Origin of the sequence: Flavobacterium potami, from assembly GCF_020026915.1 — a bacterium.
Lineage (GTDB): Bacteria > Bacteroidota > Bacteroidia > Flavobacteriales > Flavobacteriaceae > Flavobacterium > Flavobacterium potami.
Genome location: NZ_JAINUY010000008.1, coordinates 230,685 through 288,355 on the forward strand (window position 1 = coordinate 230,685; position 57,671 = coordinate 288,355).

The 57,671-nt window shown below is 33.4% G+C and carries 56 protein-coding genes (2 of these 56 cut by a window edge); 37 read left to right on the forward strand and 19 right to left on the reverse strand.

Annotated elements, in window-relative coordinates; translation table 11 throughout:
* A protein-coding gene (locus tag K6T82_RS21610; RefSeq protein WP_223710553.1) for an aldo/keto reductase crosses the window boundary here: on the reverse strand, positions 1 to 92 show its 5' end (the start). 784 nt of this gene lie to the left of the window's left edge; only the first 92 of its 876 coding nucleotides appear in the window; the start codon lies at positions 90 to 92; its stop codon lies beyond the left edge, outside the window.
* 212 nt (positions 93 to 304) lie between these two features.
* Between K6T82_RS21610 and K6T82_RS21615 the strand changes: the two genes are divergently transcribed.
* The 9 genes from K6T82_RS21615 (at position 305) to K6T82_RS21655 (ending at position 10,369) form a co-directional block, all read left to right on the forward strand.
* A complete protein-coding gene (locus tag K6T82_RS21615) occupies positions 305 to 1,309 on the forward strand; it encodes an AAA family ATPase (RefSeq protein WP_012022804.1) in 1,005 nt (334 codons plus the stop codon).
* 79 nt (positions 1,310 to 1,388) lie between these two features.
* Entirely contained in the window at positions 1,389 to 2,252 is an 864-nt protein-coding gene (locus K6T82_RS21620) for a DUF58 domain-containing protein (RefSeq protein WP_223710555.1), read from the forward strand.
* Positions 2,253 to 2,356: 104 nt separating this feature from the next.
* Complete coding sequence (locus K6T82_RS21625) at positions 2,357 to 3,988, forward strand: phenylalanine--tRNA ligase subunit alpha (protein WP_223710558.1); 1,632 nt, start codon at positions 2,357 to 2,359, stop codon at positions 3,986 to 3,988.
* Complete coding sequence (locus K6T82_RS21630) at positions 3,988 to 4,989, forward strand: vWA domain-containing protein (RefSeq protein WP_223710560.1); 1,002 nt, start codon at positions 3,988 to 3,990, stop codon at positions 4,987 to 4,989. Before K6T82_RS21625 ends, K6T82_RS21630 begins: the two co-directional genes overlap by 1 nt.
* Before the next feature lie 79 nt (positions 4,990 to 5,068).
* A complete protein-coding gene (locus K6T82_RS21635) occupies positions 5,069 to 6,103 on the forward strand; it encodes a vWA domain-containing protein (protein ID WP_223710562.1) in 1,035 nt (344 codons plus the stop codon).
* A gap of 129 nt (positions 6,104 to 6,232) precedes the next feature.
* On the forward strand, positions 6,233 to 6,997 hold the full coding sequence (locus K6T82_RS21640) for a tetratricopeptide repeat protein (protein WP_223710564.1): 765 nt from the start codon (positions 6,233 to 6,235) through the stop codon (positions 6,995 to 6,997).
* A 106-nt stretch (positions 6,998 to 7,103) separates the two neighbouring features.
* Positions 7,104 to 8,849: a BatD family protein gene (locus K6T82_RS21645; protein WP_223710566.1), complete on the forward strand. Its 1,746-nt coding sequence runs from the start codon at positions 7,104 to 7,106 to the stop codon at positions 8,847 to 8,849.
* Between the two features lie 87 nt (positions 8,850 to 8,936).
* Positions 8,937 to 9,683, forward strand: coding sequence for a tetratricopeptide repeat protein (locus K6T82_RS21650; RefSeq protein ID WP_223710568.1), 747 nt, complete (start codon positions 8,937 to 8,939; stop codon positions 9,681 to 9,683).
* 92 nt (positions 9,684 to 9,775) lie between these two features.
* Positions 9,776 to 10,369, forward strand: coding sequence for a hypothetical protein (locus tag K6T82_RS21655; protein WP_223710570.1), 594 nt, complete (start codon positions 9,776 to 9,778; stop codon positions 10,367 to 10,369).
* An 81-nt stretch (positions 10,370 to 10,450) separates the two neighbouring features.
* Here K6T82_RS21655 and K6T82_RS21660 read toward each other — a convergent pair whose 3' ends face one another.
* From K6T82_RS21660 to K6T82_RS21670, 3 genes are all read right to left on the reverse strand, one after another.
* A complete protein-coding gene (locus K6T82_RS21660; protein WP_338083357.1) occupies positions 10,451 to 12,004 on the reverse strand; it encodes a vWA domain-containing protein in 1,554 nt (517 codons plus the stop codon).
* Positions 12,005 to 12,488: 484 nt separating this feature from the next.
* Complete coding sequence (locus K6T82_RS21665; protein ID WP_223710572.1) at positions 12,489 to 13,061, reverse strand: 5-formyltetrahydrofolate cyclo-ligase; 573 nt, start codon at positions 13,059 to 13,061, stop codon at positions 12,489 to 12,491.
* Positions 13,048 to 14,025 carry a succinylglutamate desuccinylase/aspartoacylase family protein gene (locus K6T82_RS21670; RefSeq protein WP_223710574.1) on the reverse strand — a complete coding sequence of 326 codons (978 nt, stop codon included), beginning with the start codon at positions 14,023 to 14,025 and terminating at the stop codon, positions 13,048 to 13,050. The genes K6T82_RS21665 and K6T82_RS21670 overlap by 14 nt, the downstream gene beginning before the upstream one ends.
* Before the next feature lie 135 nt (positions 14,026 to 14,160).
* On the opposite strand from K6T82_RS21670, the gene uvrC reads away from it, so the two are divergent.
* The 5 genes from uvrC to hppD all read left to right on the forward strand — a co-directional run bounded on the left by uvrC (position 14,161) and on the right by hppD (position 21,472).
* The gene (gene uvrC, locus K6T82_RS21675) at positions 14,161 to 15,954 is read left to right on the forward strand and encodes an excinuclease ABC subunit UvrC (protein WP_223710576.1); all 1,794 of its coding nucleotides are present in this window, start codon (positions 14,161 to 14,163) and stop codon (positions 15,952 to 15,954) included.
* An 87-nt stretch (positions 15,955 to 16,041) separates the two neighbouring features.
* Positions 16,042 to 18,246, forward strand: coding sequence for a patatin-like phospholipase family protein (locus K6T82_RS21680; protein ID WP_420828331.1), 2,205 nt, complete (start codon positions 16,042 to 16,044; stop codon positions 18,244 to 18,246).
* Positions 18,247 to 18,565: 319 nt separating this feature from the next.
* Entirely contained in the window at positions 18,566 to 19,723 is a 1,158-nt protein-coding gene (locus K6T82_RS21685) for a homogentisate 1,2-dioxygenase (protein WP_111425221.1), read from the forward strand.
* A gap of 133 nt (positions 19,724 to 19,856) precedes the next feature.
* Positions 19,857 to 20,225 carry a four helix bundle protein gene (locus K6T82_RS21690; RefSeq protein WP_223710580.1) on the forward strand — a complete coding sequence of 123 codons (369 nt, stop codon included), beginning with the start codon at positions 19,857 to 19,859 and terminating at the stop codon, positions 20,223 to 20,225.
* An 86-nt stretch (positions 20,226 to 20,311) separates the two neighbouring features.
* Positions 20,312 to 21,472 (forward strand): 4-hydroxyphenylpyruvate dioxygenase, encoded by a 1,161-nt coding sequence (gene hppD / locus K6T82_RS21695; RefSeq protein ID WP_223710583.1) that lies wholly within the window; start codon positions 20,312 to 20,314, stop codon positions 21,470 to 21,472.
* Between the two features lie 4 nt (positions 21,473 to 21,476).
* Here the strand turns inward: hppD and K6T82_RS21700 are convergent, their stop codons facing one another.
* Entirely contained in the window at positions 21,477 to 21,641 is a 165-nt protein-coding gene (locus tag K6T82_RS21700) for a hypothetical protein (protein WP_223710585.1), read from the reverse strand.
* 129 nt (positions 21,642 to 21,770) lie between these two features.
* Between K6T82_RS21700 and K6T82_RS21705 the strand changes: the two genes are divergently transcribed.
* The 10 genes from K6T82_RS21705 (at position 21,771) to K6T82_RS21750 (ending at position 32,736) form a co-directional block, all read left to right on the forward strand.
* Positions 21,771 to 22,541: a DUF3108 domain-containing protein gene (locus K6T82_RS21705; protein ID WP_223710587.1), complete on the forward strand. Its 771-nt coding sequence runs from the start codon at positions 21,771 to 21,773 to the stop codon at positions 22,539 to 22,541.
* Complete coding sequence (locus K6T82_RS21710) at positions 22,542 to 23,483, forward strand: tryptophan 2,3-dioxygenase family protein (protein ID WP_223710590.1); 942 nt, start codon at positions 22,542 to 22,544, stop codon at positions 23,481 to 23,483.
* Between the two features lie 24 nt (positions 23,484 to 23,507).
* Positions 23,508 to 24,728, forward strand: coding sequence for a M23 family metallopeptidase (locus tag K6T82_RS21715; RefSeq protein ID WP_223710593.1), 1,221 nt, complete (start codon positions 23,508 to 23,510; stop codon positions 24,726 to 24,728).
* 37 nt (positions 24,729 to 24,765) lie between these two features.
* Positions 24,766 to 25,419 carry a hypothetical protein gene (locus K6T82_RS21720; RefSeq protein WP_223710595.1) on the forward strand — a complete coding sequence of 218 codons (654 nt, stop codon included), beginning with the start codon at positions 24,766 to 24,768 and terminating at the stop codon, positions 25,417 to 25,419.
* A 48-nt stretch (positions 25,420 to 25,467) separates the two neighbouring features.
* Entirely contained in the window at positions 25,468 to 26,088 is a 621-nt protein-coding gene (locus tag K6T82_RS21725) for a hypothetical protein (protein ID WP_223710597.1), read from the forward strand.
* A gap of 23 nt (positions 26,089 to 26,111) precedes the next feature.
* A complete protein-coding gene (locus tag K6T82_RS21730) occupies positions 26,112 to 26,870 on the forward strand; it encodes a hypothetical protein (protein WP_223710599.1) in 759 nt (252 codons plus the stop codon).
* Between the two features lie 127 nt (positions 26,871 to 26,997).
* Positions 26,998 to 28,641 (forward strand): glucose-6-phosphate isomerase, encoded by a 1,644-nt coding sequence (gene pgi, locus K6T82_RS21735; protein ID WP_223710601.1) that lies wholly within the window; start codon positions 26,998 to 27,000, stop codon positions 28,639 to 28,641.
* A 331-nt stretch (positions 28,642 to 28,972) separates the two neighbouring features.
* Positions 28,973 to 31,627: a TonB-dependent receptor gene (locus K6T82_RS21740; RefSeq protein WP_338083358.1), complete on the forward strand. Its 2,655-nt coding sequence runs from the start codon at positions 28,973 to 28,975 to the stop codon at positions 31,625 to 31,627.
* A 103-nt stretch (positions 31,628 to 31,730) separates the two neighbouring features.
* On the forward strand, positions 31,731 to 32,153 hold the full coding sequence (locus K6T82_RS21745; protein WP_223710606.1) for a hypothetical protein: 423 nt from the start codon (positions 31,731 to 31,733) through the stop codon (positions 32,151 to 32,153).
* A 91-nt stretch (positions 32,154 to 32,244) separates the two neighbouring features.
* Positions 32,245 to 32,736: a septal ring lytic transglycosylase RlpA family protein gene (locus K6T82_RS21750; RefSeq protein WP_223710609.1), complete on the forward strand. Its 492-nt coding sequence runs from the start codon at positions 32,245 to 32,247 to the stop codon at positions 32,734 to 32,736.
* A 31-nt stretch (positions 32,737 to 32,767) separates the two neighbouring features.
* On the opposite strand, the gene K6T82_RS21755 is transcribed toward K6T82_RS21750, so the two are convergent.
* On the reverse strand, positions 32,768 to 33,223 hold the full coding sequence (locus tag K6T82_RS21755) for a DinB family protein (protein WP_223710611.1): 456 nt from the start codon (positions 33,221 to 33,223) through the stop codon (positions 32,768 to 32,770).
* Between the two features lie 78 nt (positions 33,224 to 33,301).
* On the opposite strand from K6T82_RS21755, the gene K6T82_RS21760 reads away from it, so the two are divergent.
* The 6 genes from K6T82_RS21760 to nadD all read left to right on the forward strand — a co-directional run bounded on the left by K6T82_RS21760 (position 33,302) and on the right by nadD (position 36,844).
* A complete protein-coding gene (locus K6T82_RS21760; RefSeq protein WP_223710613.1) occupies positions 33,302 to 33,649 on the forward strand; it encodes an arsenate reductase family protein in 348 nt (115 codons plus the stop codon).
* A 94-nt stretch (positions 33,650 to 33,743) separates the two neighbouring features.
* Positions 33,744 to 34,604: a YicC/YloC family endoribonuclease gene (locus K6T82_RS21765; RefSeq protein WP_223710616.1), complete on the forward strand. Its 861-nt coding sequence runs from the start codon at positions 33,744 to 33,746 to the stop codon at positions 34,602 to 34,604.
* 2 nt (positions 34,605 to 34,606) lie between these two features.
* A complete protein-coding gene (locus tag K6T82_RS21770; RefSeq protein WP_223710618.1) occupies positions 34,607 to 35,203 on the forward strand; it encodes a hypothetical protein in 597 nt (198 codons plus the stop codon).
* Between the two features lie 24 nt (positions 35,204 to 35,227).
* Positions 35,228 to 35,800: a guanylate kinase gene (gmk, locus tag K6T82_RS21775; RefSeq protein WP_223710621.1), complete on the forward strand. Its 573-nt coding sequence runs from the start codon at positions 35,228 to 35,230 to the stop codon at positions 35,798 to 35,800.
* 42 nt (positions 35,801 to 35,842) lie between these two features.
* Positions 35,843 to 36,202 (forward strand): four helix bundle protein, encoded by a 360-nt coding sequence (locus K6T82_RS21780; protein WP_223710623.1) that lies wholly within the window; start codon positions 35,843 to 35,845, stop codon positions 36,200 to 36,202.
* 60 nt (positions 36,203 to 36,262) lie between these two features.
* On the forward strand, positions 36,263 to 36,844 hold the full coding sequence (gene nadD / locus K6T82_RS21785) for a nicotinate (nicotinamide) nucleotide adenylyltransferase (RefSeq protein ID WP_223710627.1): 582 nt from the start codon (positions 36,263 to 36,265) through the stop codon (positions 36,842 to 36,844).
* A 322-nt stretch (positions 36,845 to 37,166) separates the two neighbouring features.
* Here the strand turns inward: nadD and K6T82_RS21790 are convergent, their stop codons facing one another.
* From K6T82_RS21790 to K6T82_RS21850, 13 genes are all read right to left on the reverse strand, one after another.
* Entirely contained in the window at positions 37,167 to 38,636 is a 1,470-nt protein-coding gene (locus K6T82_RS21790; RefSeq protein ID WP_223710631.1) for a nicotinate phosphoribosyltransferase, read from the reverse strand.
* A 51-nt stretch (positions 38,637 to 38,687) separates the two neighbouring features.
* Entirely contained in the window at positions 38,688 to 39,158 is a 471-nt protein-coding gene (locus K6T82_RS21795; RefSeq protein ID WP_223710633.1) for a macro domain-containing protein, read from the reverse strand.
* Between the two features lie 40 nt (positions 39,159 to 39,198).
* Positions 39,199 to 39,705 (reverse strand): O-acetyl-ADP-ribose deacetylase, encoded by a 507-nt coding sequence (locus K6T82_RS21800; RefSeq protein WP_223710635.1) that lies wholly within the window; start codon positions 39,703 to 39,705, stop codon positions 39,199 to 39,201.
* Entirely contained in the window at positions 39,702 to 40,115 is a 414-nt protein-coding gene (locus K6T82_RS21805) for an ADP-ribosylation/crystallin J1 (RefSeq protein WP_223710638.1), read from the reverse strand. Before K6T82_RS21805 ends, K6T82_RS21800 begins: the two co-directional genes overlap by 4 nt.
* Before the next feature lie 7 nt (positions 40,116 to 40,122).
* Complete coding sequence (locus tag K6T82_RS21810; RefSeq protein ID WP_223710640.1) at positions 40,123 to 40,650, reverse strand: NADAR family protein; 528 nt, start codon at positions 40,648 to 40,650, stop codon at positions 40,123 to 40,125.
* A gap of 9 nt (positions 40,651 to 40,659) precedes the next feature.
* Positions 40,660 to 41,742, reverse strand: coding sequence for an adenylosuccinate synthetase (locus K6T82_RS21815; protein ID WP_223710642.1), 1,083 nt, complete (start codon positions 41,740 to 41,742; stop codon positions 40,660 to 40,662).
* Positions 41,743 to 41,906: 164 nt separating this feature from the next.
* Positions 41,907 to 42,776, reverse strand: coding sequence for a hypothetical protein (locus K6T82_RS21820; RefSeq protein WP_223710644.1), 870 nt, complete (start codon positions 42,774 to 42,776; stop codon positions 41,907 to 41,909).
* A 2-nt stretch (positions 42,777 to 42,778) separates the two neighbouring features.
* Positions 42,779 to 43,114 carry a hypothetical protein gene (locus tag K6T82_RS21825; protein ID WP_095928446.1) on the reverse strand — a complete coding sequence of 112 codons (336 nt, stop codon included), beginning with the start codon at positions 43,112 to 43,114 and terminating at the stop codon, positions 42,779 to 42,781.
* Positions 43,115 to 43,256: 142 nt separating this feature from the next.
* Positions 43,257 to 44,090 (reverse strand): ribose-phosphate diphosphokinase, encoded by an 834-nt coding sequence (prs, locus tag K6T82_RS21830; RefSeq protein ID WP_223710646.1) that lies wholly within the window; start codon positions 44,088 to 44,090, stop codon positions 43,257 to 43,259.
* A 74-nt stretch (positions 44,091 to 44,164) separates the two neighbouring features.
* Positions 44,165 to 44,857 (reverse strand): NUDIX hydrolase, encoded by a 693-nt coding sequence (locus tag K6T82_RS21835; protein WP_223710648.1) that lies wholly within the window; start codon positions 44,855 to 44,857, stop codon positions 44,165 to 44,167.
* 102 nt (positions 44,858 to 44,959) lie between these two features.
* Positions 44,960 to 45,316, reverse strand: coding sequence for a PKD domain-containing protein (locus K6T82_RS21840; RefSeq protein ID WP_223710650.1), 357 nt, complete (start codon positions 45,314 to 45,316; stop codon positions 44,960 to 44,962).
* A gap of 151 nt (positions 45,317 to 45,467) precedes the next feature.
* Positions 45,468 to 45,824, reverse strand: a complete 357-nt coding sequence (locus K6T82_RS21845) for a PKD domain-containing protein (RefSeq protein ID WP_223710652.1) — start codon at positions 45,822 to 45,824, stop codon at positions 45,468 to 45,470.
* A 101-nt stretch (positions 45,825 to 45,925) separates the two neighbouring features.
* Positions 45,926 to 46,831 carry a LysR family transcriptional regulator gene (locus K6T82_RS21850; protein ID WP_223710654.1) on the reverse strand — a complete coding sequence of 302 codons (906 nt, stop codon included), beginning with the start codon at positions 46,829 to 46,831 and terminating at the stop codon, positions 45,926 to 45,928.
* Between the two features lie 86 nt (positions 46,832 to 46,917).
* Between K6T82_RS21850 and K6T82_RS21855 the strand changes: the two genes are divergently transcribed.
* The 7 genes from K6T82_RS21855 to K6T82_RS21885 all read left to right on the forward strand — a co-directional run.
* Positions 46,918 to 47,679 carry a type 1 glutamine amidotransferase domain-containing protein gene (locus K6T82_RS21855; RefSeq protein ID WP_223710656.1) on the forward strand — a complete coding sequence of 254 codons (762 nt, stop codon included), beginning with the start codon at positions 46,918 to 46,920 and terminating at the stop codon, positions 47,677 to 47,679.
* Positions 47,680 to 48,102: 423 nt separating this feature from the next.
* On the forward strand, positions 48,103 to 49,260 hold the full coding sequence (locus tag K6T82_RS21860) for an iron-containing alcohol dehydrogenase (RefSeq protein ID WP_223710659.1): 1,158 nt from the start codon (positions 48,103 to 48,105) through the stop codon (positions 49,258 to 49,260).
* Between the two features lie 361 nt (positions 49,261 to 49,621).
* Positions 49,622 to 50,617, forward strand: a complete 996-nt coding sequence (locus K6T82_RS21865) for an NAD(P)H-dependent glycerol-3-phosphate dehydrogenase (protein WP_223710661.1) — start codon at positions 49,622 to 49,624, stop codon at positions 50,615 to 50,617.
* Positions 50,618 to 51,019: 402 nt separating this feature from the next.
* Positions 51,020 to 53,710, forward strand: a complete 2,691-nt coding sequence (locus tag K6T82_RS21870) for a TonB-dependent receptor (protein WP_223710663.1) — start codon at positions 51,020 to 51,022, stop codon at positions 53,708 to 53,710.
* A gap of 12 nt (positions 53,711 to 53,722) precedes the next feature.
* Positions 53,723 to 55,033 carry a DUF4876 domain-containing protein gene (locus K6T82_RS21875; protein ID WP_223710666.1) on the forward strand — a complete coding sequence of 437 codons (1,311 nt, stop codon included), beginning with the start codon at positions 53,723 to 53,725 and terminating at the stop codon, positions 55,031 to 55,033.
* Positions 55,034 to 55,044: 11 nt separating this feature from the next.
* The gene (locus K6T82_RS21880; RefSeq protein WP_223710668.1) at positions 55,045 to 56,640 is read left to right on the forward strand and encodes a DUF6850 family outer membrane beta-barrel protein; all 1,596 of its coding nucleotides are present in this window, start codon (positions 55,045 to 55,047) and stop codon (positions 56,638 to 56,640) included.
* Position 56,641: 1 nt separating this feature from the next.
* On the forward strand, positions 56,642 to 57,671 hold the 5' portion of the coding sequence (locus K6T82_RS21885; RefSeq protein WP_223710670.1) for a cytochrome-c peroxidase. Its footprint extends 110 nt past the window's final position; the window shows 1,030 of its 1,140 coding nt (coding positions 1–1,030); its start codon is at positions 56,642 to 56,644; the stop codon falls past the right edge of the window.

Consider the following 57,671-nt stretch of genomic DNA (forward strand, 5'->3'; position numbering starts at 1 on the left):
ATGTTTTCCATTTCTTTGGTTGTAAGGTTTTTATCCCAAACTCCCCAATTCATAGTGCCCGAAATAATAGGCGATAAGACTGTTTTGCTCATAATAGTTATGCGTTATTTTTGGTAATAATTATGCTTTAATAAAACATAATCATCAAAGTTCTTAAAAATATAAAAATAGATTCACAATTAGTCCTTAAAATTAGGTCTTTGGTCGAAGTTTTAACCATTCTTTAACATCTTACTTCTTAAAAAATATTCAATTTGCACTCTCAAAAATTAGGCGTAAAAATCAAGGTTTTAAAAATATTTATATGGAAGAAAATACAACGACTTTAGACATTAGAGCGATAAATGAAAAAATTGAAAGAGAAAGTGCTTTTATAGACCTTCTTACAATGGAAATGAACAAAGTTATTGTGGGTCAGAAACATATGGTCGAGCGTCTATTGATCGGATTACTTGGACAAGGGCATATTTTATTGGAAGGAGTTCCTGGTTTGGCAAAAACTTTAGCCATCAACACGCTTTCTCAAGCGGTTCAAGGTTCTTTCAGCCGTATCCAGTTTACGCCAGATTTATTACCTGCCGATGTTATCGGAACCATGATTTACAATATTAAAGCAAACGAATTCTCTATTAAAAAAGGACCAATTTTCGCCAATTTCGTACTTGCCGATGAGATTAACCGTGCTCCTGCAAAAGTTCAGTCAGCGTTATTAGAGGCAATGCAAGAGAAACAAGTTACGATTGGTGATTCTACTTTCAAATTAGATCGTCCGTTTTTAGTATTAGCAACACAAAACCCAGTTGAGCAAGAAGGAACTTATGCACTTCCTGAAGCACAAGTCGACCGTTTTATGTTGAAAACCGTTATTGATTATCCAAAAATTGACGAAGAGCGTTTTGTAATTCGTCAAAACTTAAAAGGATCTTACGAAAAAGTAAACCCTGTAGTTTCTGTAGATCAGATTTTACGTGCTCAAGAAGCTGTTCGTGAAGTTTATATGGACGAAAAAATCGAGAAATATATTCTTGATATTATTTTCGCAACACGTTACCCAGAAAAATACAAATTAGCCGATTTAAAACCGCTTATCAGTTTTGGAGCTTCTCCTCGTGGAAGTATCAACTTGGCTAATGCCGCAAAATGTTATGCTTTCATCAAACGTCGTGGTTATGTAATTCCAGAAGACGTTCGTGCTGTTGTTCACGATGTATTACGTCACAGAGTTGGAATTACTTACGAAGCAGAAGCAGAAAACATTACTTCTGTAGACATTATCAACAAAATCGTTAACGAGATTGAGGTACCATAATAGTGACTGGTAAATAGTGATTAGTAATTAGCTTTTGCTTTTACTATTCACTAACCACTAATCACTAATTACTAAAAAAATGGATACAAAAGAGCTTTTAAAAAAAGTACGGAAAATAGAAATCAAAACGAAGAGACTGAGTAATCATATCTTTTCGGGAGAATACCACTCTTCATTTAAAGGACGAGGAATGACGTTTAGCGAGGTGCGTCAATACCAATACGGAGATGATATTCGTAACATCGATTGGAATGTAACCGCACGCTACAACGAAGCTCACGTTAAAGTATTTGAAGAAGAACGCGAATTGACCATGGTTTTAATGGTCGATATTTCGGGTTCGGAATCTTTTGGTTCTAAAAATCAATTCAAAAAAGACATCGTAACCGAAATTGCGGCAACGATGGCTTTTTCGGCTACACAAAACAATGATAAAATTGGTTTGATATTATTTTCTGATACTGTAGAATTATATATTCCGCCAAAAAAAGGACGTTCGCACGTTCTTCGCATCATTCGTGAATTGATCGAATTTGAACCAAAAAGTCACAAAACAGACATCGCTCAGGCTTTGAAGTTTTTATCTGGAACTCAGAAAAAGAAAGCCATCGTTTTTATGATCTCCGATTTTATGTCTGATTCTTATGAGCAAACTTTAAAAATTGCTTCTAAAAAACATGATATTACTGGCGTTCGTGTTTACGACATGCGCGAAGAAAAAATTCCAAATTTAGGAATGGTTACAATGCTGGATGCTGAAACAGGAAAAATACAACTAGTCGATACAAGTTCTAAAACCGTGCGTCTGAATTACGAAAAACACTATCAGGAAAAGTTGAATTACTTTAAAGATACTTTCCGCAAATCGGGAGCAGGAGTTGTAAATACCAGAGTTGACGAAAATTACGTTACTAAACTATTAGGCTATTTCAAATCGAGATAGATATTTTGATAATTCATAAAAATTAAAGATTGCAATTTAGAGAACTATTGACTATCCTTGGAAAATCAAAAATCAAAAATCGTTAATCTTCAATCGTTAATCAAATGAAATTTAAACTTTATATATTTTTATTTTTACTTACTTCTACTCTTTTTGCTCAAAAACAAGTAGAAACGAGTATTGATACGACAAAAAACAAAATTGGCGCTGAGTTCAAGCTATCATTGAAAACGGTTGTTTCCTCAACAGCAAAAGTTGAATTTCCAAAACTTAAAAATATTGGTCCGTTAGAAGTTATTCAGTCTTATCCAATTGATACTGTAAAAAAAGACGGCACTTACGAACTTATAAAAAAGTATGGTTTAACGCAATTTGATTCTGGTCGTTACACAATTCCAAGTATTAAAATTTTAATTGATAAAAAAGCTTTTTATAGCGACTCTATCAAAGTTGAAGTTGCGAATGTAAAAGTGGATACTTTACAACAAAAAATGTACGACATCAAAGACATTTCTTCAGTTGACGAAGGAATGGGAAATTGGTGGATTTACGTTTTAATTGTTTTAGCGATTATCGGAATTGGCGGTTTTGTTTATTGGTATGTCAAAAAACGTCAGCTGAAAAAAATTGAAGAAGAAGTTTATAAAACACCAATCGAAAAAGCAACAAGTCTATTAAACAACTTAGAGAAAAAAGAACTTGTTCAAAAAGGAGAGGTAAAAGAATATTATAGTGAATTAACAGATATTGCCAGAAATTATATTGAAGAAGCGATTCATATACCAGCAATGGAAAGTACCACTTCTGAGTTAATTACTGCTATTAGAGAAGCATCTACCAAAAAGAAAATGACGCTTACACCAGAAACGGTTGAGAATCTAGAGCGTGTTTTACGTCAGGCCGATTTGGTAAAATTTGCGAAATCTAAACCACTCGAATTTGAAATTACAGAAGATAGAAATAAAATTCAGAAAGTAATTTTAACTCTTGATAATGCTATTCCAACCGAAGTTTCAGAAGATATTGAAGATCAGTTGTTGAATGAAGCACAAAGACAAAAACAAATTAAAGAACAGCTTCGTAAAAAACGAAATGCTCGTATTGGATATTCTATCGCGGCTGTAATTCTTTTATTATTTGTTACAACAACTTTCTTTATTGTTACAAAAGGTTTCAACTACGTAAAAGACAATATCATTGGTCACCCTTCTAAAGAATTATTAGAAGGCGAATGGGTAAAAAGTGCTTACGGAAGTCCAGCCGTTCTTATCGAAACTCCAAAAGTTTTAAAAAGAATGGACACTGAAAAAGTTCTTCCAAAAGAGACTATGGCTTTGATTAAAGAAATGCAGCTTTTTACATACGGAAGTATGATTGATAATTTCTACATCACCGTTTCTACAGCTAAATTCAAACAGCCAACCGAAATAGACTTAAGCAAAGCACTTGAAGGTTCACTAAAAGTAATGGAAGCTCAGGGAGCGCAAAATATTATTGTAAAACAAGAAGATTTTCAAACAAACGAGGGTATTCAGGGAGTTAAAGGTTACGGAACTATGACTATTTTAAATCCGGCAACCAAAACAAGTACAAAAGCATATTACGAGTTACTTCTATTCAAACAAGATCAAGGCTTACAACAAATTATGATTTTACATGAAGAAGGTGATACGTATGCAAACGACATCACAACCCGAGTATTAAATTCTGTTGAACTTCAAAGAGCAAACAACTAATGAGTAAGATCAGTTTTTTAAATCCAGAATTTCTTTGGTTGTTTCTATTAATTCCGATTGCAATAATTTGGTTTTTCTGGAAACGCAATCAGCAATCGGCTACTTTAAAAATGAGTTCGACGGCAGGTTTCAAAAACAGCGAATCTTTGCTGACGAAATTAAAACCCGCTCTTTACGTTTTTAGAATACTTGCTTTATGTTCCTTGATTATTGCATTGGCACGACCAAGAACAGTAGACATCAGCAACCAGACCAAAACAACAAAAGGAATTGATATTGTAATGGCAATTGACGTTTCGGGATCTATGCTAGCAAAAGATTTAAAACCTAATCGTATGGAAGCTTTGAAAAGAGTTGCCGCCGATTTCGTTGGAGAAAGACCAAACGATAGAATCGGATTGGTTTTGTATGCTTCTGAAGCCTACACCAAAACCCCTGTTACAAGTGATAAAGCGATTATTTTAGAAGCCATAAAAGGTATTAAATACGACACTGCATTACAAGACGGAACCGGAATCGGAATGGGATTGGCAACCGCTGTAAATCGTTTAAAAGATAGTAAAGCAAAAAGTCGTGTGATTATTTTGCTTACAGATGGTGTAAATAATGCTGGTTTTATTGAACCAGAAACTGCCTCAGACATTGCAAAACAATACGGAATCAAAGTCTACACGATTGGTCTTGGAACTAACGGAATGGCAGAATCTCCTTATGCGTACGCTCCAAATGGCGGTTTCTTATTTAAAATGCAGAAAGTAGAAATTGACGAAAAGTTAATGAGAAACATTGCTCAAAAAACAGACGGAACGTATTTTAGAGCGACAAGTAACGACAAATTAGCGCAAATCTATAACTCGATCAATAAATTGGAAACAACCGAAATTCAGGAATTGAAATTCTATGATTATGATGAAAAATACAGAATTTTTGTTTTGTTTGCAGGCTTAATGTTGTTATTGGAAGTTGGATTAAGAAATACGGTTTATAGAAGCTTTATTTAATATTTTAGTCGCAGTCACGGTTTACAGTTAACAGCTGGAACTGAGACTGAAAAGTGAGACTGAAAACTAGAATTAAAAAATGGAATTAGACGAAAAAAAATATTTATTTCTCTTTATACTTATCCCGATTGTGGTATGTATTTTTCTTTTCAATATGTATTGGAAAAGAAGAACGCAACGCGAATTTGGTGATTTAGAAATGGTAAAAAAATTGAGTCCTGAGAAATCGGTTTTTAAACCTGTTTTAAAAATTGTGGTAATTCTTTTGGCACTTACTTGCTTAATTATCGGTTTGGTAAATCCGAAGATTGGTACCAAAATGGAAACCGTAAAACGAGAAGGTATTGATATTGTTTTTGCTGTTGACGTTTCTAAAAGTATGCTCGCCGAAGATGTTGTGCCAAGCCGTTTGGATAAAAGTAAACAATTGGTTTCTCAAATCATCAATCAATTAGGAAGCGACCGAATCGGAATCGTGGCTTATGCAGGAAGTGCTTTTCCTGTTTTACCCATTACGTCTGATTACAGTGTTGCCAAAATGTTTCTGCAAAGTATGAGTCCTGGAATGGTTTCATCTCAAGGAACTTCTCTTGACGAAGCAATTAAATTATCCTCTACTTATTTTGATGAAAAAAGCAAAACCAGCAAATTATTAATTCTAATTTCTGATGGAGAAGATCATTCTGAAGGGGCATCTGCGGCAGCAGAAGAAGCCAATAAATTAGGAATGAAAATCATCACAATTGGTGTCGGAACAGAAAAAGGAGGAACAATTCCGTTAAAAGAAAATGGTGTTGTTAGAGGCTATCAAAAAGATCAAAACGGAGAAACGGTAATCACTAAATTAAATCAAGAAGGTTTAAAAACGATTGCAAAAGCAACTAAAGGCGGTTATGTTTATGGTGGAAGTACCAAAGAAGTTTTAGAATATGTAAAAAACGCTTTGAACAATATCCAGAAAACAGAGTTTGAAGCTACACAGATGGCAGAATTTCAATCACAATTTCAATGGTTTATCGGGTTTGCCTTTTTATTGCTGTTTATCGATATTTTCTTGTTGGAAAGAAAAACAAACTGGATCAAAGAGTTGGATTTATTTAACGAAAAGAAATAAAAAGTTAGCCTCTAATTACTCGAATTTACACGAAAACAAATTGGTTGTTTTTATGAAGAAATTCAAATAAAAGAAATAATTAGTGTCAATTCGTGCAATTCGTGGCAAACAAAAAAATAAAAATTGAGAATGAAAAATTTACTTCTTTATATCTTATTAACGGTTTCTTTTGCAGCTGCTGCACAAGAGAAAGACAAATCATTGCCTGCTGCGAATGAAGAATATAAACAGAATAAATTTGTTGATGCTGAAGCAAACTATAGAATTTCGGAATCTAAATTTCCTAAAAAAGCTGCCGCGCCATATAATTTAGGAAACACCATTTATAGACAAAATCAAATTTCGGAAGCCAAGTTCGCTTACGCGAAAGCGATAAAAAATGCCAAAACAAGACCTGAAAAACATAAAGCTTTCCATAATCTCGGAAACGTTTTCATGAAAGAGAAAGATTATACTCAGGCTGTTGAAGCATACAAACAAGCATTGCGTAACGATCCAACAGATGATGAAACACGTTACAACTATGCTTTGGCCAAACAAAAACTAAAAGAAAATCCTCCGAAAAACGATAAAAACAAAGACAAGAACAAGGATAAGGACAAAGACAAGGATAAAAATAAAGATAAGAACAAGGACAACAATAAAGATAAAGACAAGGACAAGAAAAACGACAAAGGAGATAAAGACAAGGATAAAAAAGACGATAAAAACGATCCTAAAAAAGATGATAAGTCTGACAATAAAGGAGAACCAAAACCGCAACCTGGAGGAATATCAAAAGAACGTGTTCAAAACTTGTTAGATGCCGTTAATAATGAAGAAAAGAAAATTCAGGATAAAGTTAACGCACAAAAAGTAAAAGGTAGTCCTAAGAAATCAGAAAAAGACTGGTAGGATTTGAGTTTAATCGTTTAACCGTTATTGTATGAAACAAATAAACGGTTAAACGATTAAACAATTAAAGGTTTAACAGCTAAACAAAAAAACGATTAAACATTAAATGAAAAGATATTTAATTCTATTTCTAATCACATTTCAAGGACTTATGGCTCAAGTACAATTTGAAGCCAGAGTTAGTAAAAACACGCTTGGAGTAAACGAAAGACTTCGTATAGATTTCATTATGAATGTTGACGGAGATAACTTCGAACAGCCTTCTTTTGACGGATTTAGAATGGTTGCAGGACCAAGTCAACAAGTAAGTCAATCCTGGATAAACGGTCGTAGTTCTTTTCAAAAAATATATTCTTACATCTTACAACCTGAAAGAAAAGGATCTGTAATGATCAAACAGGCCGCTATAGAATATAACGGCCAGGTTTATAAAACTAATCCAATAAAAGTTACCGTTACCAATGCCGTTGCTCAAGAAAGAGATCCAAACGACAGGCCTCCAGGATCTGGAAATGAACTATTGAATTTAGTAGCCGAAATTTCTAAAACCAATCCGTATTTAAATGAACCTATTACAGTTGTTTACAAATTGTATTTCAACAATATCGGTGTAACTGGTTTTAAAGAACTGGCAAAACCTAAATACAATGATTTCTGGAATCAGAATATTGACATCAAACAATTACAAATTGAAGAAGGAAATTATCAAGGTCAGAGATGCTATTATGTGATCTTGAAAAAGGCGATTTTATATCCTCAAAAATCAGGAAGACTGACCATCGAACCTCTTTCTTTGGATATTGGTGTTCAATTGCCAACAAATCGTCGTGATATGTTTGGACAAATGATCATTACCGAAGATAATAAAGTAGTTTCTGCCGGAGCCAAAACAATCAATGTTAGACCACTTCCTGAAACTGGAAAACCAGAAGGATTTACAGGTGCTGTCGGTAGATTGAACTTTACAGTTACTCCTTCAAAAACAACACTTAAAAATGGCGAAGGTCTTGACTTAATCGTAAGTGCTCAAGGAACTGGAAACATGAAGTTATTTACGCTTCCAAAACCAGTTGTTCCTAATGCATTAGAAATGTACGATCCTGTTCATGACGAAAGTGTAACGACTTCATTGTCTGGAATGTCTGGAAGAATTACAGATAAATATACCATTGTTCCGCAGTACAAAGGAAAATATGCTATTAAACCAATGCAGTTTTCATACTTTGATTTGAGTACGGGTAGTTACAAAACGATTACTTCAAAAGAAATTATGGTTGATGTTTTAGACGGTCCAACTCCTGCTGAGGCAAATACAGGATCAACGGCTAAAAACGCAACAGCTCAAACCGATCATTTCAAAAACATCAAATCTAAAACACTTTTGGTTCCTATTGCTAAAAAAGAATTTTATGGTTCTAATTTGTATTTAGGATTATTGTATGCTCCTTTCTTAATTATACCGTTAATTATTTTAGCTAAGAAACGAAAAGAGGCAATTGATGGTGATGTTACCGGAAACAGAATCCGAATGAACAACAAATTGGCGAAGAAATATTTATCGCAAGCGAAGAAACATCTTAACAACAAAGAGCCTTTCTATATCGCACTAGAAAAAGCAATGCATAATTTCTTAAAAGCCAAACTGCATATCGAAACTTCAGAAATGAGTAAAGACAATATTAGAGAACTATTATTGTCTAGAAATGCAAATGCAGAAACGGTTCAGGACTTTATTACTTTGACAGAAAATTGCGAATTTGCACGTTATGCTCCGGCTTCAAGCGCTTCGATTCAACAAGATTATGATAAAGCGGTTTTGATTATTTCTGAATTGGAAAAACAGATTGTTTAATTTTTTACCGCAAAGTTCGCTAAGAAAATTGATTTAGATTGAGTCGAATTTAAGTTCGCAAAGTTGAAAATCTTATTATAAAAGAAAATGAAAAACATACTATATCTCTTTTTATTAATCTCGCAGGTTTTCTTTGCGCAAGGGCGCTTTGAATCGGCAAATGCATTGTACCAAAAGGGACAATATAAAGAAGCGGCGCAGGTTTATGAAAACATCATATCGGAAGATAAAGTGCATTCTGCCGAGTTGTATTTTAATCTTGGAAATTGTTATTACAAATTAAATCAGGTTGCGCCTTCAATTTATAATTATGAAAAGGCTTTGGTTTTAAAACCAAACGATCCTGAGACTTTAAACAATTTAAAGTTTGCCAAAAAACTGACGATTGACGAAATCAAAGAAGTTCCGAAAGTGGGTTTTGCCAAAATGATACAAAATTTCACTTCGATTTTTGATTATAATGAATGGGGAAAAATTGCCGTTGCAATCGGATTTATCTTTTTACTAAGTTTCATTGGTTATTACTTTTCAAAAGCCACGCTTGCCAAACGAATCTACTTTGTCGGAATGTTCATTTTCTTAATCGCTTTTGCTTTAAGTATTTCGGCAGCAATGTCTGAAAAAAGTCATTTTGATAATGATCGCGTTGCCATCGTCTTTTCTGAATTAAGCCAAGTTCGAGGCGAACCTCAAAAATCTGCAAACGGAATTATTCTATTACACGAAGGAGCAAAAGTTTATGTTCTAGAAAGCGTTGCAGGATGGAAAAAAGTAGAATTAACAGACGGAACACAAGGTTGGATTGATTCTTCAACCATCAAAGAAGTGAAATAGTTTTTAAAAATATTCAATACAAAAAACCCCAAATTCCAAAAGATAATTGGAATTTGGGATTTTTATTTTTTTGGAATTTAATCTTATCTCAAATGCTTAAAAGACTTATTTTAGCTTTATTACTTACTTTTTCTATAACCGTTTTTGCTCAAGAGGAAAAATTCAATTTCTTTGAGGAGGCTCAGAAAGCATTTAAAAGTAATGATCTTAAACGAGCTCACGGACTTTTCTCTTTAGCACAAAAATTCGATTCTAAACAAGAGAACGTCAATATATCTTTTAGAAAAGCAGATTCTTTAAAAGTTGTTTTACGAAAAAACTTAATTGAGGCAATTACTGGTAATTGGAAAATGGTGACGCCTGAATCTTGGGCGTTGCGAGAACCATCTGACAGTATAGTTGGAAAAATGATCACTATTGAGAAAAATGAAATCTTGTTCTACGAGCTTTATCCTAAAGCAAAAAAATGGAATTTAGTACGTACCGAACATCTCGTTTTTTCAGAAAAAATCAATATGTCTACTGATCCGCTCCTAATCGTGTATTCCAATAGAGAAGTATGGGAATATTATGTCGATGAAATTTCAGGAAATTTGATTGCTTATTATGTTGGAGAAGAAAATGAAGAAACTATATCAGAATTGGCTTGTGGCAATCCAAAAGTAGCCTATTTTAAACTGCAATAAAGCTACATTATAAACAAAAGAAATCCCAAATTCCAAAAGACAATTGGAATTTGGGATTTTTATTTTTTTGGAATTTAATGATTAATTCACTGCATCAACCAATCTGACAAACTCAGATCGGTAACCATCTTCGTCATTAGACAATCCAGATTTTGCTAATTGTTTTATATCATAATTTGAACTGTTTGCAATATATTTTGAATCACGCAATTTTAATCCAAACCAGGAAACAGCAGTTGTAAATTTGAAATCAGGAGAACTGTTTTCCAAACTTGTTTTCTTATCTGCAATTACATTTACGATTTCAATGCTTTTGTTGCCATCAGGTTTTTTATATCTAAATTTTACTGTTGCCAATTCCTCGCTGTAATTTCCGTCACTTTTTTGTGTTTTAGTATATTTCAAATCCGAAGGAACGTAATCACTTTCAACACCAGTTGGAATCACTTCATACAAAGCTGTAACCGAATGCCCGCTTCCTAATTCTCCAGCATCAATTTTATCGTTTTTAAAATCTTCAGCATTTAGTTTTCGATTTTCATACCCAATCAATCGATACGCCTGAACATGTTTTGGATTGAATTCGATTTGAATTTTTACATCTTTAGCGATAGCAAACATCGAACCTTTAAATTCTTTTCCAAGAAAACGATTTGCCTCTTGAATGTTGTCAATATAAGCGTAATTTCCGTTTCCTTTATCGGCAAGAATTTCCATTTTAGAATCTTTATAATTTCCCATTCCAAAACCTAAAACAGTTAAGAAAACGCCAGATTCCCTTTTCTGTTCAATTAATTTCATCATATCGTCGTCAGTCGAAGCCCCAACATTAAAATCACCATCGGTAGCTATCACTACTCTATTGTTTCCTTCTTTGATAAAATTCTGTTGTGCCAGTTTGTAGGCCAATTCGATTCCTTCTCCACCTGCCGTGCTTCCTCCCGCATGTAAGTCGTCAAAAGCATCCATAATTTCGTCTTTATTATCTCCAGAAGTCGGTTCTAAAACTACTCCTGCAGAACCTGCATAAACGACAATCGAAACTTTATCAATACTTCGAAGTTCTTTCACCAAAATCTTCATTGATTCTTTCAATAATGGTAATTTGTTCTGCTCGTCCATCGAACCTGAAACGTCCACTAAAAAAACGAGATTAGTAGCCGGCAAATTTGCCATTGGAATATTCTTTCCCTGCAAACCAATTTTTAAAAGTCTACTGTTCTTATTCCACGGACAATCGCTGTATTCAGTATTTATAGAAAAAGGATGCTCGCCATCGGGCTGAGGATATTTGTATTTAAAGAAGTTGATCATTTCCTCAATGCGAACAGCATCTTTTGGAACTTTTTGTCCCTCATTTATGAATCGGCGAATATTGGTGTACGATGCATTATCAACATCGATAGAAAAAGTAGAAAGTGGTGTTTTAAGAGGAGATTCAAATGGATTTTCTTCTAATCCTGCGTAGCTTTCCGTGTTAGGTTCGGGAGTTGCATAATCTTCATCAAGTGCATCAGTTGTGGCAACTGCAATTTCGGTACTATTTGCATTCTCTTCAGCAGCGTAATCAGCTTTCTTACAGCCGAAAATAGTAAGTACGAGGAATGCCATCATAAAGAAATTAAAATTTCTCATAAAGTAAATTTTTAAAATTAATAAATAGGTTATTGGCTTCAAATAAGGACTAGCATTCCGGATGTACTAGAGACGATTATTTGCATTTTTTCGAGTAAGCAAAATCGTGCCAAAATTTTCTCAATTATTTTTATAAAATGAAAATAAAACTGAAAACTCTTATTTTTAAAGGGATCTTTGGGGTAAAATATTTTTTATTTTTTTTGTAAAATGGAAAATGTAGAGACGCACAGCAGTGTGTCTACACCCAGCACGTCGACAAAGATTATATTAAAGGCGCTTATTTATAAAACAAGGGTATTCAACCACAAATTACACAAATTTCCACAAATTGAATTAGCGGAAATTTGTGCAATTTGCGGTTAAAAATTGTTTGAATAAAATTTAAACAGGCTCTAATGATTAGAAATGATTAATCATTTTAGATTCTCTAATCTGTAGCATTAATTTACATTCTTTGTTTTAGACGCACTGTGGTACGTCTCTACAAAAACGTATAAATTTTCTCAGGCGTTACGCAATAATCTAATTTAATGTCCGATTCAAAAACATCGTCGATTTGATTGACAGCTTCAAAAAAAGAAAGTCCGATTTTGATGGTTTCGGGTTTGCATTCGGCAAGGAATTTATCGTAAAAACCTTTTCCGTAACCAATTCGGTTTCCAAAAATATCAAAAGCCAAAAGCGGTACAAAAACCACCTCCACTTTAGAAGAAGGAACTTCGATTCCGTCAACGGGTTCCGGAATATTGTATTCGTTTTTTTTGATTTTTGTATTATCTGTCAAAAGAAAATGAGTCATTTTTCTAGTGTCAAAATCACTTTTAGAAATCAGGATTTCTTTGTCTTTACCAGAAAGTAAATGCAGTATAAATTCGGTATTCACTTCTTTATGTTCTTCAATTGGAAGAAAAACATGATAATAAATTTTATCCCAAATCGGCATTTGGATTAACTGGTTTGCAATTGCCAGACTTTTTTCTTCTACTTCATCAAAAGAAAGTGCTTTACGGAAATTTTTATATTCGATTCGGAGTTCTTTTTTACTCGTCGGCATTGTCTGGTGTTTTAGATAAATGATAAATAGCATCGCCTTCGTAAACAATTGGCGAATGATTGGCATTAATTACAAAACCATCGTGCGGCGCTTTGACTTTTTGTTCAAATTTACCAAACGGATCCGTAATAATGGCTAAGATAGTACCTTTGGTAACAAATCTCCCAACCAAATTAAAATCATGCAATAAACCCGAACATTTCGCCCGAAGCCAAACGGATTGTTTAATGTAAATCGACGGTTGTGCTGCAGGTTCTACAATTTGTTTAGAATCTAGCATTCCTAAATGATGCAATAATCTTTTTGTGCCTAAAACTCCTTCATTGGCAATTTCATTATTGATGTCCAGAGATTTTCCTCCTTCAAAAAGAAGCATTTTTACATTGGCGTTTTCAGAAGTTTTTCTAAAAGAGCCATTTATATTTTTGGAGTAAAGTGTAAAAGGCGCATTAAAAATATCGGCCAACACTTTAAGATCAGGGTTATTTTCGGTAATTCTGATTTGTGGTGCGTTGAATCGGCTTGCTCCGCCCGCATGAAAATCGACAGCATAATCTAAAATTGGTAGAATCTCTTCGACGATATGATAGGCAAAACGGCTGGCAAGCGAACCTTTTTTACTTCCAGGAAAAACACGATTTAAGTCACGCCCGTCTGGAAACTCACGAGATTTATTGACAAAACCGTACATATTGATGACTGGAATGCAAATAATAGTACCACGCGAAGGTCTATTTATTTTTTTACTGATGATCTGACGAACCACTTCAACACCATTAATTTCATCGCCATGAATTCCGGCAGAGAATAAAATTGTTGGTCCATCATGCTTAGAACGACGCACAATTACAGGAATATTCAACTTAGTAGTAGTATGCAATCGGGCAATTTCGACATTTATGGTTCTGTGTTCTCCCGGCAAAATCGATTCGCCAAAAATAACCAATGGAGTACTATTTTTCATGTAGAATTATAAAATCTAAATATAGAAATTATTCTTTTGATTTCGTAAATTTGAAACTAATTCAATGTTAAGCTTCTTTTGAAAACCGAAATGGTTTTTAAAACGCTTCTCGAACCTCTACAGAAAAACAAGAGAATGCAAAAACCGGCCTTAGATCTTCAAATTTTAACTTTGCCTGACAATCCCGGCGTCTATCAATACTATGATAAAGACGGGAAAATCCTGTATGTCGGAAAAGCTAAAAATTTAAAAAAAAGGGTTTCTTCCTATTTCAACAAAATTCACGATACTGCCAAAACAAATGTTCTGGTAAAAAAAATCGTGACTATAAAACATATCGTCGTTCCTACAGAAACCGACGCACTTTTGTTAGAAAACAATCTAATTAAAACCCTTCAGCCAAGATACAATGTATTGCTACGCGATGACAAAAGTTATCCGTGGATTTGTATTAAGAAAGAACCTTTTTCTAGAATATTTCTAACCCGAAGAATGGTCAAAGATGGTTCAGAATATTTTGGCCCGTACACCAATTTCAAAATGGTGCATACGATTTTGGATTTGATTAAAGAATTGTATCCGCTTCGAACTTGCAATTACGATTTGAGCGAATCGAATATTAATTCGGGAAAATTCAAAGTTTGTCTGGAATATCATATTGGCAATTGTAAAGGTCCTTGTGAAGGTTTAGAACCTCTAGAAGAATACCAAAGGCAAGTCAATGCAATTCGCGAAATCTTGAAAGGAAATTTTAAAGAAAGTTTGAAAGATTTCAAGAAGTTGATGAACACTTACGCGCAAAATTTGCAATTCGAAGAAGCGCAGAAAATCAAGGAAAAGATTGATGTTTTAGAAAACTATCAATCCAGATCAACGATTATCAATCCGAAGATTACCAATATTGATGTTTTCTCAATTGTTTCTGATGAAAGTGCCGCTTATGTCAATTTTCTGCAGATTTCTCATGGTTCAATTATTCGTTCGCATACTTTAGACATTAAGAAAAAATTGGACGAATCTGATGAGGAATTATTAGAATTGGCGATTGTAGAATTGCGTGAACGTTTTCAATTATTATCCAAAGAAATTATTGTTCCTTTTGAAATGGATTTAGGCGAAAACATCAAAATAACGGTTCCTCAACTTGGAGATAAAAAGCAGATTTTAGATTTATCGATTCGAAATGCAAAGTTCTACCGAATTGAACAATTGAAACAACTCCAAATTGTAGATCCAGATCGTCATGTAAACCGAATTATGGCACAAATGCAGAAAGATTTACGACTTCCTGTTGAGCCTCGACATATCGAATGTTTTGATAACTCGAACATTCAAGGAACAAATCCTGTTGCAGCATGTGTGGTTTTTAAAGACGGAAAACCAAGCAAAAAAGATTACCGACATTTTAATGTCAAAACGGTTGTTGGTCCCGACGACTTTGCTTCGATGACCGAAATTGTATATCGCCGTTACAAAAGAGTGCTGGAAGAAAATGAACCTTTGCCGCAATTAATTATTATTGACGGTGGAAAAGGACAACTTTCTGCTGCATTAAAAAGTATTGATGAACTAGGTCTACGTGGAAAAGTTGCCATAATCGGAATTGCCAAACGTCTGGAAGAACTTTTTTATCCAGGAGATTCGATTCCGTTATACCTAGACAAAAAATCGGAAACATTAAAAGTGATTCAACAATTAAGAAACGAGGCGCATCGATTCGGAATCACTTTTCACAGAGATAAAAGAAGCAAATCGGCACTTAATTCTTCGGTCGAAAGTATTCCTGGAATTGGCGAAAAAACCATGCTTGCGTTAATACAACATTTTAAAAGTGTTAAAAGATTAAAATTGGCTTCAGAAAAAGAAATTTCGGACGTTGTAGGTGTTTCTAAAGCAAAAAAAATTGTCGACTTTTACAAAACCAACTAACAAAAATTTATGCGCCTAACTCAGTCGTCTGTTCCGTCTATTCGGTTAAAAGGATTTTTCTCCAATTTGATTTGGAGGAATTTAGGCATGCTTGTTCTATTTTTTCTGCTGATTTCTCAAAAAAGTTTTTCACAAGAAGTTAAAAAAGATAGTGTAAAAAGACCCAAAATTGGTTTGGTTCTAAGCGGCGGCGGCGCAAAAGGTTTTGCACATATTGGTGTTTTGAAAGTTTTGGAAGAAGCCGGAATCAAAATTGATTATATCGGCGGAACAAGTATGGGGTCTGTAATTGGCGGACTTTATGCTTCTGGTTACAATGCTTCTCAAATTGACTCTATTTTCAAAAAAACCAATTTTGACGACTTAATAAACGATTATATTCCGCGTTCATCCAAGAATTTCTACGGAAAAAAGAATGATGAATTGTATGCGATAGTTTTACCGTTCAGCAATTTCAGAGTCGGTATCCCGGAAGCACTTTCTAAGGGAATGTACAATTATAATTTATTGAGCAGCCTGACTAGAAATGTTCGACATATTCGTGATTTCAATAAACTGCCAACTCCTTTTTTATGTATAGGAACTAACATAGAAACCGGAGAAGAAGTTTTATTGAACAAAGGAAATTTGGTTCAGGCCATGATGGCAAGTGCAGCTTTTCCTTCCTTATTTACTCCAGTTGAAATTGATGGAAATTTATTGGTCGACGGAGGCGTTGTCAATAATTACCCTATAAAAGAAGTTCGAAATCTTGGTGCCGATATTATTATTGGGGTCGATGTCCAGGATGATTTGATGAAAAGAAAAAACCTAAAAAATGCGACTAAAATTCTGGTTCAGATCACCAATTTACAGTCCATTGATAAAATGAAAAGCAAAATAAAAGATACTGATGTTTACATTAAACCAGATATTCGTGATTATGGTGTAATTTCATTTGACAAAGGAGAAGAAATCATCAGAAAAGGTGAAGAAGCCGCTTTTGCGGTTTATGAAAAAATTAAATCGTTATCAGACGAAACTACTTATTATAAAAAACCAAAACTAAAAATTGCAACAGATACTATTCAGATTCAAAAAATAAACACTGAATTATTAGACAATTACACTAAAGAATATATTCGCGGTAAACTCCGATTTAAACCTGGAAATACAATCACATACAATGATTTGAAAACGGGGATTAATAACCTAAATGCAACACAAAACTTCAGTACCATATCTTATTGCCTTCAGCCGGATGGTGAAAAAGATGATCTTGATTTGGTTTTAAAAGAAAATCCAACCCAGACTTTTTTAAAGCTTGGACTTCATTATGACGGACTATATAAAAGTGGTATTTTATTGAATTTAACTCATAAAAAGACATTTTTAAAAAATGATGTTACTTCGTTGGATATTATTCTGGGAGATAACTTCAGATATGATTTCAATTATTATGTAGAAAACGGTTTCAATATCAGCTTTGGATTCCGTTCAAGATTAAATCAATTCAATCGAAATGTAACAACCAGTTTAAGTAATGTTGTTACTCAAAATCCAAATGTCAACTTAATTAATGTTGACTTTATGGATGTAAACAATCAAGCTTATTTTCAAACCATTTTTGTTCAGAAGTTCCTAATGGGAGGTGGTTTAGAATATAAATATTTAAAAATAAACTCACCAACACTGATCAATGAAGAAAACATTATAGACAAGAGCAACTATTTTAGTGCTTTTGCCTATTTAAAATACGATTCTTTTGATGATAAATATTATCCAAGTTCAGGGTTATATTTTTCTTCAGATCTGCAGACCTATTTGGCATCATCAGATTACACGAATACTTTTAAACCTTTTTCGATTGCCAAAGCAGAAGTTTCTTTTGTAAATACTTTATTCAACAGAGCCACTTTTAAAATTGATGCCGATGCGGGTTTTACTTTTGGAAATTCCAGCGTTCCTTTCTTTGATTTTATTTTAGGTGGTTACGGTTACAGTAAAATAAACAACTTCAATTATTTTTATGGATATGATTTCCTAAGCATTTCTGGAAACAGCTACATCAAAACAGGAATTACTCTGGATTATGAAATTCTAAGAAAAAACCACATTAATCTTTCTGCCAATTTTGCAAATCTAGGAAACAACATTTTTTCGGATGTGAACTGGATTTCTATGCCCAAATATACAGGTTATGCCGTAGGTTATGGATTAGAAACCATTATTGGCCCAATAGAAATCAAACAATCATGGTCGCCTGAAATGTCTAGGAGTTTTACTTGGTTTAGTATTGGCTTTTTATTTTAATACACAAATAACGAATACTTCAATAAAATCACTATATTTTTTTGCTATATAAAAATTATATCAAAAAAAATAAAACATCTTATAGTTATAATTAATATAATTTTTATTTTTACTCGGAAAAAATTACGACATTTGTTATAATGAAAACAAATTGGACAGGTTTATTAGAGTATCTTCAATTCCTCATTAAGAGAAATCCAGAGTAATGGCTCTATAGAATTGAAATAATCAGTTAATTGTAAAAAATTAAACTGGTTAGTATCACTGCAATTCAAATTTTCGAATTATCTAATTTACTAATTATCTAATTGAGAAAGCCATGCCATTATATCATAAACTCGGAGATTTTCCTCAAAAAAGACATACCCAATTTGAAAAACCAAACGGCGGTTTTTACTACGAACAATTGTTTGGTACCGAAGGTTTTCATGGACATTCATCATTGTCTTACCATGTACACAGACCTACGCAGGTCAAAGAAATTTTAAACTCTTATTCGGTTGAACCAAAAATTGCAATCGGAAAAAATATAAAATCACTTCTTTTTAAAGGTTTTGAATTAAAACCTGAAAACGACTTTTTGGATAGCCGAAAAGCAATGCTTGTAAACAAAGATTGCATTATTGGTTTGGCTGCGCCGAAAGAATCGCTCCGAAATTATTTTTACAAAAATGCCGATGCCGATGAAATGCTTTTCATCCATAGAGGAAAAGGGAAATTAAGAACCATGTTGGGAAATATTCCTTTTGAATATGGCGATTATCTAATTATTCCGCGTGGTATTATTTATCAGATAGATTTCGAAACAGAAGACAATAGATTATTTTACGTAGAATCGTATTCTCCTTTTTATACTCCAAAACGTTATAAAAACCAATCGGGTCAGCATTTAGAGCATTCGCCATTTTGCGAACGAGATTTTATTCTGCCAAACGAATTGGAAACGCACGACGAAAAAGGCGATTTTTTAATTAAAATCAAAAAAGAAGGAATGATGCACGAAGTAGTTTATGCCACACATCCGTTTGATGTTGTAGGTTGGGACGGCTACAACTTTCCATACGGATTCTCCATTCACAATTTCGAACCTATAACTGGGCGTGTTCACCAACCGCCGCCAGTACATCAAACATTTGAAACGGCAACCTTTGTCGTTTGTTCATTCTGCCCAAGACTTTACGATTATCATCCAAAAGCCATTCCGGCACCATACAATCACAGCAATATAGATTCTGACGAAGTACTATATTATGTAGATGGCGATTTTATGAGTCGTAATAATATTGAGCAAGGTCATATCACTTTACACCCAAAAGGAATTCCACACGGACCAGCGCCTGGAGCCATGGAACGCAGTATTGGTCACAAAGAAACTCAGGAATTAGCCGTAATGGTGGATACTTTCCGTCCATTAATGGTTACTGAAGAAGCAATGGGATTGGATGATGGGAAATATTATAAATCCTGGACGGAGTAGTAATTAGTTAATGTGGCAATTAGAAAATTAGATAATTCTCTGCAAACTGTATAAACTAAATAATTGTTGTAATTTTAAACTTACAAAATAAATTATCTCATTAACACATTTTCTAATTATCTAATTACCCAAAATGACCTTTAACGAAAAATATAAAGACAACGCTCTTTTAATCAAAACGTTCAATTTCGCTCTAAACATTATTGATTACACTAACGAACTTCAGGATCAAAAAAAGTTCGTCATAGCAAATCAATTATTAAAAAGTGGAACATCAATTGGAGCAAATTCAAAAGAGTCTCAAAATGCAGAAAGTAAAGCTGACTTCATACACAAACTAAAAATTGCAATTAAAGAAGCAGACGAAACAGAATATTGGTTGTTTTTGTGTGATGCACATAATGAATATCCAAATTGCAAACGTTTATTAAATGATCTTTCAGAAATTTTAAAAATTTTAAATAAAATAATATCAACATCAAAGATGAGTTCAATTAGATAATGAGATAATTTGTCAATGTGCCAATTTCAACATTGCGTAAATAATTATCTAATTTTCTAATTGACACATTTTCTAATTAAAAAATCATGAGCAAAGAAGTAAAATCAGTAGAATACGGATTAGAGAAAATATTTGAAGGAGCACAAGATTTCCTTCCATTATTAGGAACAGATTATGTAGAATTTTATGTTGGGAATGCTAAGCAAGCAGCTCATTATTATAAATCTGCATTTGGATATCAGTCATTGGCTTATGCCGGATTGGAAACTGGAGTAAGAGATAGAGCATCTTACGTTTTGAAGCAAGACAAAATTAGAATTGTTCTGACAACACCTTTAACAGCAGACTCTCCAATTAATGAACATTTGAAAAAACATGGAGACGGCGTAAAAGTGGCAGCGCTTTGGGTTGAAGACGCCACAAAATCTTACGAAGAAACTATGAAACGTGGCGCTCGTTCGTTTATGGAACCAACTGTAGAAGAAGATGAATTTGGCCAAGTAGTTCGTTCTGGAATTTACACTTACGGAGAAACCGTTCATATTTTTGTAGAAAGAAAAAATTACAATGGTGTTTTCTTACCTGGTTATAAAGAGTGGAAATCAGATTACAATCCAGAATCAACAGGATTGAAATACATCGATCATATGGTTGGAAATGTGGGTTGGAATGAAATGAATACTTGGGTAAAATTCTATGAAGAAGTGATGGGATTTGTGAATTTCCTTTCTTTTGATGACAAACAGATTACTACAGAATACTCTGCATTGATGAGTAAAGTAATGTCAAATGGAAACGGAAGAATTAAATTCCCAATCAACGAACCGGCTGAAGGAAAGAAAAAATCTCAAATTGAAGAATATTTAGATTTCTACGGCGGACCTGGAATTCAGCATATCGCAATTGCAACAGACGATATTATTAAAACAGTCTCACAACTAAGAGCTCGCGGTGTTGAATTTTTATCAGCTCCTCCTCACACCTATTACCAAGCAATTCCAGAAAGATTGGGTGTTCATATGGATATGATGAAAGAAGATTTGAACGAAATTGAAAAATTAGCCATCATGGTCGATGCCGATGAAGATGGTTACTTATTGCAGATTTTTACGAAGCCTGTTCAGGACAGACCGACGCTTTTCTTCGAAATTATCCAAAGAATGGGTGCAAAAGGATTTGGCGCAGGCAACTTTAAAGCCCTTTTTGAGTCGATTGAAAGAGAGCAAGAATTGAGAGGAACACTGTAAAATGTTAATTTTCACCAACAAAACCGCATAATTCTCGAAAAAACGATGCTTTTTTTGCAAATGTTATGTTAAACTTGACTTTGGCTATTTGTTTTTTGAACTTTCTATCTATCTTTGCACTCGCAAATAAGGAAGGGGTGGTTTCCTTCCGAATTGATATAAATTTCATAATTTATAGTTTTTTGGTTAGTTAATAGCATAAAAACTCAGTCATTATTGACTGAGTTTTTTTGTTTTAGTACATTTGGAATAGAATTTGCATTTATTTATCTTTATAATGAAATGTAAAAATTGTACTATGAAAAAGTTCATCCTCATCATATTAGCACTAACAACACTCGCCTTCGATACTCAAAAAGAAGACGCCTTTGATACCGGAGAATATTTTAAATTTAGGATTCATTACGGAATTGTAAACGCCGGATACGCTACTCTCGAAGTAAAAGACGCCACTATCAATAATAAAAAAGTATATCACTCTGTTGGAAAAGGTTACACTACCGGAATGTCTAAATTTTTCTTTAAAGTAGAAGATTTATATGAAAGTTATTTTGACAAAGAAACTGGAAAACCCTATCGTTACGTTAGAAAAATTGATGAAGGCGGATATACCAAAAATCAAGAAGGTTTTTTCAATCAGGCTGAAAATAGAGTTTTAGTAAAAGACTACAAACGTAAATCAGAAAAAACGATCATTGTTACTGAGGAAGTGCAAGATATTGTTTCTGCTTTTTATTATTTAAGAAATCATCCAAATATCGACAAATTGAAATCGGGTGATGCGATTACAATTGATATGTTTTTTGATGATGAAATCACAAAATTTAAGTTAAAATATGTAGGTCGTCAAGATATTACGACTAAATTTGGAACCGTTTCTACGATGGTTTTCAAACCCTTGGTACAAACCGGAAGAGTATTTAAAGAAAAGGAAAGTTTAACACTCTGGATCACAGACGATGTAAACAAAGTTCCTATTAGAATTAAAGCAGATTTGGCGGTAGGATCTCTTAAAGCCGATCTCGACGAATATAAAGGATTACAAAGTCCACTTAAAGCAAAAAAATAAATGAACCCTACAGATAATTCTGAAGCAATCTTAAAAGAAATTGACCTTAAATTTCAAGCCATAAACCAAAAAACTGATGTACAATTGGAAGGCTTGCTTTGGGCTAAACCAATTACTTATTGGGATTACATTCAGACTGATGCTCTTTTAAATTTACAAATACAACGCACCACACTTCCTGACGAAATGGTTTTTATCATGTATCATCAGGTAAACGAATTAATCTTCAAAATGATATTGTGGGAAATTGACCAAATTGCTGCAACAGAAAATATTCAGGTAGATTTTTTCAGCGAAAGATTATCCAGAATCACCAGATATTTCGACATGCTAACCAACTCTTTCAGCATCATGGAAAATGGTATGGAAGTAGATCAATATATGAAGTTTAGAAACACACTTACTCCTGCTAGTGGTTTTCAAAGTGCACAATACAGAATGATCGAATTTGCTTCTACAGACGTTATCAATTTAACAGACAGAAGATACAAAGCAAATTTTGACGAAAACACAGATCTTGAAACCAGTTTTGAGCATTTATATTGGCAGGCCGCCGGAAAAGATTATCATACTGGCGAAAAATCATATTTGCTTAACGAATTTGAAAAAAAATACAAGGGACAATTTTTGAGACAAATGGCTTCTTTTAAAACCAAAAACCTTTGGCAAAAATTCATCCAATTACCAATTGAAGATCAAAAAAACACTGAACTAATTGCAGCAATGCGTCATTACGACCAAACTGTAAATATTACCTGGGTAATGCAACACCTAAATACCGCAAGAAAATACATTTTAGAAAGCGGAAAAGGAAATGGTGAAGCAACCGGAGGAAGCGACTGGCAAAAATATATGCATCCAAAATACCAAAAACGCATCTTTTTTCCTAAATTGTGGACCGAAGAAGAATTGTCCAATTGGGGAAATGAAAAAGTAGAATAATTTCGCCACAAAAATCCAAAAAGTTTGAAAAAAGCAGTCGTAATTTTAATTGTCTTGTTTTCTATTTTTTCATGTAAAAAAGCAGAACAAAAAGTAGAAACAAAAATTACTAAACCAGCAACCAAAAAAATAGAATTCGGTTTTAATTACGCAGATTTCAATGTTGTTAACGATACAATTTCAAAAGGAGATTCTTTCGGCTCGATTGTTCAAGGTCAAAATATCGGAGATAAAAAAGTTTTTGAAATTGTAGAACAAGTTAGAGATTCTTTCAATGTGAGAAGTATTCGTTATGGCAAACCTTTTACTTTACTTCGTTCAAAAAACAAAACCAATAATTTACAGGTTTTCATTTATCAGCCAGACGCTTTAAGTTATTATGTAATTGATTTACGAGACAGCATCGCAAAAGCATACAAAAAAATCAAACCGGTTACTTTCAAAAGAAAAATGATCGGCGGTGTTCTTAAAAGTTCTTTATCTGAAACTTTAGGAAACGAAAGTGTCGAAACCGCTTTGGCAAGCAGAATCACAAAAGTTTTTTCTTGGTCTATTGACTTCTTCAAACTTAAAAAAGGAGATCGTTACGGATTAATTTTCACAGAAAGATTCATCAACGGAAAAACCTATGATGGCGTTGAGGATCTTGAAGCTGCCTTTTTTGAATATAAAGGTAAAATTGTTTACGCCTTTCCTTTTGAAAGAGATACTACATCTGGAAAAATCGAATATTATGATGATGAAGGAAAAACACTTAAAAATTTCTTCCTAAAAACTCCAATTAAATTCAGCCGAATCACTTCTCGATTCACCATGAATAGATACCATCCTGTACAACATACTTGGAAAGCACACAAAGGAACTGATTATGCTGCTCCGACAGGAACACCAATTTCGACAACTGCATCTGGAGTTGTAGAAACAACGGGATATACGGCCGGAAACGGAAACTTTGTAAAAGTAAAACACAACGGAACCTACTCTACTCAATACTTACACATGTCTAAAATCTTGGTTCGTCGCGGACAGCGCGTTACACAAGGCCAAACTATTGGTTTAGTTGGAAGTACAGGTTTGGCTTCTGGACCACACGTTTGCTATCGTTTCTGGAAAAATGGCGTTCAAGTTGATGCACTTCGTTTGAACCTTCCAACAGGAGAATCTTTGACTGGGAATGACAAAACGCGTTTCATGAAACAGATGGAACCGTTGAAAAGAGAATTGGACAGCATTGGAAATTTGTAAGAAAACTTTATTTTAGCATAAAAATCAACTGTTTATTATGATTGAGAATTTTATTGCTTTTCGAAGTTTTCCAACATTGGATCAAGCCCAAGAACTTGAAGCATTGTTAAACAAAAACAATATTGTCGTCGCTTTAGCAGACAACATTCCACCAGTTGATATCACTTTTTCTGGAAGTACTTTACAAAATAAGTATGAAGTTAAAATCAATCCGGCTGATTTTGAAAAGGCAGAAGATATTCTTGAAAAAGAAACCGAAAATCTTTTGGAGAACATAGATCAAGATTATTATCTGCTGAGTTTTACCAACGAAGAGTTGTACGAAATCCTTCTGAATTCTGACGAATGGAACATTTTTGATTACAAACTCGCCCAAAAACTTTTAACGGATCGAGGTAAAACTAACGATAGTGAAATGTTGGTTTCTTTAAAAAAAGAACGTTTAAAAATTTTAGCTAAACCAGAAGAAAACCAAAAACCCTGGATTATTGCTGGATATATTTTTTCACTTTTAGGAGGTGGAATTGGAATTATTATTGGATATTCTCTATGGAAATCAAAGAAAACACTTCCAAATGGAGAACAAATCTACTCCTACACTACTGAAGACAGAAAAAGTGGCAAAACGATATTTTTAATTGGCCTTATCATATTCCCTTTATCTATACTTATTAGAGTATTGTCAAGCTAATATTTTTCGGGACACTGTTAAGCAATCTAATCCAAATCTCTCATAAGCATGAAAAGCACTCGATTGAAAACGATGTACAATGAAACTTTTTCAGGTTTAAAATTATTCTACAGAGACACTAATTTGTCTGAAAATTTAATTTCAAATTATAGAATCGGACAAATAATCCAAGAAAAAGGTTTTACTGATATGACTTCGATTGGCGGCGGACTTTCGGGCAATTTGAGGTATTTGATTGCAAGCGCACATGCAAAAGACTTATCAAAATTCAATCCTGATTCGGGAAAAATCGGTCATTTTCTTTTAGATTCGATTGCCTATTTTAAAGTTTTGGACATTCAAAGAATTGGCGATAAAACACAAGTTTTTCTTTTGAATATTCCAGATATTTCGATTTCACTTTTCAAAAATTCAACTTCCAATTTAGAAGAAGAAATTATAGAAAAAGCACAAAAACGCTTTCGCGAAAAAATCGACACTCCTTTAATTCCAGAATTACAAACCGAAAATTGGAAAGAAAGAACCAAACTTCCGCTTGGAATGGACGAAAATGGAATACTTTTTTTTGATGATTCTAAAATTAAAACAGAAACCACAAAAAGAATTGATGTTGATGTAACGAAGAAAGTGATAGCAATCAATAAAAAACCTTGGTGGAAATTTTGGTAATAAATCTTAACATTTAGAATTTAATGAAAAAATTAATAATTCTAGTACTTCTTTTCAATTTGATATCTTGCAAAAAAGAAATCGAAAAAACTGAGCCAAAAAGAATAATTACAAAACCTCATGCCAAAAAACTTTCATATAACGAACAATTAGAGGCAATTAAAAACGGCACATCAAAAGACTCTGTTTTATCAAATGATATTCAATTTATTAACGACTCTCTTCTAAAAGGAAAATTCAAATTAGACATTTCAAAATACGAAACCGAAAACGAGAAGAAAAACTGTTTCCCAATTAGACTTCCAAAAAAAATGTTCAATGAATTTTACAACGAAGGTTTCAATAATTTAGGCGATTTAAATGGAGACAAAAAAGACGACTTCGTATTTGTCCTCCATGCTTTGAATTATTGTGAAGAAGGAGACTCTTATTATTTTACAGACAACTCTATACCAAGAATCCTTACAGATTCTAATTGTTGCCATCCATCAAGCATTCTAAATATCGGGGATATTAATGAAGACGGACAGGCAGAAATTGCCGAGTACTATTCGTCTTGCGCAAGCAGATTTAAATCCATTACCATTTACAGCTTAAAAAACAACAAATGGAAAGAAATAAAAACTATTCCATTTGCCTTAAATGATGAATACTACATTGACAGAGATTTTAAAAAATTATTTAAAAAAGTATCTAAAAACAATTTAAAATATTTTGAGATAATCGATATTGATGCCGAAGGAAAAATAATCGCTTCTTGGAAGAAGCTAAGAATAGAATAATTTTTTTTCATAAATACCCTATAAAACGTTTTCGTAACTAATTGTTATATAATCGTGAACCACTCTCCTTTTAAAAGTTATTTCAGTATTTTTGTGTTTCAAAGAACAAACTCAATTATAGATAAAAATGGCTTTAAACACAACAAACCCAACTGGGACTGAAGCGTGGAAAAATCTCCAAAACCACTATAACGCAATTCACGAAACCACAATACAAGAATTGTTTCAACAAGATAGTGCCCGCGCTGAAAAATTCAATTTGCAATGGAATGACTTTTTAGTAGATTATTCTAAAAACAATATCAGTCAGGAAACTATTTCGCTTTTATTAGAATTAGCAAACTCAATCGGATTAAAAAATGCAATCGCTGATTACTTTGGAGGCGAATTAATCAACAAAACCGAAAATCGTGCAGTACTTCATACAGCGTTGCGTGCTCCTGAATCTGCAGTTATCAAAGTAGACGGAGAAAATGTGATTCCGGAAGTATATGAGGTAAAAAATAAAATCAAAAACTTTACAAACGAAGTAATTTCGGGAGAAAGAAAAGGATACACAGGAAAAGCTTTTACTGATATCGTAAATATCGGAATTGGTGGTTCTGACCTTGGTCCTGTTATGGCTGTTGAAGCTTTACAGTTTTACAAAAATCAACTAAATACACACTTCGTTTCAAATGTTGATGGCGATCACGTAAATGAAGTAATCAAAAAATTAAATCCAGAAACCACCTTATTTGTAATTGTTTCAAAAACGTTTACAACTCAAGAAACTTTAACCAATTCTGAAACCATTAAAGAATGGTTTTTGAAATCGGCTACACAGGAAGATATTGCAAAACACTTCGTAGCTGTTTCTACAAACATTCAGAAAGTAACTGAATTCGGAATTAATCCGGACAACGTTTTCCCAATGTGGGACTGGGTTGGAGGAAGATTTTCTCTTTGGAGCGCTGTTGGTTTAAGCATTGCTTTAGCAGTTGGATTTGACAATTATAATGACTTATTAGTTGGGGCAAACGAAATGGACGAACATTTCAAATCTGCAGAATTCGACCAAAACATCCCAGTAATTTTAGCTTTATTAAGCGTTTGGTACAATAATTTTTATGGTGCTGAAAGTGAAGCTTTGATTCCTTATACACAATATTTATCAAAATTAGCTCCTTACTTACAGCAGGCAACTATGGAAAGTAATGGGAAAAGTGTTGGCCGTGACGGAAAACCGGTTAACTATCAAACAGGAACTATTATTTGGGGAGAACCTGGAACGAATTCACAACACGCCTTCTTTCAATTAATTCACCAAGGAACAAAAAGAATACCAACAGATTTCATCGGTTTTGTAAAACCACTTTACGGAAACGAAGATCACCACGACAAATTAATGTCTAACTTCTTTGCACAAACAGAAGCCTTGATGACAGGAAAATCTGAAGCTCAAGTTCAGGCAGAGTTTGACAAACAAGGACTTTCTGCAGAAAAAGCATCTTATTTATTGCCATTTAAAGTTTTTACAGGAAACAAACCAACGAATACAATCTTGATCCAAAAATTGACTCCAAAAAGCTTAGGATCATTAATAGCAATTTACGAACACAAAATTTTCACTCAGGGAATTATCTGGAACATTTTCAGTTTTGATCAATGGGGAGTTGAATTAGGAAAACAACTGGCGAATTCTATTTTAGACGAAATCAATTCTAAAACTGTTAAAACGCACGACAGCTCAACATCATTTTTATTGAATCATTTCTTAAAAAATAAATAAAAGCAGAAATTTAAAATTTCCGTAACATATTGAAACGTCTTAATTTAACGAAAATTAAGACGTTTTTTTACATAAAATACCGACAAAAAGACCAAAAAACACGTCAATTTGCACAATTTCACTTACAAGCCTGCGAAAATAATTACACATTTAACAAAATATGCTTACATAATTTTAAAAAAACAGCATTTTTTTTAAACAAAAAAGAAAAATTCATTTTAATGCGCAATAGAAAAGACAAAACTAGTTTTTCTTAACATTTCGATAACATTATCTAAGTTAATTGTTATAATTTTGCCAAAAACAATTAACTCATAACAAAATGAAGAAAATGAAAAATTGGTTACTTACCGGACTATTTTTTATGATAGTTTCAACCGTATTTTCTCAAGGAAAAGTGACTGGTACAATTACCGACGGAACAGGTTCATTACCAGGAGCAAACGTAGCGATCAAAGGATCATCTACAGCAACTTCTACAGATTTTGATGGTAAATTTACAATTACATCACCATCAAACACAGGAGAACTTGTTATCTCTTTCTTAGGGTACAACGTTCAAACTGTGAAATTTAATGTATCAAATGGTGCAACTACAAACCTAGGAACAATCGTTCTAGTTTCTGATTCTAATGAATTAGGAGAGATTGTTGTAATGGGTAAAGGAATTATTGACTTAGCGAAAGACAGAAAAACGCCTATCGCTGTTTCTACAATTAAAGCTGCTGATATCCAAGCAAAAATTGGTACTGCTGACGTTACTCAAACAATGGTAAATACACCATCTGTATACGTTGCAGGACAAGCAGGAGGTTACGGTGATTCTAGAGTAAACGTTCGTGGATTTGCTCAAGATAATACCGCTTTCTTATTGAACGGTCAACCAATCAACGGAATGGAAGATGGTAAAATGTACTGGTCAAACTGGTCTGGTATGTCTGACATTGCAAATGCTATCCAAATTCAAAGAGGTTTAGGATCATCTAAATTAGCAATTTCTTCTGTTGGAGGTACTGTTAACTTTATTACAAGAGCTACTGAAAAACAAGAAGGTGGTTTTGTTTCATTAGGTGTTGCTAATGACAATTATTTCAAAACTACTGCAACATACAATACAGGTGTGAATGCAAAAGGATGGGGAACAAGTGTTATGCTTTCTCACTGGCAAGGTGATGGTTACAATGATGGAACAAGAGGTGAAGGTCAAACTTACTTCGTTTCTGTTGGATACAAAGCTAACGACAAACACAGCTTCAACTTCTTATTGACTGGAGCTCCACAATGGCACGACCAAAACTTTACAAAATCTATCGATAGTTATTTAAAATACGGAAGAAAGTATAACAATAACTGGGGAACTCAAGGAGGAGAATACAAATCTGAGAGAACTAACTACTACCACAAACCAGTTGCTAACTTAAACTGGGATTACGATATCAGCGACAAAACACAACTTTCTACTGTATTATACGGATCTTGGGGACGTGGTGGAGGAACTGGAAACTACGGTACTAAACCAGCCACTCCAGCAGGAGGTCAAATTAACTTTGATGGAATCCTTGCTAGCAATCAAGCTATCGTTAATGGTACAGGAAATGCTGATGGTAGAAGTACAAACGGAGCTTACGTAATCAGAGCTAGTGTTAACAACCACGCTTGGTACGGTTTAGTTTCTAACTTGAAAAATCAACTTACTGACAATTTAGCTTTAAATGTTGGTCTTGATTTAAGAACTTACAAAGGAACACACTTCAGACAAGTTTCTGATTTCATGGGATTATCAAGCTGGACAGATACAAGAAATCTTAAAGATGGTAATAGTAACCCAAGTGGTACAATGAAAAGCAATTACGTTACTCAAATGGGAAGAGCTTTACCTTGGCCAGCAACTTTCAACACAATCGGTGAAGATCAAAGAATTGATTACGATTACGGAGAAACTATTTCTTACGGAGGTGTATTTAGCCAATTAGAGTATTCTAATGATAGCTTCTCTGCATTCTTCCAAGGATCTCTTTCTAACCAATCTCACCAAAGAGAAGACAGATTTGATTATTTACCACAAAATCAAAAATCTGAAAAAGTTAACAATGTAGGATACAACGTTAAAGCTGGTACTAGCTACAAATTTGCTGAAAACCACAGTATTTATGCAAATGCAGGTTACTACAGCCGTCAGCCATACCACGACAATATCTATTTGAACTTTACTAATGCGGTAAACCCATTAACATCGAACGAAAAAATACTTGGTCTTGAAGCTGGTTACACTTTTACTTCAAAATTCGTATCTGCAAGTTTAAATGCTTACAGAACATCTTGGAAAGACAGAGTTACAACTACATCTACTACTGCTACAGCAGCTGATGTTACTAAATACCCATCTTTAACATTAGGTGATATTATTTACAGAACTAATGAAGGTGTTGAGCAAGTTCACAACGGTATCGAGTTAGATTTTACTGCAAAACCAATTCAAGCTCTTAGCTTAACAGGATTCTTATCTGTTGGTGACTGGCAATACAAAGGTAACGTAGTTACTACAACAAGAGACGAAAGTTTATCTACTTTAGACAGAGCACAACAAGATGTTGATGGTGGAAAAGTAGGAGATGCTGCTCAAGTAACTTACGGTTTAGGATTCAGATATGAAATCGTTAAAAACCTTTCTATCGATTCTGACTGGAGATACTATGACAAATTATATTCTAACGTTGGTGCTGTAAAAAATAACTTAGAGTTACCAAGTTATGATCTAGTTGATGCAGGTATCTCATACAAATTGTTTATCGGTAAAGGAAAACACGATTCAATCGGTTTCAGATTTAACGTAAACAACGTATTTGATGAAGTTTATCTTTCTGAGTTAACTACAGCTACTGCTACAACAGCAACTTCAACTAACTACAAAGGAATCAATGTTGCAAATACAGGATTCTTTGGTTTAGGAAGAACTTGGAACTTTAGCTTACGTTACAACTTCTAATAAGAACCATAATAAATAATAAAAACGGCATTGACTTTTAAGTTTAATGCCGTTTTTTTATAGCCTTTTTTGTTATATTTGTTTCAAACAAAAAACACCGTTTATGTATAATTTTCTACAAAAATTCCACTCTGGATGGGCTTATTTGGCATTACTGCTTTTGCTTGTTGCAGTTGTCAATGCAATCATCGGAGTAACATCAAAAAAAGAGTTTACAGCTAAAGACCGTAAAATTGCTTTATTTGCTTTAATTGGTACTCATACGCAGTTATTAATTGGTTTAATACTATATTTTGTTTCTGCAAGAGGTTTTGCGGTATTAGGACAAATGTCTAATGCAGAATTAAGATTAACCTCTTTAGAACACCCACTAATTAACCTTATTGCCATTGTCCTAATTACAATTGGATGGTCTAAACATAAAAAATTGATTAATAGCGAAGCTAAATTCAAAACCTTTGCTATATTTTACGGTTTAGGATTATTACTTATTTTGAGTAGAATTCCGTGGAACCTTTGGTTCTAGAAAATACCAATTAAAAGCCCTTCCTACGGGGCTTTTTTTATCTCGGCATATTATTTGTACAAACTCCCCCAAGTCTGAAAAAAAATAACCCATGAGAAATAAAAAAAACATTTTATTCGCCACAATCGCTTTCACTTTAATTAGCGGCTTTAGCTATGTCATAAGCCAGACCAAACCTACAACAGACCCAAAAATCTCTCAAGACACTGTTAAAAATGTAAGACCAGCTTTAATTCCGCTGCCAGTGGATTCTGTTTTTACTGATAAAGGATTAAAACTTAAACCATACAAAAAAAACGCACATGCCTCCTACTACGCAGATCGTTTTAATGGAAAAAGAACCGCTAACGGAAGCAGATTTAACAACAACAGCTACACTGCAGCTCACAAAAAACTTCCTTTCGGAACGAGAGTCAAAGTAACCAACGAAGCAAACGGAAAGTTTGTTATTGTAAAAATTACCGATCGCGGTCCGTTTGTAAAAACACGCGAGATCGATTTATCTAAAAGAGCTTTTATGGACATTACCAAAAGTAAAGGTGCCGGAGCAATGAAAGTAACAATCGAAACTATAGTAGAATAAAAAAATCCCGCTTTGAAAGCGGGATTTTTATTTAAACAAATTTTCTAATACTCATCGCGATTCCAGTATGAATCCCTTCGTGATAATTATTAAAATCTAAAGCGTCTTGCACATTTCGAAGCGTGAATCCCATGCTGGTTGTGTATTCGTTATAATCAACAAAAAGACCGCTTTCAAAATCATTTTTTGTTTTTTCTAAAGTTGTAGAAAGCAATGCTCTGATTTCATCTACTTCTTCCTGAGAAACATCCCCTTCTGGTTTTGTTCCTTTTTTATATTTCCCAATAAAATCTTCTGAAACCATAGTTGGTAAACCAGATAATTTATAAACCAAAACTTGTTGTGAAGAAATACAATGTCCGATATTCCAAATCAAATTATTACTGAATCCTGGCGGAATTTTATTTAATTGTTCTAAGGAATGACCATCTAAAATTTTCAAAAGGATTTCTCTAATGGTTTTGTGCACTTCAAAAACTGAACTCATAATTTTATTTTTTTTCTAAAATTAATCATTTTTAAGTTTCAAATGATTTTTCTTTGTAGTCTAATAAAATTCAAAATCATGGACAAAATATACTACTTAGCCTCTTGCGATACGTGTAGAAAAATCATTAAAAGTTTACCAGAAAACAATTTGGTTTTTCAGGACATCAGACAAGATCCAATTACAGAAGAACAGCTTGAAGAAATGTATAAACTTTCTGGAAGTTACGAAGCATTATTCAGCAAAAAAGCACAATTGTATAAATCAATGGGTTTAAAAGACAAATCTTTGACTGAAGACGACTTTAAAAAATACATTTTAGAGCATTACACGTTCTTAAGTCGCCCGGTTTTTATTATTGATGGCAAAATATATATCGGCAACAGCCAAAAAAATGTAGCCGAAGTTATAAAAGCATTATCGTAAGAATTATATTAAATTAGCTGTACGAAACTGATTTACAATTTACAACACAAAGCAGCAAACTTTTAATTATCTTTGCGCCTTTATACTCAATTCTATGATACAATCTATGACAGGGTTTGGCAAAGCTTCTTTGCAATTGCCTACAAAAAAAATTACGGTCGAAGTAAAATCTCTAAACAGTAAAGGTTTAGATCTAAACGTAAGAATGCCGTCGCTTTACCGCGAAATGGAATTAGGGTTACGTACTCAGATTTCGACTAAATTAGAAAGAGGAAAAATTGATTTTGCGATTTACATCGAAAACACCGCAGAACAAACTTCTACTAAAGTAAATGTACCTGTCGTAAAATATTATATCGCGCAGTTAAAAGAAGTAAACCCTGATGCAGATGAAACTGAATTGATGAAAATGGCTGTTCGTATGCCAGATACATTAAAAACAGAACGTGAAGAAATTGACGAAGATGATTGGGACCAGATTCAGGTAATTATTGATGAAGCGCTTCAAAATATCTTAAATTTCAGAAAAGACGAAGGCGAATCTTTAGAAAAAGAATTCAACTTAAGAATTGGAAATATTCGCCAGTATATGAATGATACGTTGGCTCTAGATCCTGAACGCATTCAAGCCATTAAAGACCGTTTACAAAATGCCATTTCAGAATTGCAGGTTAATGTAGATGAAAATCGCTTTGAACAGGAACTAATCTATTATTTAGAGAAATTAGATATTACGGAGGAAAAAGTACGTTTAGGAAACCATTTGGATTATTTTCTTGAAACTTTAAACGGTTCTGAAGCCAACGGTAGAAAACTTGGTTTTATCACTCAAGAAATGGGACGCGAAATCAATACCATGGGTTCAAAATCGAATCATGCGCAAATGCAGAAATTGGTTGTTATGATGAAAGATGAATTGGAGAAGATAAAAGAGCAAGTATTAAATGTTCTTTAAACATGAGGTTTTATTTCATTTTTTTCTTTTTCATAATTTTCAATTGTTTTGGTCAAGAACTATCTGAAATAAATAAAGTTTTAGAAATATCAGATACTTTAGAACATAAACAAGAAATTCGCATTTACAAAGATTATTCGATTACCAATAGTATCAATATTCTTAGAATGTTTGATGAGGGAGAAAACAATTGGAAAGTCATTATTTATTATTATGCTAAAAGTATACCTCAGGTAACAAAAATTGACGTATTCAATTTCCCAAAAGAGAATATTGGAAAGTTAAGACCTAAAGATGCAGAATTAATTTGGCTTAATTTACTGATTACAAATATCGAATTTCTTCCGAGTATGGAATCCATAAGATATAAATTTGGCAAACCAAAAATTGATTCAGATAGGGGTGAAAGAGTAATCTCTACATCAAAAAATTATGTTTTAGATGGAGTCGGATACAAAGTGTATGTTAGAAACGGAAAGAATACAAACAATTTTTCTTTCGATAATCCAAAATCATATTTAAAATATTACCCAACAGTCGATGAATTAATTTCATATAATGAATTACTATCTGTTCTAGAAAAAGAATTTAGCTTTTAAAGACAGATCACACATAAACACACAATGAACAAAGGAAAATTAATTGTTTTTTCGGCACCATCAGGATCAGGAAAAACAACTATCGTAAAACATTTACTAGGTCAGGAAGATTTAAATTTAGAATTTTCAATCTCGGCTGCATCTCGTGATCCTCGCGGGGAAGAAATTAACGGAAAAGATTATTATTTTATTTCGTTAGAAGAATTCAAAAAACACATTAAAGCCGAAGATTTCTTGGAATGGGAAGAAGTTTACCGCGATAACTTTTACGGTACTTTAAAATCGGAGATTGAAAGAATCTGGGCTTTAGGAAAAAATGTGATTTTTGACATTGATGTTGCCGGCGGACTTCGTATTAAACACAAATTTCCTGAACAAACTTTAGCCGTTTTTGTTAAACCACCAAGTGTTGACGAATTGAAACGCAGATTGAAAGAACGTTCTACTGAAAGTGAAGACAAGATTAATATGCGTATTGCAAAAGCTTCTGTAGAGTTGGCAACTGCTCCACAATTTGATGTCATTATCAAAAACTATGATTTGTCTGTAGCTTTAGAAGAAGCACATCAGTTAGTGAAAGATTTCGTTTCTAAATAGTGATTAGCGCATAGTAATTAGTCATTAGCTTAAAAAATAAGTATGATAAAGTCTTATAAAGATTTATTGGTTTGGCAAAAAGGAATTAAAATAGTTTCTTTAGTTTATCAGTTAGTAAGATCATTTCCTCAAGAAGAATTATACGCGTTAACAAGTCAGTTAAAAAGAGCTTGTGTATCTATTCCATCAAATATTGCTGAAGGTTATGGACGAAATACCGATAAATCTTTTAGTCATTTTCTAAATATATCACGAGGTTCATTATTCGAAATTGAGACTCAATTACTAATTGCAAATGATCTAGGCTTTATAAACGATCAAAGTCTTTACAAAGAAATTTTAATTCAAATTGAAGAAGAATCAAAAATGATTAATGCCTTTTCAAAAACACTAAAAGACTAATCACTTTTTACTAATTACTAGTTACTCTTTACTAATCACTTTTTACTAGTTACTACAACTATGAAAATAGGTCTTTATTTCGGAACTTATAATCCAATTCATGTTGGTCATTTAATCATTGCCAATCACATGGCAGAATATGCCGATTTAGATCAGATTTGGATGGTGGTTACACCTCATAATCCGTTAAAGAAAAAATCGACTTTATTAGACGATCAGCAACGTCTTCAAATGGTTTTTCTGGCAACAGAAGATTATCCGAAGATAAAACCGTCTGATATCGAATTTAAATTACCTCAGCCGAGTTATACCGTTATTACACTCGCTCATTTACAAGATAAGTATCCAACTCATGAGTTTTCATTAATTATGGGCGAAGACAATCTAAAAACGCTTCACAAATGGAAAAACTATGAAGTAATTCTAGATAATCATGATATTTATGTGTATCCGAGAATTTCTGACGAACCTGAAAATGTAGAATTAAAATCGCATCCAAAAATTCATGTTATCGATGCGCCGATTGTAGAGATTTCTTCGACCTTTATTCGAAATAATATTAAAGAAGGAAAAAATATTCAGCCTTTACTTCCTCCGAAGGTTTGGGAATATATTGATCACAATAATTTTTATAAGAAGTAAAAAAAATGAATTGCCTCCAGTTTTAACTGGAGGTTTTTTTATTTTCAATAATAAATGGCTTTAGCCAAAATTGCAATGGTTGGCTTAAAGCCTATATTAAAATCAATATTTTACCTCCAGTTAAAACTGGAGGCAATCATCCAAATTATACGCAATCTTGTCATTCCGAGGAACGAGGAATCACACTAGAATTTCCGCACAGGAATTTCTCAACCTTTGTAGAGTTTCTTGTGTGATTCCTCATTCCTCGGAATGACAAACTGAACGCAAAAAACAAATCATAAAAAAAGCCTGATTTTAAAATTCAGGCTTTCTATTATAATTAAGCTTCAATGCTTACTTCGCTTTTTACTCTTGTTCTGATTTCACTCAGCGATTGATCAACTAAAAGTTTTCCATCTCTAAAAACTTCCTTCAATTCGCCTTGTTTTTCTTCTTCCCAAGAAACATTATCAGTTAAATGATACTTTCCGTCGATTAAATCGATTTTCATTAATCCTTTAGCCGATTTTTTAGTTCCGTCATCTGTAATTGGATCTTTGAAAATTGCTCTTCCCTCTCCGTTTACTTCTCCGTAAGTTGCTTTCATCGCAAATCCAAAAGTATCTCTGGTGTTGTATTGATAAGTAAAAGATCCGATACCTAAAACAACGTTTGTAGAAGCAAATCCTTTTTCTTTTAATCTTTCACAGATTTGAGTTGCTCTTGCTACTGTAATACTGTCTCCATAAATCGCTCCAATTTGCGGAACCAATTCTTTGAATCCTTTAGCATTTGTAGTTCCGCCAAAAACATCCCAAAGCAATTCGATTACCCCTTTTTTCTCTTGTTCTGTTTTTCCGTTTGGATTTCCACAGATAATATCAACTGGATCGCCACTGTCAGGACGAATTACGACTTTACCTTCTCTAGAAACAATTTCTTCTTTTAATCTTGGAAGATAATCCGTTAGAACTTTCCATAAATCCCAAGTATCAGAAACGATAGAAACAATTCCTTTTGGATAAACTTCAGTAATTAATCTTTTGAAAGTTTCGCATTCCCCTTCTGTCGTTCCCATACACATCACAGAATGTTCTGTCGCCGCAACTGAACCCGCAACCAATTCTTGGTCTGAATTAGCATTGTAATATTCTTCTAAGAAATCAATTGCCGGAATGGTATCAGATCCTGTAAAACTTAATAAATGTCCAGCTGCAGAAGTCAAAGCTGCTTCGATTCCGCCCATTCCTCTCATCGAGAAATCGTGTGCTTGCCAATCTACAAATTCAGGAACAGAAGAAGTTTCTGCTGCATATTTGTCTAAAACTTTTCTATATTCTTTTGCAATTGTGGCTGAGTTACAAGGCAACCAAACTACCGCAGAAAGTAAAGTTTCGAAATAATTCGTCAACCAAAAAAATTCTGGAATTGTATTGTACATTGTAAACATTGGAACTCGCAACGGAACGCTTGCTCCTTCTGGCAAAGCTTTAAACACCATCGGAATATATCCTAAATCGTGTAAATCTTCGATATGTTTAATTCCGACAAGGTTTTCACCTAAATAATTATTAATTCTGCGAGAATACTTTTTAATAACTTCTTCTTTTGGTTTCTTGAAGAATTCTTCTTCGAAGTCGTGAATGATATATTTTTTGATGAAATACTGTAATCCGAAAAAGATTACTTCATCAACAGTTTCAATTCTTGATTTTCTTGGTGTCCAGTTAGAATATACAATTGTAGTTCCGTCTGGGTATTGTCTTCTGTGGTCAACTTTGTAACCGTCGGTTAATAGTAGTGGGTTCATATTATCTATAATTTTTACACTTTATAATAATTTTTGAAATTTAATCTTTTTTTAGAAATCATAAACGGTGACTTCAATATTATTACCAGAAAGCGTTTCGAGAATAATAGGTTCAATCATTTCCCATTTTCCACCAGCTAATCCACATCCAATTCGAGGCATGTGAACTGATGCTTTGTTTGTTTTTGCAAAATCAGAAACAGCTTCTAATCCTTCTTCAATCGCATGGTATCGAATCGGAGCACCACCGTTTTCATCTTTATTGATTTTATGCTGGCCTATTAAATTCGCCACCCATAAATCTTCTTCAACCTGAACAAACTGCACTTTTCCTAATTCAAAATCGTTTTTAGATTTGAACCATTCACGATATTGCTTTTCTGGTGTTTTCCATCTTTTTGAAATTGCCATTACGAATCCTTTTCCCCATCCGCCAACATCATTGCAAACGTGAACGATTATCTTATTTTCTGATCCTTCAGGAGATGTTGCATCGCCTTTTATATATTGAATGTCTTTCATTTTTATAATTTATTTTAATCAAACCTTTCTAACAGAAAAACTAAAGAATGTTTTTATAAATCTGATAATTTTCATCATCAAAACATACAAACAGCACTTTTTCTATTTCTGAAATTCTTTCAAAATCCTTTACAGCTTTTACCGCAATTTCAGCTGCTTTATCTTTCGGAAAATGATAAATTCCTGTACTGATATTTGGAAAAGCAATCGTTTTGATTCCATTTTCTACAGCGAGATTTAAACTGTTTTTGTAACAATCCGCGAGCAATTTTGATTTTTCTTCTTTGTCACCATTCCAAACTGGCCCAACCGTATGAATAACATATTGAGAAGGAAGATTGCCAGCTGTGGTAATTACAGCTTCGCCTGTTTTACATCCTCCTTGCTTATTTCTAATTTGGACACATTCATCTAAAATTGCTTTACCTCCTTTTCGATGAATCGCTCCATCTACACCACCGCCTCCAAGCAAAGAAGTATTCGCTGCATTTACTATTGCATCAACCTCAACTTCTGTTATATCTGCTTTTAATAATTCTAAAATCATTTTCTAAAACTATCTAATTTGTCATTAAGTTCTTTGTTTTCACTTTTCAAAGAATGGTCTGTAAAATGAACATTTATAATCTGAATTCCGTTGACTATATTAGAATTAAAATCAAACAAATCTTCAGAAGGAATCCAAAGTTCATTATGGTTTTTATCGCCAACATTTTGAATTTCGTATTTTTCTAAAAAATCTGTTTTCACTTCAAAAGCAGTTACAATTCCAATAAATCCCGAAAACTCATCAACAGTATTCCATTCAAAAGCAATTTGATCTGCATATTGCTGATTCGTTACTGGATAAAAAATAGGTTGCCATTCTAACCTCGGTGGAAAAGCATTGTAACCCAACTCCGCAATTAATTCCATTTCTTTTAATCCAACTGGGCGATATAATCTTGTTGTTTTCATATTCATTTTATCTCAATTCATCCCTAACTTCCATCAAAGCAAAACCTAAGAGATTCAATCCTTTCCAGGCTTCTGGCTTTAGAACATCTTTATGATCTTCTGCCATTCCGATTCCCCAAATTGGATCGACTGGACTTGCTTCGACAATAACTCGTTCTTTTGTGTTTAATAAAAAAGTCTTCAAATCAACATTTTGACTGAATTTGTGAAAGTTTCCTTGTTTTACAATTTCATATCGGTTTTCTAACCAAACCGTATCAACATAATTTTTGACTTCTCTACCGAATTTTTTGGCTTCTGCAGGAGAATTAGCTTCAAGGATTTTTTCTAAAATTTCCTGATCGTTGAATAATTCTGCTTTCTTCGCCATCATCCAATGTTCAGCAGTTTTGTAAGTTACTTTATCAACTTTAAAAGAACTTAACCACCATTGGCTGAAACAAGTTTTAATAACTGTTCCGTCTTTACTCGGTTGGTGTCCCCAGAAGAATATAAATTTACTTTCTGGAGTTATGGTATCTATATTGTATTTCATTTTTTCTAGTTATTGAAACAAAGAAGTTATGTTTTTGAAATCTTTTGAATCGGCTGAAAATGACCCGTAGATTTCATTGAATTCTGTTGTGAGACTTTCGAACTCATAATCTTGCTCCAGCTGATCCATACAAGTTACAACCAAATTTCGTTTTGCCATTGGGCTGTAAGCTGCATCGAGTTTTAGAGCATAATTTAGAAGTTCGTAATTCAGAGTTCCAAAACGTAAACGTTTTTGGTATTCGTTAAAAACACAGGTTTCTTCTTCGTTGTTTTTTAATTTAATTTCTCCTTCGTTCGCCATCCAGCCGTGTCCGTGGCGGGTTGAATAACTTCTGGTTACGTAATAAACGGCTACATCTTCAATCTTCAGTTTATTACAAATTTCGATTGCATTTTTTGAAGTCGTATTGGCATACGTTACATTCGGAAAAACGCCGTGATCCATGTCAAGCAGAATTCCTTGACTGCCTTCAAAAATGAGATTTTCGTATTTTGAAAGGAATGTATAATCAACAATATTCCATTGTATTTTATCAATTGCGTCCAGATATAGATTGATTTCTTCGTCGATTCCGCTTTCGTTTAAAAAACCATAGTAATAGGCAATTTGGTTTAGTTTTTCTAAAAGCATTTCGCGAGGCGCAATCAAATCGATGGCAAACAATTTGTACGGACCTTCATTTCTTTTCATGGTTGAACCAATGCCTTTTCCGCAGGTTCCGTTTTCGATGTTTCGCACATTTCCTCTGTTGTGCCAGACATCAAAAGGAGTGGTAACTTTTGCTAAAGGATGAATGTACAAATCCAGATTAGCGTTTTTTTCTTTTAATTCTTCTCTTTCGTTGTACAAAAAAAGCGGATGAATCGTACAGTGCTCACTGTAATAAGATGGAAGACCGCGAAGTGCTCCACTTGCAAAACTCGAATGAACGTGTTTTCTGTCGCCAATCATAACGGTGTGTGCCGCCTGCTGTCCTCCCGAAAAGCGAATAACTATAGATTCAGGGTTTTGTTTTGCCAGAAAATCTGTTGTTATGCCTTTTCCTTCATCACCAAATCCTAAACCTATAACTATTTTCGCTGTTTTCATTTTGTTGTTATTAATTTAAACACATAGAATCATAGCTTATTGAAACCTAAAAAAGGCGTTTCACTCATTTCAATTCACATAGTTACTATGTGTTAGAAACTAGTTTCTTTCCCTATTCTTTCACAAACAAAAGAAAAAATCTATGTTTCTATGTGTTTAAAATTTTAAAGCATCTCTATATTATCTAAACCACTATCACTTGTACCAGAAACTGGTATTGTTCCTAAACCAGAACCTTTATGTTTATCGCAGATGATCTTTTTGATTACGTTTGGAATTTCTCTGTGATCTTCGATAGACAAACAGTTTTGTCCCAGTAATTCTTTCCATTCAACATCGGCATTTATTGCTTGTCCTGAATGCAATACACTAATGTGATATACATCGTAACGTTTTTGCGCTTCTGCCAATAATTCAAGATGCGTATAAGTCTGTTGTCCCTGCCCCATAATTTCTTTAATTGCCGAAGCTGGAAGCGTTTTCAAACCTGGTTCATCACCTACTGTAAACAACAATCCTTTTTGTCCTCTTTTTTCGAAAGCATCCGTTTTGGTATGAAATGCTGCAAAATACCATGCTAAAAGATAACTTTCGCCAGCGTTTCCTCCGCCTCCACCTTCAATGTAGGTTCTTGTCAACCACATATCCAATTCTTCGTCACCAGATTCAAACTGTCCCACTTGAAGCGGATATCTATCGCATTCGTGATCTCCGATTCCTAAGAACAAAAGTGCCGGATCTGGAACACCGCCTTGAATAATTCCGCCCATTAATTTTGGAAGTCCGTCTTTGATCAATTCGTGTGGAATATGTCCCATACTTCCCGTAACATCCAATCCTAAAATAATCGGAACGGTGTTTGGATGAACATCAGAATCTCTTGCTTCTCTAAAAATCACTCCATTCGGATTCATAGATTCGTGAGCCATATGTAATGCATTCTGTGTAAATATCTCTGCAGCAGATTTGCTAGCGTAACCTACTTTTTTTGCTCTGCTTTCGCGAGCACCGAAATCATATCTTGTACCTCCCATGACTAATATTTTTTACCAAATAAATATTCAAATCTCTTTTTTGTAACTTCAAACTGGATGTTTAAATTTCTAATCGTCAACGAAAGTTCCATGTCTTTCTGAACAAAGGCTTCCGGCTGAAAATCGGCAAATGTCAAACTGTTTTTATCCAGTGGACTAATATCAATTAATCCTTCTTGTTCTCTTTCGAGTCTTTTGATTTTTAATTCGATGTCTTCGACTCTTCTTCTGTAAATTAATTCAGAATCTTCACCAATTACTTTGGCTCTGTCTTCTCTAATCTGATCATTGTTTCTTTTTAAAGACTCAATAAATCTTGGTTTTAAATCGTCGCTCATAATTTTTGGTTATTTTGTTTCAGGTTTTCTTTGTTTCATGTTTCAAGTTATTTGAACTAACTTGAAACTTAAAAACTTGAAACAGTTAATAGATTTTTTTAAGGTTTGCAAAACAACTTGAAACCTGAAACTTGAAACATTTTTAAACTAAAGCATCCAGCTTAATGACCTGAACGCTCTCTCCTTCAAAATCCTTAAAAGAGTTAGTTGTGAAAATGCCATCAAAACAGTTCAAAACTTCAAATCCTTTATTGAAAATTCCGTGGCTTACTGCTAAATATAATTTCCCGGCGTTTTTCTTTTTTAATTCTTCAGCCAATCCTACGAAAGTTCCTCCTCCGTCGCAGATATCATCTACAATTAAACAATCCATTCCTTGCAAATCATCGTTGTAAACTTTAAAACCAGATAATTTTCCCGTTTTTACATCTCGGCTTTTACTGCATTCTACAACCTCAACACCACCTAAAAACTCAGATACTTTGTAGATTTTCTTTAAAGCGCCACCATCTGGAGAAATTAATTTTACGTTTTCACCAATTCTATTTAAAACTTCTTTGATAAAAGTATAGTTCGGAATTACAGTACTGTTATTCAATAAAGCCGGAGTAACTTCTGAGTGCGCATCAAAAACAAAAACTTTGTTCAATTGCATGGCATTGATAATGTCAGCATACACTTTTACAGATAAAGGCTCGCCAGGAATCATAACACGATCTTGTCTTGCAGCTGGAAAATACGGAATGAAAAGTTCGATGATTTTAACATCCATTCTTCTTAGCGCATCAACCGTAATACACAACAACCCTAAATCGTTGAATGAATTCAATCGGTGTGTAATAGTAACTTTTCTATTTGGATCAAAATCTGGTGCGATTTTGATGTGTGGTTCTCCTCCAGAGAAAGTAAAACTTTGAAATTTGATTTCTTCCTGATTTTGAAATGGAGCGAATTTTGGGTCGAGATTTAGTATCATAGTGTTGCAGTTTGCGTTAATTATACGCAAATGTAGAATTTAATTTTGAATAAACAATTTATTTTGTGTAAAAATTACGCAAACTTTATTTCGAAGTGAAAGCCTTTATCAATTAATTCATTGTATTTCAGTTTGTTGAACTTAAATAATTTCGCAGGTCTTCCGCTTCTTATTGGAGAAAAATTATCGGTTTCTTCTAAAAAACCATAACTCAGTATTTTTTTTCTGAAGTTTCTACGATCGATTTCTTTTTCTAAAATCGTACAATAAAGGTTTTCAAGATCTGAGAATAAAAACTCATCCGGAAGTAAATCGAAGCCAATTGGTTCGTATGTTAGTTTCGCTTTTAGTCTTTCTATTCCTTTCTTTAAAATCAAATTATGATCGAAAGCAAGAGGCGGAATTTCGTCAATTTTAAACCATTGAACTCTTTCTGCATCTGTATCCGCTTTAATTTCTAAGTTAGAAGCATCGACCAAAGCATAATAAGCCACAGAAATAACACGGTTTCTGGAATCTCTACGAATATCATCACCAAAAGTGTAAAGCTGTTCCATAAAGGTAAGTTCAACATTAGTTTCTTCACGTAATTCGCGAATTACAGCCTCACTTAAAGGTTCATCATCTTTAACCAAACCGCCAGGCAAAGCCCAATATTTATCAGAAGATCCGAATTGTTGTTCAATCAATAAAACATATAAATCATTACTTTTGTAACCAAAAACAATAGCATCTACAGCAATTCTAATATTTTGCAAATTTTCCATATTAAAAGTCATATCCAACAAATATAAAGAAAGAGAGCCAATTTTATAATCTATTACTATAGCAATAAAATTATAAAATTGGCTCTCTTTTTAAATGTTTTTTTAGTTTATCGAAAGTGTTCTTTGTGGTGTTAACTCGCAAATACTACCATCTTTTTTAATTTTAGCCTGAACCTTAACAGTATAACTTCCTGAAGTTGCATACGTATGAGATACTTCGCTACCAGCCACGGAAGGTGCGCCGTCGCCGAATGTCCAAATAATTGCTTCTATAGTTCCGTTGCCTGCATAGTTAAACGAATAATTAACTTTCTTAGAATTATCAGGATCTACATTATGATCAATTTTAACTAAAACCGATTCTCCAGTGCAATCAACCATAGATTCTAACTCTTTACTACATGAATTGCTTGTAAAAGCAAGAACAATTAATACCAAAATTGTGGCAATCTTTTTCATAATTAAAAATCTTTAGAAATTTATATATCAAAGTTACCCCTTTAAAAACCAAAGCGATATGATTTAAATCATAATACAGCAAATAGATTAAAAACAAAAAAAGAGCCAATTTCACATTGCAAAATTGGCTCTTAATTTTTTTTGTACTGTTCTAATTTATCGTAACAGGCCTTTTAATAATAGAAGTACATTCTGCTCCATTTACTTTAACCGTTATTTCAGCAGATGCATCATAAGTTCCAGCTGCAGTGTAAGTATGTGTCACAGTCTCTCCGGTACCAGTTTTTCCGTCTCCGAAGTTCCATTTTACCGCGGTTAAAGTTCCTGTTCCGCTATATGTGGCAGAATAATTCATTAACTTAGGATTAGTGGCATCTGTAGAATTATGCACTTTCATATAAATTTGTTCCGCTAAACAATTGATGATCTCCTCGTCATCCTTTTTACTGCAAGAGTTACTGGCATAAAGCACCAGAGCAAACATCAGAATTGTAACAATTTTTTTCATAACTGGAAATTTAGTGGTATATATCTCAAAGATAGTTTTTTAAAATATAAGCAACGAATATTCTTATTTTTTTTTAATCTTTTGACCGAAAAAAGCTTTCATTATAGGCGATTACCAAAAAACAATTTTAATTCTTTAGCAATGATTTCAAAAAATGAGTTTGTATTGTTGTTTTTTGCCGTCAATAAATACACAAATTCTTCTGGAACATGAAAACTATTCCAAACCAACTGTAATTTGTTCTTTTTGATGAAATTCCTTGCGTTGCAATTCCACGTTGCAGCAATTCCTTCATTTTTAGACAAAAGTCTCAACATTTCATTTTCTGATGGAATAATATAATTGGGAACCATCGACGGTCTTTTTTTATTGAAAGCATGTAGCCAAAATAATTTTATGTGCGGAATTCTGGCATCGTGGCTATACCACTTTTGGGCATTGAGCCATTGTTCGATCTCAGTAAAATTATCTGATTTTAATTTTTGGCGGAATTCGGATATATCTAAACTTGTTGGAGCAACGAGAATCAATTTAATTTTTCCAACAATTTCATAAGCGGTATCAAAAGTATCGAACCTTTTAGTTGTGATAGCGAAATCTAATTTTTTAGCGTCTACCAAAGCAAAAAGTTCATCATTTTCTGCGAAAGTAAAATCGATCAAATCAAATTTTGCAATTAACAAATCTCCTATGCAATCGAATAGATGTCTAGAAACGCCGACCGAGATTAATCTGTTGGCATCTTCGGCTTTGGTTCTAAAGCTAGTTTCTACATTTTCAAGCCTTTCCAATGCATCTATTATCAAATTATTCAGTAACTTAGCGTATTCGGTTGGCTCAACTCCTTTCGATTTCCGATTAAACAATTTATTCCCCACGTGTGCTTCAAGCATTGAAATCTGCTGACTAACCGCAGGCTGACTCATAAATAATTCCTTCGCAGCCACTGAAAAATTACCGTTTTTGTAAACTGCTTTAAAAGTTCTGTACCATTCTAGATTTACCATGATATAAATATATTTATAACAAACATAGTTTATTTTATTTTTACTGATATCACATAAGCTGTAAATTTGTTCAAAATTTAATATTTATGAAGAAAATAGCACTATTCGCAATAACTGCATTTACAGCCATTAGCTTTTCTGCTGAGGCTCAAAAATCAAACAAGAAGAAGATGAAAAAAGTATTATTTGTTGTTACCAGCAACGATAAGTTAGGTAACACTGGAGAAAAAACAGGATTTTGGTCAGAAGAGTTTGCTGCACCGTATTATGAATTATTAGATCAAGGAGTAGAAATTACAATTGCGTCTCCACTTGGAGGTCAACCGCCGATTGATCCAAAAAGTGCCGATCCAGCTTCGGCAACAGAAGATACCAAACGTTTTGACGCTGATCAGGTTTTACAAGAAAAATTAAAAAACACTTTAAAGCTATCGACAGTTAATCAAAAAGATTATGATGCTGTTTTTTATCCAGGCGGTCACGGTCCGCTTTGGGATTTAGTAGAAGATAGAAGTTCTATTGCTTTAATCGAATCTTTCTACACGCATAAAAAACCAGTAGCTTTTGTTTGTCACGCTCCAGCGGTTCTGAAAAACGTAAAAGTAAACGGAGAATATTTAGTAAAAGGCAAAAAAATAACTGGTTTTACAAACGAGGAAGAAGAAGCTGTTGGATTGACAAAAGTAGTTCCGTTTTTATTAGAAGATGCTTTAGCTTCAAACGGTGGAATTTTTTCTAAAGGACCAAATTGGCAACCTTATGCAGTAGCTGATGGACTTTTAATTACGGGTCAAAACCCAGCTTCGTCTAAATTGGTAGCGGCAAAATTGTTGCAAGAATTGAAGTAAAAAAGATACTAAGATTCTGAGTTGCTAAGATGCTAAGTTTTTACTTAGAAACTCAGAATCTAAAAAATTAAATAAAAATATGATGATAATTTGCTGAAGAAATAAGTTCAATTCAAGAAAACTTAGAATCTTAGCAACTCAGAATCTCAGAAACTTAAATAAAAAATGATGATAATTTGCTGAAGAAATAAGTTCAATTCAAGAAAACTTAGAATCTTAGCAACTCAGAATCTCAGAAACTTAAATAAAAAATGATGATAATTTGCTGAAGAAATAAGTTCAATTCAGGAAAACTTAGAATCTTAGCAACTCAGAATCTCAGAAACTTAAATAAAAAATGATGATAATTTGCTAAAGAAATAAGTTCAATTCAAGAAAACTTAGAATCTTAGCAACTCAGAATCTCAGAAACTTAAATAAAAAATGATAAACTTTGAATTATACAATCCGACGAATTTAATCTTCGGAAAAGGACAAATTGAAAAACTTTCGACTTTAGTGCCAAAAAATGCTAAAATACTTTTGGCTTATGGCGGTGGAAGTATTTTTAAAAACGGAATTTACGATCAAGTAATCAACAATTTGAAAGGTTTTGAAATTGTGGAATTTGGTGGAATTGAGCCAAATCCAAGATTTGAAACTTTAATGAAAGCCGTTGATGTTATAAAAGCAGAAAAAATTGATTTTATTCTGGCTGTTGGCGGTGGATCTGTAATTGATGGGGTGAAATTTATTTCAGCTGCTGTGAATTTCGAAGGAAACCCATTAGATATTCTTCAAAAAAGAATTTTGATTAAAGAAAACGCTTTGCCTTTCGGAACTGTTTTGACGCTGCCAGCAACAGGAAGCGAGATGAACTCTGGATATGTTGTTACAATTGAAGCAACTCAAGAGAAATTATCTTCTGGTGGAAGTGGTTTGTTTCCTCAATTCTCAATTTGTGATCCAACTGTAATTGCTTCTTTACCAAAAAGACAACTTGAAAATGGTGTTGTGGATGCTTACACACACGTTATGGAACAATATTTAACGTATCCTACAGATGCTTTTCTTCAAGATAGAATTGCAGAAGGAATTCTACAGACTTTAATTGAAGTTGGCCCAGGAGTTGTAAAAAATCCAACCGATTATACTTTGGCCTCTAATTTTATGTGGAGCTGTACAATGGCATTAAACGGATTGATTCAAAAAGGTGTTCCAAGCGATTGGGCAACACATATGATTGGTCACGAATTAACAGCTTTATACGAAATTGATCACGCTAGAACTTTAGCGATTATCAGTCCCAGTTTGTATACCGTAATGTTCGAAACTAAAAAAGCAAAACTGGCGCAATACGGAAGAAGAATCTTCAATTTAACTGGTTCTGATGATGAAGTGGCAAAAGAAGCAATCAACAAAACAGTGGAGTTTTTCCATACCATGGGCATGGACACGAAACTTTCTCAATACACAAAAGACTACTCTAATACAGCAGATTTTATCGTAAAACGTTTTGACGAAAGAGGCTGGAAAGGTTTAGGCGAAAAGCAATTGGTAACTTTAGATAAAGTAAAATCTATTGTTGAACTTTCTTATTAGTCGCAGTGTTCAGTCTGGGTTTACAGTCTCAGTTTACAGTCAGCGCTGAAAACTGCGACTGCGACTGAAAACTAAAAAGCGACTGAAAACTAAAAAAGGCGTTCTTATGAAAATAGGAACGCCTTTTTAAAATACTAAAACAAAACTAACTAACTCAATTCCTTGTAAATTCATTAAAATTCTAATTTATAAAGTGTTATAACGTAAGCCTTCAATTTTTATTGCGTTGTTGTAAAAAAATTATTTTCAGGGCAAAATCTCTTGGAAGTCATTGTAATTAAAGGCTTTTTTCAAATTTATTAAATGAGATTTTGCTTTATTAGCACATTATTAAGTACTTTTGTTTTAAATTAATAAAATAATGAGCGAAAAGTTAAAATTTGCAGTAATTGGAGGAGGAAGCTGGGCAACGGCAATTGCAAAAATGTTATGCGTTAATCTTTCCGAAATTGCCTGGTACATGCGTAATGATGCAGCTATCGAGCACATAGAGAAATACAAACACAATCCAAACTACTTAAGTTCGGTTGAATTTGACACCAAAAAACTCAAATTAACTAACAATATAAACGAAGCGATCGAATATGCAGACTATATCATTTTTGCAATTCCATCTGCTTTCTTAGATGCCGAATTAAAGAACATGACGGTTTCTTTGTCGGATAAAATTATTTTTTCTGCAATTAAGGGAATTGTTCCAGAAACAAGTTTAATTGTTGGCGAACATTTCCACATTCAATACGATATTCCATATTACAATATTGGTGTTATTACAGGACCTTGTCATGCAGAGGAAGTAGCGTTAGAAAGACTTTCGTACCTAACCATTGCGTGCGGAGATCCTGACAAAGCTAAAACTGTGGCTAAATCACTTTCAGGAAATTACATTAAAGCCAAAATTTCAGACGATATTATCGGAACAGAGTATGCAGCAATGCTGAAAAACATCTACTCTATCGCTGCCGGAATTGCACATGGTTTAGGTTATGGCGATAACTTTCAGTCTGTTTTGATGAGTAATGCGATTCGCGAAATGAAGAAATTCATTAGAAAAGTACATAAAATGAAACGTAACATTAATGACTCGGCTTATTTGGGCGATTTATTGGTTACAGGATATTCGGTTTTCTCAAGAAACAGAATGTTCGGAAATATGATTGGAAAAGGATACACCGTAAAAAGTGCCATGATGGAAATGAGTATGGTTGCAGAAGGTTATTATGCTACAAAAAGTGCTTATAAACTAAATCAAGGTTACGGTGCTAAAACGCCAATTATCGATGCTGTTTATGCAGTTTTGTATGATGGAAAAGATGCTAAAGGTGTTTTTAAGAAATTAACCGAATCTTTGGATTAATTTTTTTAGAGAATAGAAAATAGAATAAAGAGAATAGATATTTTTATCTTAAATATTTAAAGAGCTGGAATTACTTTTCCAGCTCTTTTTTTTATGGAAATAATTCAAAACAACTGAAGCAAACTTAAAAAATGCACTTCAATTAACAAGAAATAGTTTGCTTTGGAATACATCAAATCTACATCTCCTTAAAAAATTAATAGTCACTTATTCTTACAAAATTAAAAAAAGAACATTCTATTGTTTATCAATGACATACACTTCATTTTTAAAAGTAATTCAATACGATTTTCTCACAAATTAAGACAAGCACAATTTAACAACTCCCTTATTTTTCATTGCTTCGCAAAGAATTATTGATATTTTTGCATCACTATTTTTATTCGTTCTAATTAAAAACAGATGCGATTTATTACCTTTTTTTTATTATTTACTCAAGTAATTTTTGCTCAAAAAACAATTTCCGGTACCATTTTATCGAAGGAAACACGTACGTCATTGTCAGGCGTTTTTGTTCGTGATACCAAAACCGAAAACTGGGCTATCTCTGATAAAGACGGAAACTTTACTATAACAATTCCTTACTTTCAAGATATTGAGCTTCATTTTTCTATTCTTGGCAAAAAAGATGTTAATCAGACTTTAAAAAACGGGCAAAATACTATAACAGTTTATTTAGAAGACAATACGCTTTTCTTAAAAGAAGTTGTGGTTACGGCAGAAAAACAAAGGCAATATTCTGAGTTAACTTTAGGAAAAAATGCCATAAATAATGTTCAAGCTTTCTCTATAGACGATGTTTTGCAACAGCTTCCTGGACAGACAACTGCAGATTTCAATTTAAATCAATTTAAAACCATAACCTTTCGTACAGCATCTGATTTGACCTCTGCAAGAGGCGCTAAATCTTTCGGAACATCATTTGTAATAAATGACATTCCGATTTCGAACAACGAAAACATGCAGTCCTTAAATCCAAATGTAACAGGACCTTACGGTTATTTACGCCAAAATGCTTTTGCCGCATCCAATCAAAATGTATTTACTAATCCGAATTACGGCGTTGACTTAAGAGAAATTCCAACGAATACCATTGAAGAAATAAAGGTTATACAAGGAATTCCTTCTGCAAAATATGGAGATTTAACTTCCGGACTTGTTTTGATTACGACAAAAGTTGGTTATAGTCCGTATCGTGTTTCGGCTTCCATACGCGACGCAACTACAGAATTTAATTTAACGAAAGGAATAAAATTCAATTCTAATAATTCAATGAACATTGGATTCAATTATCTGGATTCTAAAACAGATCCGAGAAATAGCCTTTTAAGTTATCAAAGAGTCAATGGAAATCTTTCCTGGCAAACCAAGAATAGCACATCAAAAATTAAAAACACATTAAGCACCACATTTCGAACCAATCTTGATGATGCTAAAAAGGATCCAGATGATATTACAGATGCCGTCGTTAAAAATGATAAAAAAGGTATTTCTATCTCTGACAATTTTATGTGGAAACCTAATAATTTATGGATTGATGGTCTAAATCTAAATACTGGATTTTCGTACGATAAACAATTCTCCCGAAAAGAACAATGGATGAATAGATCGTTTACTGCCGCAACTAATTCTCTAGAAGAAGGCATTCATGAAGCGTATGTTCTTCCTTCTCAGTATACAAGTATTAGTACGGTAGAAGGCATTCCTATTTCTTCTTTTGCTAATATCGAAGTAACAAAAGCAATTACTAATAAAGCGCAGTGGGTGCACAGTTTGGTCTTTGGTTTGTCTGGAAGAACTAGTTCTAACAAAGGTGCAGGCAGGAAAAGTGGGGTCAGCGGATTACAAAATTTTTACACCATGGATAAGGGAGGAGATAATACGCTAGGCTATAGAGATTATGATTTTAACAGAACAAGAACCGAAAATCAATTATCAGCTTATCTTGAAGACCGAATCTATAAAAAATTTGAAGAGGACAAAGTTTTAAATATTGATTTTGGATTAAGATATGAAAATCAGTCTGGAAATGTATCATTGCAACCTCGTTTAAATTCTTCTTATTCGATAAATAAAACTTTCAGGTTTAGAGGTGGATTGGGTTTATCATCAAAAGCGCCATCATTGAATCAATTGTACACTGGAGAACGCTATATTGATCGATTAGTTGCAAACGGTATCTACAGTTATCCTGGCCTTTATCAAAAAGCATGGATTCAAACTATTATAACTCCTGGAGATAATTTCAATTTAAAACCTTCAAAATCATATCGAACAGAAGCCGGAATAGATATAAATCTTCCTTTTGCGAATGTTAATTTAACTGGATATTACAATAAATTGGTCAATGGATTTACTAGTCAACAGCTTCCTGTTTATAAAGAAGTGCCAAAAGTTGTGGTAAATATTGTTGGTGCTGAAATTCCAACATATGAAATCGAAGGAACAGAAAAATTCTATTATTTGACCCAAACCGTTCAAAACAATAATACTTCTGAGGATGTCGGGATCGAATCGATTATAAATTTCAATAAAATCAAAGCCTTGAATCTTGATATAAGTATGAATACCTCTTATGTCAAATCGAATGATTTCAGCAGAACGTCACTTTATGTAAAATCAACAGACCTTCTTTCTTCTGAAAAATATGGTGTCTATGATTCGAGACCTGTTATAAGTGAAAATTTTACAGCCAGTTTTAATTTCAATTACCATATTCCAAAAGCAGGACTGGTTATCTCTTTAAGAAGTGAACATATTTTAATGCAAACAACTAATTCTGCAACGAAAATCTTTCCAAATGGTTACCTAGACAGCGAATTAGTTTACCATGAAATCCCAGAAAATGAGCGAACCGATACTCAAAAATACGGGCATCTTATTCGTGGTTTGGATACTTCGCAATATAAGCTGGACCAAATGTTGCATAATTTTCATTTACGCCTTTCTAAAGATTTCTCAAATGGATTTAGTGTTTCATTCTATGCTACCAATTTCTTAAATCTTAAACCTTATTATTATATAAATGGCGAAAGACATCAGTCAGACATAGCAAACTTTTCCTTTGGAACGAGACTTAATTATCAATTCTAAATATATATACCTATGAAAAAAACACTCTCTATTTTTATACTACTTTTTGGATTAATCATCCAATCTTGCAGCAATGATGATAATGAAAGTGCAGCACTAAAACCAGTCGATTTTACGGTTTCACTTAAATACGATGTTACTTTTAATAGCTTAAACGTTAAGAAAGCTAGTGTAACTATTGTAAACACAGAAACTACAAATAAATATACTGTAGAATCTGATGAAAATGGTGTTGCAACTTTCAAACAGATTTTACCTGGAACTTATTCTATTACGGCTACTAAAGTGATCGCAGCAACCGAATTTACAGAGACTTTTGGTTACACACCAACAGAAGCTGAAATCAATTTTAATGGTGCAGAAAGCAGTGTTATTGTAAATGCGACGGCTACTTCAACCGACGTTGAACTGAAAACTTCTAAAGTGGGTGACTTCGTAATTAAACAAATTTATTACGGAGGATCTGACACTAAAAAAGGGGCTGTATTTAGAGATCAGTTTATCGAAATTTACAACAATTCTAATACAGTTCAGTATGCCGACGGTTTATATATGGCACAACTTACCGGAAATACGACTACAACAGTAGTAGCATACACTTTACCAAACGGGCAATTCGACTGGAGTAAATCTGAAGGAATGACACTTGGAAGCGCTGCAAATACAGATTACGTTTATGCCTTGAATATTATAAAAATTCCAGGAAATGGCACACAATATCCTGTACAACCTGGTAAAAGTATTGTTATTGCACAAAACGCCATTAATCATAAAGCAAATTATGTAGACAATAATGGTAAAGCTGTTAGTATTGTAAGCCCAGAATTGACAGTAGATTTGAGCACAGCAGATTTCGAATCATTCTTAGGAAATTATTCTGGAGATACTTATCAATATGATATTCAAAATCCTGCTGTTCCAGATGTAGATATTGCTTACTGGGGTAATAGCAACAACGACATGATTTTTGATTCATTAGGAAGACACGGATATACTATTTTCAAAATGACTGATGCAGAATTTGCCGCATTGAAAAAGTATAAAAATCCTAAAGGAGATGCTAACCAAGCGCTTCAAATTCCAGTTTCAGTTCTTATCGACGGAGTTGACACAACAAGAGATTTAGGATCACTTTTAGTACCTAAAAAATTACCTTCTCAAATTGATGGAGGAAATACCTACATACCTTCTGGGGCTTATTCTTCAAAATCGGTAATGAGAAAAACTAAAACTACAATTGCTGGCAGAATTATTCTTCAGGACACAAACAATTCTACAAATGATTTCGTAGAAGTAACGGCAAATCCTAGAGGATTCAACTAAAATTTTCTTTAATGAAAATCAATAAAATTAAAATAAATCACATTAAAAGTAATGCCTGGAAATTCTGGGCATTACTTCTTTTGTTGTTTTCTTTCGTTTTGAATGCGAATGCACAAGACACTATAAGAGTGCAAAATCATCTTATTGATAATCAAGTCAAAAATCAAATTTTTAAATATCCGATTGCGTACACGAATGCAAACATTAAAGATTTTACATTTAGTGAAGTTTCGTATGAACATCAGCAAAATGAATTTGCGCGAAAACAGATTGCTAACGAAGTCAATACCTATCAATTTTCTGCACAAGGATATTTTACAACAAAATCGAAATGGAAATTATTTGGTGATTTGTCCATCAAAAGAACGCTTGAAAAAAATCTCGGTTGGGTACTTTCTGAAGATCGTTCCGAAGAGCAGGAAGTTATTACACCTCACTATTTTTATGTTCCAAGAAAAGCCAATTGGGACAATCAAATTTATACCTTAAGCGGTGGTTTTTCTAAAGACATTACCAATCATTTATCTATTGCTGTGAAAGCCAATTACGGCGCCGAAAAATACAGTAGAATTGCAGATCCAAGACCTCAAATTACCAACAGAAAAATGGGAGGAGAAATACAAATTGGCTATCAGATGACAGAAAGTCACAAAGCATTTGTTTTAGGCAGTTATGCTGAAAACAAAAAAGACTATACCTATTCTTACAGTAATACCAATTTAAATTTTGAAGCTTATCCAGAAACTTATCTTCGCTTTAATGCGGGCTATGGAAGGATTCTAAATTATTTCAAATCGATTGAACAAACTCAGAGTTATTTGTACAAAGACCTTGTAGACAAAATAGGTTTAGGATATACATTTTCAAACAAAAAAGCGATTATAACAGCGTTGTTTTACAAACAAAATTCAAATAATATATTTTATCAAAGCATTTACGAATTAAAAGAAGCCGAAAGATTAAAACTTAAAACAGAATCAAAGCACGCTGAAATATTTGCTCTGTATAAATGGAATAAAAAAGAAATACAATCCACTTTAAAATTCGATCAAAGCGATGCGAAAAATTTCGACAAACAAAGCAATGGTTACAATTATACCAATTCATTAAATAAAATAAACTGGACAACATCTCTTTCTAAAAAAACAGGTTCTAAAATCGATTACTTAGTTGGTTTAGATTTACTATATCAACAAAACGAATATGATGATATTCTGGCGACAACACATATCGAATTAAATTCATTAAACACCGGAATATTTGGAAGCAAAGATTTTTCATTCGAAAAAAGCAAAATAAATACGACTGTAAGTTTCAATATGTATTTCCCGCTTCCATCAAAACTGGAATATTATGATACTTCTGGCGGAACAAATGCTAGATTTTTTGATGAAGTTATAATTTATGATTATGCAGTGAGCACAACGAATTACTTTGCTCCAGCATTACGTTTACAATACAGCTATCCCACAAAAAACAACAAAACGGTGGTTTTCTTTACCAATCTAAAAGAGAAAATCGCACTTAAAAAACAAACTGATTATCCAGTCAGCATTAATACCAATACCACCTATTGGATTCAAATGGGTGTACAATTAAATTATTAAAATGAAAACAAAATTGATTGCTGTTTTAGCAATGTTATTTTCAATATTACTTTTATCTTATTCTAAAATTGAACCCGAGTTTTCAATTTCAGAATTAAAAAAATTATACAGCAGTGGCGATTATCAAAAATGGCCAAAGCCTGAAGTAGACTCTATAGTTTATAGTCAAGGTTTTGAAGACATCGGACTTCTAGGCAAACCAGAATTTCCAGAAAACAATCCGTACACCGAAGAAAAAGCCGAATTAGGAAAAGTACTCTTCTTTGACCCTAGATTATCCAAATCTGGGCAGATTTCCTGTGCCAATTGCCATGATCCCGAATTGAACTGGGGCGATGCGAGAAGGGTTTCGTACGGAGAAGGAAGATTGCAAGGAAATAGAAATGCTCCAAGTTTAGTAAACATTGCTTATGCCAAAGTTTTCTTTTGGGATGGAAGAGCCGAAACTTTAGAAGATCAAGCCAGTTTTCCGATTCAAGATGCTAAAGAAATGAACTTTCATATCGATTTAGCAACCAAACGTTTGAACAAAATAAAAGGCTACAAACCATATTTTAAAAAGGCTTTTGGAAAAGAAAAACTAACTCAAGAAGAAATTTTAAAAGCCATTGCTACTTTCGAAAGAACATTAATTAGTCCGAAAAGTAAATTTGATAGATTCATTGAAGGAGATTCTACACAATTGACTAATAGACAAGTTCTGGGTTTACATTTATTCCGCACCAAAGCGCGTTGTATCAATTGTCACAATACAGCCAATTTTGCAGATAATAAATTTCATAATGTAGGATTAACCTATTATGGAAGGGAATATGAAGATTTGGGAAGATATAATGTTACCGGAAAAGCAGAAAATGTAGGCGAATTTAAAACACAATCTTTAAGAGGTGTTTCTCAAAATGCACCTTATATGCACAATGGTTTATTCCCTAATTTGCGTGGTGTTTTAAATATTTATAATGCTGGAATGCCTCAACCAAAAAGAAAAGAACATCAACTAAATGATACTTTGTTTCCAACAACTTCAAAAC

Coding starts and splice junctions, on each gene's coding strand:
- K6T82_RS21615 (WP_012022804.1), top strand. CDS start 305: ATGGAAGAAAATACAACGACTTTAGACATTAGAGCGATAAATGAAAAA.
- K6T82_RS21620 (WP_223710555.1), top strand. CDS start 1,389: ATGGATACAAAAGAGCTTTTAAAAAAAGTACGGAAAATAGAAATCAAA.
- K6T82_RS21625 (WP_223710558.1), top strand. CDS start 2,357: ATGAAATTTAAACTTTATATATTTTTATTTTTACTTACTTCTACTCTT.
- K6T82_RS21630 (WP_223710560.1), top strand. CDS start 3,988: ATGAGTAAGATCAGTTTTTTAAATCCAGAATTTCTTTGGTTGTTTCTA.
- K6T82_RS21635 (WP_223710562.1), top strand. CDS start 5,069: ATGGAATTAGACGAAAAAAAATATTTATTTCTCTTTATACTTATCCCG.
- K6T82_RS21640 (WP_223710564.1), top strand. CDS start 6,233: ATGAAAAATTTACTTCTTTATATCTTATTAACGGTTTCTTTTGCAGCT.
- K6T82_RS21645 (WP_223710566.1), top strand. CDS start 7,104: ATGAAAAGATATTTAATTCTATTTCTAATCACATTTCAAGGACTTATG.
- K6T82_RS21650 (WP_223710568.1), top strand. CDS start 8,937: ATGAAAAACATACTATATCTCTTTTTATTAATCTCGCAGGTTTTCTTT.
- K6T82_RS21655 (WP_223710570.1), top strand. CDS start 9,776: ATGCTTAAAAGACTTATTTTAGCTTTATTACTTACTTTTTCTATAACC.
- K6T82_RS21660 (WP_338083357.1), bottom strand. CDS start 12,004: ATGAGAAATTTTAATTTCTTTATGATGGCATTCCTCGTACTTACTATT.
- K6T82_RS21665 (WP_223710572.1), bottom strand. CDS start 13,061: ATGCCGACGAGTAAAAAAGAACTCCGAATCGAATATAAAAATTTCCGT.
- K6T82_RS21670 (WP_223710574.1), bottom strand. CDS start 14,025: ATGAAAAATAGTACTCCATTGGTTATTTTTGGCGAATCGATTTTGCCG.
- uvrC (WP_223710576.1), top strand. CDS start 14,161: ATGCAAAAACCGGCCTTAGATCTTCAAATTTTAACTTTGCCTGACAAT.
- K6T82_RS21680 (WP_420828331.1), top strand. CDS start 16,042: ATGCTTGTTCTATTTTTTCTGCTGATTTCTCAAAAAAGTTTTTCACAA.
- K6T82_RS21685 (WP_111425221.1), top strand. CDS start 18,566: ATGCCATTATATCATAAACTCGGAGATTTTCCTCAAAAAAGACATACC.
- K6T82_RS21690 (WP_223710580.1), top strand. CDS start 19,857: ATGACCTTTAACGAAAAATATAAAGACAACGCTCTTTTAATCAAAACG.
- hppD (WP_223710583.1), top strand. CDS start 20,312: ATGAGCAAAGAAGTAAAATCAGTAGAATACGGATTAGAGAAAATATTT.
- K6T82_RS21700 (WP_223710585.1), bottom strand. CDS start 21,641: ATGAAATTTATATCAATTCGGAAGGAAACCACCCCTTCCTTATTTGCG.
- K6T82_RS21705 (WP_223710587.1), top strand. CDS start 21,771: ATGAAAAAGTTCATCCTCATCATATTAGCACTAACAACACTCGCCTTC.
- K6T82_RS21710 (WP_223710590.1), top strand. CDS start 22,542: ATGAACCCTACAGATAATTCTGAAGCAATCTTAAAAGAAATTGACCTT.
- K6T82_RS21720 (WP_223710595.1), top strand. CDS start 24,766: ATGATTGAGAATTTTATTGCTTTTCGAAGTTTTCCAACATTGGATCAA.
- K6T82_RS21725 (WP_223710597.1), top strand. CDS start 25,468: ATGAAAAGCACTCGATTGAAAACGATGTACAATGAAACTTTTTCAGGT.
- K6T82_RS21730 (WP_223710599.1), top strand. CDS start 26,112: ATGAAAAAATTAATAATTCTAGTACTTCTTTTCAATTTGATATCTTGC.
- pgi (WP_223710601.1), top strand. CDS start 26,998: ATGGCTTTAAACACAACAAACCCAACTGGGACTGAAGCGTGGAAAAAT.
- K6T82_RS21740 (WP_338083358.1), top strand. CDS start 28,973: ATGAAAAATTGGTTACTTACCGGACTATTTTTTATGATAGTTTCAACC.
- K6T82_RS21745 (WP_223710606.1), top strand. CDS start 31,731: ATGTATAATTTTCTACAAAAATTCCACTCTGGATGGGCTTATTTGGCA.
- K6T82_RS21750 (WP_223710609.1), top strand. CDS start 32,245: ATGAGAAATAAAAAAAACATTTTATTCGCCACAATCGCTTTCACTTTA.
- K6T82_RS21755 (WP_223710611.1), bottom strand. CDS start 33,223: ATGAGTTCAGTTTTTGAAGTGCACAAAACCATTAGAGAAATCCTTTTG.
- K6T82_RS21760 (WP_223710613.1), top strand. CDS start 33,302: ATGGACAAAATATACTACTTAGCCTCTTGCGATACGTGTAGAAAAATC.
- K6T82_RS21765 (WP_223710616.1), top strand. CDS start 33,744: ATGATACAATCTATGACAGGGTTTGGCAAAGCTTCTTTGCAATTGCCT.
- K6T82_RS21770 (WP_223710618.1), top strand. CDS start 34,607: ATGAGGTTTTATTTCATTTTTTTCTTTTTCATAATTTTCAATTGTTTT.
- gmk (WP_223710621.1), top strand. CDS start 35,228: ATGAACAAAGGAAAATTAATTGTTTTTTCGGCACCATCAGGATCAGGA.
- K6T82_RS21780 (WP_223710623.1), top strand. CDS start 35,843: ATGATAAAGTCTTATAAAGATTTATTGGTTTGGCAAAAAGGAATTAAA.
- nadD (WP_223710627.1), top strand. CDS start 36,263: ATGAAAATAGGTCTTTATTTCGGAACTTATAATCCAATTCATGTTGGT.
- K6T82_RS21790 (WP_223710631.1), bottom strand. CDS start 38,636: ATGAACCCACTACTATTAACCGACGGTTACAAAGTTGACCACAGAAGA.
- K6T82_RS21795 (WP_223710633.1), bottom strand. CDS start 39,158: ATGAAAGACATTCAATATATAAAAGGCGATGCAACATCTCCTGAAGGA.
- K6T82_RS21800 (WP_223710635.1), bottom strand. CDS start 39,705: ATGATTTTAGAATTATTAAAAGCAGATATAACAGAAGTTGAGGTTGAT.
- K6T82_RS21805 (WP_223710638.1), bottom strand. CDS start 40,115: ATGAAAACAACAAGATTATATCGCCCAGTTGGATTAAAAGAAATGGAA.
- K6T82_RS21810 (WP_223710640.1), bottom strand. CDS start 40,650: ATGAAATACAATATAGATACCATAACTCCAGAAAGTAAATTTATATTC.
- K6T82_RS21815 (WP_223710642.1), bottom strand. CDS start 41,742: ATGAAAACAGCGAAAATAGTTATAGGTTTAGGATTTGGTGATGAAGGA.
- K6T82_RS21820 (WP_223710644.1), bottom strand. CDS start 42,776: ATGGGAGGTACAAGATATGATTTCGGTGCTCGCGAAAGCAGAGCAAAA.
- K6T82_RS21825 (WP_095928446.1), bottom strand. CDS start 43,114: ATGAGCGACGATTTAAAACCAAGATTTATTGAGTCTTTAAAAAGAAAC.
- prs (WP_223710646.1), bottom strand. CDS start 44,090: ATGATACTAAATCTCGACCCAAAATTCGCTCCATTTCAAAATCAGGAA.
- K6T82_RS21835 (WP_223710648.1), bottom strand. CDS start 44,857: ATGGAAAATTTGCAAAATATTAGAATTGCTGTAGATGCTATTGTTTTT.
- K6T82_RS21840 (WP_223710650.1), bottom strand. CDS start 45,316: ATGAAAAAGATTGCCACAATTTTGGTATTAATTGTTCTTGCTTTTACA.
- K6T82_RS21845 (WP_223710652.1), bottom strand. CDS start 45,824: ATGAAAAAAATTGTTACAATTCTGATGTTTGCTCTGGTGCTTTATGCC.
- K6T82_RS21850 (WP_223710654.1), bottom strand. CDS start 46,831: ATGGTAAATCTAGAATGGTACAGAACTTTTAAAGCAGTTTACAAAAAC.
- K6T82_RS21855 (WP_223710656.1), top strand. CDS start 46,918: ATGAAGAAAATAGCACTATTCGCAATAACTGCATTTACAGCCATTAGC.
- K6T82_RS21860 (WP_223710659.1), top strand. CDS start 48,103: ATGATAAACTTTGAATTATACAATCCGACGAATTTAATCTTCGGAAAA.
- K6T82_RS21865 (WP_223710661.1), top strand. CDS start 49,622: ATGAGCGAAAAGTTAAAATTTGCAGTAATTGGAGGAGGAAGCTGGGCA.
- K6T82_RS21870 (WP_223710663.1), top strand. CDS start 51,020: ATGCGATTTATTACCTTTTTTTTATTATTTACTCAAGTAATTTTTGCT.
- K6T82_RS21875 (WP_223710666.1), top strand. CDS start 53,723: ATGAAAAAAACACTCTCTATTTTTATACTACTTTTTGGATTAATCATC.
- K6T82_RS21880 (WP_223710668.1), top strand. CDS start 55,045: ATGAAAATCAATAAAATTAAAATAAATCACATTAAAAGTAATGCCTGG.